Consider the following 53191-nt stretch of genomic DNA (forward strand, 5'->3'; position numbering starts at 1 on the left):
TTTCTAGTTTCATATCCATCTATCAAATTACGCCATATTTATTTGCAAATGAAAACATCAAATCTGGAAAAATTTCCAAAAATTACTGTTTATCAAAATCTAACCTGCTGGGTAGTTACGATTTGTTTTCTGAAAGTGATCAGCGTTTAATTGCATTTAATGCAGGTAAACAAGAAAGCCTATTTGGCAAGGTAAGGAACAATATAAAGTTAGCAGCACTCGAAGAGAAGAAATATGTTTTTTTGCTGTTTGTTTCACTTTATACCGTAATCTTTTTTGCATCAAATTTAGCGGGCTCAACAATTATTAGCTTAGGAAGTATTGGAGGTATTCCACTGGCAGCACCAGGTGCTATATTTGTTTATTCATTAACATTTTTATTTGATTCCATCCTAACTGAAGTGTATGGATTTTCGATTGTTAGACGCATTTATACAACGGTTGCATTAACTTCGCTAATAGCATTATTAATTCTTAGTGTCTTGGCGATGCTGCCTACGGTTAATGGGCATAATTACGTTCGGGAGTTGGTGTTTTCTGAGGCGGGAGTGATTAGAGTTTTTGCTTTTTCATTTATTAGCTTTGTAATCGCTGAGTTTGTTAACACCAATATTATTGCAAGATTAAAGTACTACTCCCGTGAAAAGCATGGACTGCAAGAAGGTAAAGAGCGAGGACGAATTATCATTAGATTTATTATTGCGACTGCTATTGGTACTTTCATAGATAGTGTTGTTTTTGCTTTTGGTGTTTTTCTATTTGTTGTGCCGCTAAAAGTGATTTTTATCATTATATTGACCCAATACGTTATTAAGCTTTCTTATGATGTGATTGTTTGTACTATCTCAAGTAAAATTGCTATGTATATTAAGCGGTTAGAGAAAACCGACATTGTCGAGTTGCCAAGCAATAAAATCACCAATATTGTTGGCTTTAAGATTGACTCAGATCGTTGTGTGAATGCGTTTAGTGATAAAGCTTGACCTCAACCAAAGCAGCAATAATTTCAGCATCTGCATATTCATCATCTAATGGTACCAGCATATCTTTTTTGTTGAAAATTCCTTGCTTTATTTTTAGATATAAACTGCCATCGATTTGATAAATGTTTTGAATCGTATAATTACCCTTGCTTTGAATAACACAAAGACTGGGAAAGGCGATCTCTTCTAGGTTTAAGTAATCAAAAATCAAGACATTACCAGTTTGATAGGGTGCGATATTCTGATCAAGTTCAATGGCAAAGGCTCTTGTTGATAGTTGATTATTGGCAATCTCAGTGACTTTGCTGTCATTGTCTTGATATTGATTCGTAATAAATTGTGTTAAATTTGCTTTGCTGATAACAGGGCATAGGCGACTTGATTTCTGTAGTGTGTTTGCGCTGTCGATCAGATTATGACGAACAAAGTCATCAATGCTGACTTCAAAGAAATCGGCAAGCATCTTAATGGTTTCAATGGATGGGTTTTTATTGGTTTGGCTAGTGATGTTATAAATTGTCGTTGCTGAACAGCCAACTCTTCTGGCGAGTTCACTCACTGACTTGATATCATGCTTGCGCATGAGACTAAAAATATTATGACTTAGTTGTTGTACTATGTTTGCCATGGTTTCTCGACTCCCAAATTTCGTTGTAAGTATAGCAATAATTGCGGCTATTTGTCAGTAGGATAAGCGTATATCTGGAAAAAAACTACTTGAATAAGTAAAAATAGCTAAAATTTACTTTACAATAAAATTTTTGAACGATAATATTGAGTCCAAGTTTGTAGCGGGGGCTATCGAAACTTTAGGTGAGGGGCAGGGAGCTTCTGGGGTAAAGTTCCTAGAAAAAGGCTTTAGCGTGGGGCTAAAGCCTTTTTCATTTGTGTTTTGTTTTAACATATTTGACTGATCAGAAAATTCAGCTAAGACTAAATATTCACCCATAAATGCTAACCGTACCCTGAGCGTAAGTCGAAGGGTACACTTGGGAGAATCACATTCTCATAGAGGCTTCGACTTACGCTCAGCCAACGCTTATACAATCAAAGTGGACAGGAATATGGTCATAGCCGAAAATTCGATAAAAAATTAAATGTCAATGCTAGTAAAGGATCATAAATATTGCTAGAATGCCGCTGTAATTAAGACGAGTCCAAATTTATCCAAACTTAATTACGAGGTCACTTATGTTACGTATCACTGAAGAAGCCATCACTTTTGATGATGTGCTGTTGTCTCCTGGTTATTCCAATGTATTGCCACATCAGGTCTCATTAGAAACGCATCTTACGCGTAAAATAAAACTAAAAATGCCATTAGTATCCGCTGCAATGGATACCGTAACCGAATCACGCTTAGCTATTGCTATGGCGCAAGAGGGTGGCGTGGGTATTATTCATAAGAATATGCCAATCAAAGCACAAGCCGCTGAAGTGCGCAAGGTTAAGAAGTTTGAAAATGGTATGGTGATTGATCCGATTACTGCTTCACCTGCAACAACGATACGTGAGTTGTTGGCAATTACTGAACAATATCATTTCTCAGGTGTGCCCGTTGTTGAGGGTAAGGCACTCGTTGGTTTAGTAACGTCACGTGATATTCGTTTTGCCAAAGATCTGACACAACCGATTTCAAGTATTATGACGCCAAAAGAGCGTTTGGTAACAGTTAAAGAAGGCGCGCAAGAAGATGAGATTCAACGCTTACTACATCAGCACCGTATTGAGAAAGTATTGGTTGTCAATGACAGCTATGAACTTGTTGGTTTAATTACAGTAAAAGACATTCAAAAATCGATTGATAAACCCAATGCCTGTAAAGATGAGTTAGGGCGCTTGGTAGTTGGTGCAGCTGTTGGTACAGCAGGAGATACTGAAGCGCGTGTCAAAGCATTGGTTGAAGCCGGTGTTGATGTGATTGTTGTCGATACCGCACACGGTCATTCACAAGGAGTACTTGATCGTGTGAAATGGGTGAAAACGCATTTCCCAAAAGTACAAATTATTGGTGGCAATATCGCCACAGCGGAAGCGGCAAAAGCTTTAGTTGAGGCGGGAGCTGATGGTGTCAAAGTGGGTATTGGTCCTGGATCAATTTGTACAACTCGAGTGGTTGCTGGTGTTGGTGTGCCGCAATTAACGGCGATTTCTAATGTGGTTGCTGTGATGGCACCACTGGGTGTGCCTGTGATTGCCGATGGTGGTATTCGCTACTCTGGTGATATTTGTAAAGCAATTGCCGCAGGTGCTTCAGTAGTTATGGTTGGTGGATTGTTTGCAGGAACCGAAGAGTCCCCTGGTGAGGTCGAATTATTCCAAGGGCGTTCATATAAATCCTATCGTGGTATGGGTTCATTGGGTGCTATGGCAAAAGGCTCATCAGATCGTTATTTCCAAGATAGTGTTGATGCCAAAAAGCTGGTACCTGAAGGCATTGAAGGTCGTGTTCCGTATAAGGGTACATTAGCTGCGGTAATTCATCAATTAATCGGTGGCTTGCGCGCTGGAATGGGGTATACCGGTTGTGCTACAATTCTTGAGATGAATACCAAGCCAACTTTTGTCAAAATCACAGGTGCGGGCTTTAACGAAAGCCATGTACATAATGTGATGATCACCAAAGAGCCACCAAACTATCAATTGAAATAACTAATAAAGGCAATTAGTTTACCCTTACTTTATGATGTAAACGTTGGCTGAGCGTTAGTCGAAGCCAATTATCATTTCTGTATTTCCTTTCGACTTTGCTTAGGGTGCGATCAGGCTAATTTTGTTATGTAACTACTTGGTTGATATCAAAAAAAAGAGTGAAAAATAACAAAAAAAGCAGATTTGGAATCTAAGCGATTGTATCAGCATTAAAATTGCTCTATTGTATGCGGGTATTTTATGTATCGTTAAATAATTTACCGCGATACAGTATTTATAAACCTTTTTAAAACTTAAAATAAAAGTGGAGTATTGGCTCATGAACGATAGATTGAAGATTAACGTTGGCTTGGCTGAGATGCTTAAAGGTGGCGTGATTATGGACGTTGTAACTGCAGAACAGGCAAAAATCGCTGAAGAGGCGGGTGCTGTTGCGGTGATGGCGCTTGAACGCGTTCCTGCTGATATTCGTAAAGACGGTGGCGTGGCACGCATGTCAGATCCAAAGTTAATCAAAGAGATTATGGCAGCCGTGAGTATTCCGGTCATGGCAAAAGTGCGTATTGGTCATTTTGTTGAAGCACAGATTTTAGAGTCGTTAGGCATTGACTTTATTGATGAAAGTGAAGTATTAACACCTGCAGATGATGAGAACCATATTGATAAGCATGCTTTTAAAGTGCCTTTTGTCTGTGGTTGCAGCAATTTAGGTGAGGCATTGCGTCGAATCGGTGAGGGTGCTGCTTTGATCCGTACTAAGGGTGAAGCAGGAACGGGTGATGTGATTCAGGCGGTAAAACAAATGCGTGCATTAAATCGTCAAATCAAAGAAGTGCAAATGGCAGACAGTGGTGAGCTAATGGCGATTGCTAAAAAACTAGCTGCACCTTATGAATTAGTAAGATATGTACATGAGCATGGCAAATTGCCTGTACCTAATTTCTCAGCCGGCGGTATTGCAACACCTGCTGATGCGGCGATGATGATGCAATTAGGTGCTGAAACTGTCTTTGTTGGTTCGGGTATTTTTAAATCGAATAATCCTAAAAAGCGTGCCGAAGCGATTGTAAGTGCTGTAACACATTTCAATGATCCAGATGTGATTGCTAAAGTCTCAGAAGATCTAGGTGCGCCAATGACTGGAATCAACTGTGATCACTTGTTGCCACACGAGATGTTTTCAGTTCGAGGCTAGTAATGAATATCGGGGTACTTGCCTTACAAGGTGCGTATGATGCGCACCAGAAAAAAATTGAATCATTAGGTATTAACTGCATTTTAGTTAAAACAGAAGCCGCTTTAGCTAAGGTTGATGCACTGATTTTGCCTGGTGGTGAAAGCACAACAATGACGTATTTGCTGCAGAAACATCAACTTTGGCAACCATTGATTAAGCGCATGCAAGAGATTCCAGTTTTGGCAACATGTGCTGGTGTGATTCTATTGCAAAAAATGGGTGTATTGGATATCGATGTCATCCGCAATGGTTATGGGCGACAATTAGAAAGTGGTATTTTTCCTCTACGTGTTAAATTTGACACAACAGAGGAAGAGGTCGAAGCCTTTTTTATTCGCGCACCGATTATTAATGCGATTAATGATAAAGAAATCGATGTCATGTCTTATCATTTAGATAAACCGGTTTTAATTAGAAAAAATAAAATACTCGCAGCAACTTTTCATCCTGAGTTATGTCAAAGCTCGCCAATTCATAAATATTTTGTCGATTTAATACGGCAATAGAAAGATTGGTTTTGCCAATCATTTGTTGATATAAGTGGCGATAGTTGTCTCTAGTGAAGGGAACGCTTAAATAACTCTCATTCTTCCTATGTCAGTATTAAGCCCAACATATTGCATTATTATTACGTATTTTTGTGCATTGACTATAAAGCAGGATTTTGCGATTATGCGCGCTTAATTTTTATGATTTTGATCACAATTTTTTGATGAATGTAATTATTAATGTGCTAAGAATGAGGTTTAGAGTGAGAAATTATTTATTTGGTTGGGTTTTATTGATTGTGGCGAGTGTTAGCTTTGCTGCAAATAATAATGAGAGCTCTGTAAAAGTAGCATCATCAGCAAATGCAGCTATTGGTCCTGAGTCAGCGCAGAAAGCAAATAGCTCAGATGATGAAGGACAGGGTTCCTCAGATAAATCAAGTAAGGATGAGAGCTTTTGGACATTCTTAAAAGGAACACAGCCGGATAATGCTGTTTACTTAGGGATGTTTACTTGGCATTTTAATCCTGAAAGTCGAGCGCATGATCGTTGGTCGAATAATTTGATTGGTGGAGTTTATAACAGTATTTTTGTTGGTACTTTGCTTAATTCATTCAGTGACCGAGCTTTTGTAGTTGGGGTGCAACGTAATCTCTATACCAAGCAGTTATCGCAAAATAACCAAATGAATGTAGGTTATCGTTTAGGGTTAATTTCAGGTTATGATCAAAGGATGTCAGATATTGCAAAGTATTTACCTGTGTTGCCGATACCTGAGCTTTATATTGATTATGCTTATAAAAATTTTGGTGCAGAATTATCTTATATTGGCGTGGTATTTACTGCGAAGTTTTTTATTCGTTTTTAAAGTTTTTAACTTACTGAGGCTTAAGCTGTAACAAGCTCAAATGAATGTCCTTTATGCGCATGGCGTGCACAAATAATAGCAAGTAATCCAATCACTAGTACAAATGTCGCAAAATGAATGCTCGTCATTGTAAATTGTGTCAATAAGAAAGTTGCAATAGCACCACCTAAGAAAGACATGAAGTTAAACAATGCCGCTGCTGATCCTGTGATGTGATGCGGTGCGCTTGAGATAGCTCCGGCACTTGCTGTTGGGCGAATCATGGCATAGCCTAGGGTTGTGATCCACATAGGCAATACTAAGGTGTAGATATTACTTGTGAAGATGACATTTAATAGGATGGTTAACGTCGCACCTGTCACCAAAAGTGTTGCACCAGTAAGTACCAGTTGGCTGATGCTAAAGCGTTTATTTAGTTTCGGTGCCAAAATAGACATAATCACAATTGCCAGTGAGTTAACAGCAAAAATGATCCCAAAGGCAAGTACTGAAAAGTGAAATACCCCGATAATCAGCATGCTACTTGCCGCAGCATATGAGAATAAAACACCATATGAGCAAGCGCTTGTTAAGATATAACCTTGAAAGCTTTTGATTTTAAGTAATGACAGATAATTATCATAAAGCTGTTTAGGTTTTGTCGCATGCATATTCTTTTGTTGGATACTTTCCTTAAATAGAAAACTAATAACCAATAGGTAAAATACGCCAAGTAACAGTAAAAACATAAAAGCACCATGCCAGCCAAAGAGCTCTTGCAATACGCTACCAAGAAGTGGAGCAATTGCCGGACAAATACCAATAATCGCCATAATCATTGCCATTGCCTTAACTAGATCTTCTTTTTTATAGACATCACGAGCAATAGCCATCGCTGCAACAATACTGCTGCATGTGCCTATCGCTTGAAAAAAGCGTCCAATAAGTAACATGTGAAAGTTTGTTGAAAAGACAATCATTAAGCTCGCTGAAGTATAAATAACAAGCCCAATGACTAATATGGGTTTTCTGCCATAGCGGTCAAGTAGTGGACCGTAAAAAAGTTGAGCAGCAGCAAGACCAATCATGAAAACGGTCATCACTAAGCCGATATGAGATGTATTAAACGTCTGTCCCATTTCAGGAAAGGACGCAATAAATATGTCATTTGCAAAAGGGGTGATAATGCAAACGCTGAGAACCAAAAACATCATCTTATTTTCCATTTTATCCTCATTAGGGTTTTTGTATAGGTATTAAATACCGGTTGACTATACTCTTGGTGTGCGTAAAATGCAATAAAAATTTTTGACTATGATTGAGTGTTTACTAAGAAATGGTGGTCATGGTCTGAGTAACCCCCTAAGGGTATGTTTGGAAATGTGAGAATGTTTGTGAGTGGTATAAAGGCTTCGATGTATGCTCAGATAATGTTTATATAATAAAAAGAACAGAGGAAAAATATGGCAAGAGAAAATAATTCCTGTTATGCAATTTTGAGTTTACTCAACAAAAAAGAGTTATCTGGCTATGGTGTCAAAGCACTTTTTGAAAAGATTGCCCATTTTTATTGGTCAGAAAGTAATGCGCAAATTTATCCGATGCTCAAGCAATTAGAAGATCAAGGGTTTGTAGAATCACGCTTAGATGAATCCAGTGGCAAACGTCAAAAGCGCATTTATGCAATTACAGAATCAGGTCGTGCGCACTTAATGCAATGGTTAATGCAGCCAATTAGTTATGGTGCTAAAGAACGTAATGAATTATTGTTAAAGCTAAGCAGTGGTTTTGCGATGGATAAAGTAGATGTTTTACAACATGTGAATAACTATATTACCCATTTGCAAATGCTACAGATTAAGCTTGCTGAAGTTGTTAGTCATATTAGTGTTGATCATAACGGTAGAGAGGATCAAGATTATCTGTTATTAGTATATCGCTATAATGAAAAGCGTTTAAAAGCCGAGCTTGAGTGGGCAAAAGAGACGGTTCAAGCGTTACAGGCGATGTAGATTACATAACGCATCATAGTAAGACACTAAAAATCATATCGTTTTAATCGTTTTTAAAGTGAAAACATGGTAGGCTTTTACTTTAGTTAAAAAAAGCCTTGATGACTTACATTCTATGATAGAGACAGACCGTATTATCTCGGGGAATAAGCAAAAAGAAGATCAGCAAATTGATCGTGCAATTCGCCCTAAAATGCTCAAAGATTATCATGGTCAGCCGGTGGTCAAAGAGCAGATGGAGATCTTTATTGAAGCAGCGAAAAAGCGCTCTGAAGCTTTAGATCATGTGCTTATTTTTGGTCCTCCTGGTTTGGGGAAGACGACACTTTCACATATTATTGCCAATGAAATGAATGTCTCATTGAAACAAACTTCAGGTCCTGTGTTAGAAAAAGCGGGTGATTTGGCAGCATTATTAACGAATCTTGAAGCCAATGATGTGTTATTTATTGATGAAATTCATCGTTTAAGTCCCGTGGTTGAAGAGGTTCTTTATCCGGCGATGGAGGATTACCAGCTAGATATTATGATTGGTGAAGGACCTGCGGCAAGATCAATTAAAATTGATTTACCCCCCTTTACTTTGGTGGGAGCAACGACAAGGGCAGGGCTGTTAACCTCCCCGTTACGTGATCGATTTGGTATTGTGCAGCGTTTAGAATTTTATTCAGTTAGTGATTTGGCAGATATTGTAATGCGCTCAGCTAAACTATTAAATGTGACAATTGAAGCATCAGGCGCCAAGGAAATTGCAAAACGCGCGCGCGGCACGCCTCGTATTGCTAATCGCCTATTAAGACGTGTGCGCGATTATGCTGATGTGAAAGCCAAAGGTGTTATTGATAACAAGGTTGCTGATAAAGCCTTGTCATTGATTAATGTTGATCCGGTTGGTTTTGATCATATGGATCAGCGCTATTTATTGGCGTTGATTGATAAATTCTCGGGTGGTCCTGTTGGCTTAGATACCATTGCCGCGTCGATTTCAGAGGAGCGTGGCACGATAGAGGATATGATTGAACCTTATTTGATACAACAGGGCTATATTATGCGCACAGCACGAGGGCGCGTGGCAACTCACCATGCTTATCGACATTTTGATGTAGTCATGCCCGAGAAATTAAATGATTTGCAGCAGTTATCACTAGATGATAATTATTAGTTATTTCAAGGTTAAATAAATAAAACCAAATTTTAAGAGGGGGAAGTTTTGGGTATTATTATTGGAATTATTTCAGGGATGTTGTGGGGCTTAAACGATGTATTGACTAACGTTTACTCCGAGCAGGCTTTGTTTAGCTCAGCAACCTTTGCAGTATTAGTATTTGCACTGATTTTATCCTTGATGCAGGATAGTTTTTCTTGTGCGGGGATTTATGGTTATCACGCGATGCGTGGTAGTTTTAAGACAAATATGATTAAAACTAGACATAAGAGCTTTTGGCCATTAATTATCGCTGCCATTTGCGCGGGACCTCTAGGAATGGTCGCAGGTATTATGGGTATTGCCTACGCGGGACCTGTTTACGCTGGTGTGGTCACCTCATGCTATCCGGTTATTGCGCTGTTATTAGCAATGACGTTGCTGCGTGAAAAACCAACAAAGATCAAGGTGGTTGGTATTATCTTATCAGTGATTGCGGTGATGTTTATTTCCATTGCAGGGGTGAGATCAGGTGCACCACATATTTTAATCGGCTTGATTTTTGCCAGTTGTGCAATGCTAGGTTGGGGTGCTGAATCCATTTTGTTCTCAATCGCGCAAAAGTCATCAACACAAGATGTCTCATGGCTTTTAGCAGTGCGTCAAAGTGCTTCAGCGCTAAGTTACTTATTGATTCTTGCGATATTGCTTATTGTGGATTATCAGCAAACGTGGGCAGTAGTGAGTCAGCTATTTTTACCGTTGTTAATTGTTGGTTGTGTGTTATCTGCATCAACTTCATATCTTGCCTACTATCATGCGATCAAACGCATAGGAGCGAGTCTTGGGACGACATTCAATGCCAGCTTTATCTTTTGGGCAGGCATTTTTAGCGTGTTATTTAATATCACGCATGTGCAGGAGTCGTTTATTTTGTGGAGTGTGGTGTTAATTATAGGGATTTACTTTGCCTCAAAAGGGAATAGGAAATATACTCAAGTTGCTTGTTAAGAAGTTGCTAAAAAGTGCTAATGTTCTACACTTGGTTTGTCTATATAAAAGGAGTTTAGCGTAAGAAATGTCAGCATTATTTAATTTACTCAAACGCAGCAAAGTGGTTGTCAGTATTGTTGTTTTACTAATTATTGCTTATGTTGGTTATTTTTGGGCAACACGTTCAACCTCAACAGATAACGCTTATGTTGTTGCGAATATTCAGTCAGTTGCAGCGGAAGTCTCAGGTAAAGTAGAAGAAGTTTATGTCAATAATAATCAAATGGTAACTAAGGGGACGTTATTATTTTCTTTAGATCCCAGGCCTTATGAGATGAAACTACAAGAGGCCAATTTGAACTTGCAGGCTTTACAAGTTGCTTATCTGGCAGCAAAGGAGTTATTAGCAAACTACGCACAAAAAGATTTGTTGCAACAAAACGCTAGTGAACTTCATTTGTTAAAAACAAAGGTTAACGCTGCAGAAATTAAAGTGCAGCAAGCACAATTAGCAGTTGATAATGCAAAATCTCAATTGGCAGCAACGAAAGTTAATGCCGTTGAAAATGGCATTGTTAGCAATTTATTTTTGGCTAAAGGGACTTTGGTGCAGGCCTATCAGAGCTTATTTTCATTTATTGACACCAATCAGTGGTGGGTGCAGGCTAATTTCAAAGAAACAGATTTAGCTGATGTTAAAAAAGGGGATAAGGCTACTATCCGTTTACGGATGTATATGGGCGATAAAGTCTATCAAGGAACAGTTGCTGATACAAATTGGGCAGTGGGCAGAAGAGCTGTCGACTCAGCTGATCTTTTGCAATCCGTGCCTCAAGAGAATCAATGGTTACTCTTGCCACAGCGTTTTCCGGTGATGATTAAAATAGATCATCCAGATCCAAAGTTTCCATTGCATGTCGGGGCAAGTGCGTATGTTACGATTGAACCGACAAAATAAAGGTAAATATCGCGATAGCTATACATTACCACAAGACCCTTATTTAGATATTGCTTATCATGTTATTGTTACCTTAGTGGCATTCTGCGTGTTGCTGATCTGTTATATGATTTTCCAATGGCCAGACTTTCTTATTTTCTTATTAATTTCGATATTACTAATTTTCATGAGTGCTTTTCCGCTTGGACAGTCGCGTTGGGGGCAAGTAAAAGCCTCGCTGTGGATTAGTCTTGGGCTTTGGCTTTGTTTCGCGGGTGTTTTTGCTTTTGTGGGATCAAAGGGTTGGACTATATTTTTGGTACTCGTATTTTCTTTGAGCTATTATTTGCTGACACTTAAAGATATGAATTTGCGCTTATATCTTGGACTGGGAGTACTTTTTTTACCGATTTTTATTCATTTGGTTGATGATCCTACAATGATAGCGCCAGCCAATAGTATTCAGATGTTTATTAATTATAGCGTGGCAATGGTAATTTGTACTTTGTTCTCTGTAGCCGTTGCAGTGATTCAACCACGACGTTATGAAGCAAAGGTGTTGATTGCAATGACTGAATATATCTATGCATTAAGACGCATGTTAAGTAGCACAGATGAAAAAGGCTATCGTGATAATTTATATTGTATGTATCGTCATTTATATTATTTGCGTCAACAAAAGAATAATCACCATAAGCACTTTACTACTGAATTTAATCAGATAATTGATGAATATGTGGATGTGGTTTATCAAATTGTGATGATTTACGTTTACATTATTAATAATCATGCAGTGAAATTACCATTTTATGAGGCATGTCTTAAAATTGATAGCTTATTGGGTCAAGATGATCTAGCAATCAAAGCGAAAGCGCTTGAAAATCGAGCGTCTCGTTTGCAGCTACTTGAGGAAAATGTGCAGTTAAAGAAAGCGATTGAGCGTGCAGATGCACGTTTGCAATTGTTAGATGCGCTTTATACAAAAGTCAAAGCGTTAAGGAAGAAATATGCTTAGTATCATGGATCGTCTAAGCATTTATCGTGCGGTGAGAATCAGTGTTATGCTTACTTTTGCTGTTGCTGCATGGCTTATTTTTGATATAGAGCGTGGCTATTGGATCGCAATGACTTTGATGATTATTTATATGCCTTTTGAACCGGGGCTTGTTAATAACCGTATCAAGATGCGCTTAATTGGTACGATTGTTGGGCTTTTATTTGGCTTTATTTTGGTTGAAATAATCATGGCACATGTCACTTGGATTGTCTTTTTGCCATTGCTGGTGCTTTTTGTGCTTTATTTCTCAATGATCAATTATACCTATTCGGCCATGTTTGTGACGATTGCGGTTATGCTGCTTTATTCCGTGATGTATACCAAAGGCATGTCGCCAGCAACCTTTATGTTAGCGCGATTAATGGACACCTTTGCCGCTTGTGCTATTTGTTTTGTTGCAGAAGTTTTCTTTAGACCAAGAAAGATGATTGCGCATGCTATTTTAAAGGACTTAGAAGATATCTTAGATGCTTATGCCAAACATTTTGCGTTGATGTATCAATCATTTTCTGAGCAACAGTTTAGGAATATATCCGTTGAATATGCGACAAACTTTAATAATAGTCTCCTTAGCTTAAAACAAGCAGCGGATCTTAACAAAACAAAGTTAAGACTGAAGCAACAACAGTTAATGGATGCTTGCCTTGAGCCTGTTTTTAAGATGCGTGTGCATTTAATCAGCTTGCATTATTTAGCGGAGTATAATGAAAGCGAAATGTACGCGTTTATCGCTCAAAATAAGATGGTTTTTAAGACGATCTGTGATGATTTGGATCAGTTGTTAGATTATGATGATGTGTCGCGCCAGTTTTCTTTAGAGCAAGCATGTGAGAATAAGCGTTTCACCACGGATGTTGAAAAGGAAATTATACAGAATCTGCGATCTTTTGATCATTTGGCATATCAAGCGCAAAGTGCATTAATTCAGTTTAAGCAAAGTAATGAATCAAAAAGAAGTTGAGTTTTAATATCCCTCTCACCCGTCCAGATTCATGCTGAACGACCTCTCGCGTAAGGGGGGAGGTGCTCGCTGATGGTAGTTTATTTATAGATGAATTAGTATTATTGCTTGCTGATTAGATAATCATTAATCTGGCATAAAATCGCAGTATCTTCTTTTTTTAGTTCATTACATGCTGCTTGTAATGGTTCGCTAGAGATGAATACCAAGCGTTGTTCAAGTACTTTGATTTGATCAAGTAAATCATCGCGCTTTTTTTGCAAATCTTGTAACAATGGATCATTTTTGGCAAGAAGTGCTACATGATCTGGTGAACTGTTTTGATGTTGCTTTTGCGTACTAAAGCTTACTTCCTGTTCTTGAAAGTGACGCTTTGGTTTATTGGGACGATGATTGTGCTGTGATGCATTGTTGTTTCGTCCATGAGCATTGTTGATATTAGAATGATTATTAGCGTTACTTGCGTTGTCTGATTGTTGTTTAGATGTTGTCTCAGCTGGTTTTTTGCGTTTCAATGAGAGGGTTTTTCTAAATGGTGTATCTGTCATGAATAGTGTTCTTTCGTTATTTTAGGGTTATTAATTACTATTTTGATGTTTTAACCAAGTTATTGAGCAAGTATTATGCTTGCTTTTAAATTAGGCTGTCCTTATAATACACAGTTGATTGACAAGATCAATAAAAACAGTGCTCAAAACATGATTTGGTGGGGAGTTCCTGTTTAATAAACAAGTAATAAAAATATAAAAAAATCAAGATAAAGAGGAAAATATTATGCCTGCAACTATGCACTATGGCGATGCGCATAAACAAGATGCTCATCAGCAAGATTTACCATTGCGTGATCATATCAAAGAAGTGATTGCAACATACTATAAAAATATGGTTTCACAAGGTACTAAGCCGCAAAACGTTTATGAGTTGGTGATGGCTGAAGTTGAGTTGCCTTTGATTGAAGCAACGATGGAGTATACTGGTGGTAATCAAAGCCGTGCTGCAAAAATTCTAGGTATTAATCGTGGTACTTTCCGTAAGAAGTTAGCACATTACGGTATGTTGTAATTTCAATAATCCTAATATCTAAAGGCTGCCACGTGCAGCCTTTGTTTTTTCAGATAATGTAATCTTTTAATTCATCAAAATGTTCAATCACTGCAAGAGCATTTAAACTGTGTAAATCCACCCCATTGGCATAGCCGTGACTTATAAGAATATAGGGCATATTATAGGCTTTAGCACAATAAGCATCATTGGCAGAATCACCAATCATAAGGCTTGTTGTGATATCAGCGTTTAGCATTTTAGCAGCATATTCTAAGGGGGCGGGATTTGGTTTATAAAATGGCGTAGTATCACCGCCGACAACGCAATCAAAGTATTGATCTAAACCTAAATGCTCTAGTGTTTTAATGGCATGCGCTTCTTCCTTGTTTGTTACGACTGCCATTTTAATCTTAAGATTTCTAAAATAGGTTAAAGCGTCGATAACGCCAGGGTAGATGTGTGTATGTTGTCCCATCGCTTGTTCATAATGATCTAAGGTGAGTTTCAAGGCATCATTAGCATAAGCAGCAACTTTGTCAGCTGTCAAATCAAGTGATAACACTTTTTGGGTTGTTGTTGGAAAGCCTTTACCAATAATGCTTGCTGTTGTTTGGTCAGAAATGGGATCGAGTGCAAAATGCGCGCGCATTTTATTAAGCGCATAGGTGATGTCGCTGACACTATTAATGAGTGTGCCATCAAGATCAAAAAAAAGGGTGCTATAGTGGGTTTTATTCATGGTGATGCTTTTTAAGAAGGTTATTTATCGCGTGTTTGATTTGACCATCTTCTAGCGTTTTTGCCAAGTTTTTAAATGCAGTTTGTGCGCTATTAGGCATATGTGCTTCAGGTGAGCTTGCCTTTTGCTTTGGTTCAAATACAAGGACTAATTCTAAAGTGCTCAAGTCTTTAAAGTACTCACTGGTATTTAATAGTGCAATAAGATCTTTTTTAAGTTCACGAAATTTAGCGATCAATTCAGGGATTTCCGTTTTTAATACCAACTTTTTACCATTGTAAAAACACACTTTAGTATGGTTGAAATAGGGAATGTCAAAATAAAGCAACTTTTGTTCGGTTGTTTTAACCAATTCATGCTGTTGTTTAATGGTATGCAACAACGAGCCTTTTTTATTTTTTCTGCTGTTTAAAAGCTCAGTGACAGATGCACTATACTTACGGATCATTTTGACGCACTTGGCTTTTGTTATGGTATAAGTTGCAGTATAATCCAAAACCAGTTATGTGGAAAAGCCTTATCTAGGATATCAATGATTATTAAAAAATTATTTGGCAGTCGAAATGACCGCTTGATTAAAAAGATGCAAAAGACAGTTAATAAAATCAATGCCTTAGAGCCAGAAATTGAGAAACTATCTGAGGCTGAGCTTAAGGCTAAAACCCTTGAATTTAAAGAACGATTAGCCAAAGGTGATAGTCTTGAGCAATTACTGCCAGAAGCCTTTGCTGTTGTAAGAGAAGCGGCGAAACGCGTTAAAGGTATGCGTCATTACGATGTGCAGCTTATCGGTGGAATGGTGTTGCATTCAGGTAAAATTGCTGAGATGCGAACTGGTGAAGGTAAAACGTTGGTTGCAACCTTGCCTGTATATTTAAATGCATTAACTGGCAAAGGCGTGCATGTGATCACAGTCAATGATTACCTTGCTTCGCGCGATGCGGAATTAATGGGGCAAATTTATGGTTTCTTGGGACTTACGACGGGTGTGATTATTGCCAATTTATCACCTGATCAACGTCGTGCTGCCTATGCTTGCGATATTACCTATGGTACAAATAATGAATTTGGTTTTGATTATCTGCGCGATAATATGGCGTTTAGCAAAGAGGAACAGGTTCAGCGTAGTCGTAACTTCGTGGTAATCGATGAGGTTGATTCGATCTTAATCGATGAAGCGCGCACGCCATTGATTATTTCAGGTGCCTCAGAAGATAGCTCAGATATGTATTTATTGTTTAATCGATTGGTGCCAACCTTGGTTAAACAGGAAAATGAAGAAGCAACCGATGGTGATTACTATTTAGATGAAAAATCAAAACAGGCGTATTTGACCGATCAAGGTCACACTAAGATTGAAGTGGCTTTGATTAAAGAAAGCGTATTAAATGAGGGGGATAACCTCTACTCACCACAACATGTAACCAAAATGCATTATTTAAATGCTTGTTTGCGTGCCCATAGTTTGTATCAAAAAAACGTTGATTATATTATTCGCGACCAGGAAGTGATTATTATTGATGAAAACACGGGGCGTGCGATGGAAGGTCGTCGTTGGTCAGATGGTTTGCATCAAGCGATTGAAGCCAAAGAAGGAGTTAAAATTCAAGGTGAAAACCAAACACTCGCATCAATTACGTTCCAGAATTTCTTCAAACTTTATAATAAGATGTCGGGAATGACGGGAACAGCAGATACGGAAGCTTTTGAATTTCATGAGATTTATGGTTTAGAAGTAGTGGTTATTCCAACAAATCGTCTGCCACAACGCCAAGATCATCATGATCGCATTTTTGGTGATCAAAAAGATAAGTTTATGGCGATTGTTGATGATATCAAAGAGCGTGTTGAAAAAGGGCAGCCGATACTTGTCGGTACGGCATCGATTGAAACCTCTGAAATCTTATCGACACTTTTGCGCAAGAAAAAGATCCAACATGACGTGCTAAATGCTAAACAGCATGCCAGAGAAGCAGCGATTATCGCACAAGCGGGTTACCCTGGAAATGTGACAATCGCAACCAACATGGCAGGTCGTGGTACGGATATTATCTTAGGTGGTAACTGGGAAGCGGAAATTGCTGAAATCGAGGAGCCAACTGAAGCACAAATTAATGAAATCAAAACTGCATGGAAAGCACGTAATAAAAAAGTTATTGAAGCTGGTGGTTTGTGTATTTTAGGCTCAGAGCGTCATGATTCACGCCGCGTTGATAATCAGTTACGTGGTCGTGCTGGACGCCAAGGGGATCCAGGTGAGAGTCGTTTCTATTTATCGATGGATGATAATCTATTGCGTATTTTCGCCTCTGAAAGCTTAGCTAATCGTATGAAAAAAGCGCTTTCTGGTGGTGAGTCTATCCAGTTTGGGATGATGACGCGTTTTATTGCTAAAGCGCAATCTAAAGTTGAGCAATATCATTTTGATATTCGTAAGAACTTATTGGAATATGATAATGTTGCTAATGAACAACGTTTGGTTATTTATAAGCAGCGCGAAGAGTTACTAGGCAAAGATGATGTTTCTGAAATTATTGCTAATATGCGCTATGACGTTGCTGAAAAACTATTCCATGATCATGTGCCAGCCGGTTCAATGGAAGAACAGTGGGATTTAGAAGGTTTGGAAAAAGCATTACTAGGTGACTTTTCTATTTCGCTAAGCTTACGTAAATTGGTTGCTGAAGATGATCATTTGCATGATGAAACATTAAAAGAGCTTGTAATTAAAGCCATTGTTGAGGAATATCAACAAAAGACAGAAAACCTTGAAGCGCAGTCTATTCGCCAATTTGAAAAAATCAGTCTAATGCAAGCCTTAGATACGCATTGGCGTGAGCACTTAAATGCGATGGATCATTTGCGTAATAGTATTAATCTAAGAGGTTATGCGCAAAAAGATCCTAAGAATGAATACAAAAAAGAGTCTTTTGAGCTTTTCTCCAGCATGCTTGATAACTTCAAATATGAAGTGATTTCTAATCTTGCTAAGATCAGAATCCAAGCGCCAGAAGAAGCGCAGCGTATGGAAGAAGAGTGGAAAAACTCAATTAAAAATATTGAAGCCCAGCATGAGGATGTTTTAGCGGGTAGCTCTTCATCGATAACTGATGAAGAGAATGCACAAAAAGCACATCAACCATTCGTGCGTGATGTGCCCAAAGTGAAACGTAATGATCCATGTCCTTGTGGCTCAGGTAAGAAATACAAACAATGTCATGGTGCATTAGATTGATCTTATTTTTCTTTATTTTTTGTTATATTCTGTTAAAAGCAACCTGCAATATGTTTGCTTTTTAATCCCTCTTATAATCAAAGCATTTTTTTCGCCGCAAAATGATATTTTTTGGCTGTGACGCTATTGTTATTAGATGCTAAATCAATTAATCTCTTGTTGGATATTAACCAACAGCTAATGAACAAAGTTTCAATATAGGGGGAAACGATTATGGCTGCAACAATGCATTATAAATTGAAACCGGATGAACAATCTGCTGAGACATTTCCACTACGTGAGGTTGTGCGTAAACGCGTACAGCATTACTATAAGATGGTCTCACAAGAAGGCTTAAATCCTGACGATGTATATGAATTAATTATGGAAGAAACAGAGTGTCCAATGATTGAAGCAACGATGGACTTCACAGGCGGCAACCAAAGCCGTTCTGCACGTATTCTTGGGCTTAACCGTGGCACTTTCCGTAAAAAGCTTGAGCAATACAATATGCTTGAAGCGGAAGATGAATCACCACTAAAATAATTCTTTTACTTACTCATTTACTTATTCATGATCAATAACACGCCCGTTGCTTGTATTTCTATAACTATGAGTATTGTTATTTAACTCTTCATTTGTATTTTGGCTTGCCTTGTTAAGCATATCCTTAATGCGTTTTTTAACAATTAAGCCATAAATAACAAAGCATACGCCTAAGAAAAGAAAAAGTGGCAATAGCAGTACTGCAACGGCAATTAAGAATATCAGCTGTAAAGGGTGTAATTTTTTCATAGTTTCAATAAGCTTTATTTTTTCAATAGATCAAACTATATGCAAAAAGAGTGGTGAATACTAGGTTTTACAGCGGAATAGTTATTGTTTGTAAACGATAATATCCCACACGCCGTGATCTAGGCGTTGACCGCGTGCTTCAAACTTGGTTAGTGGTCGATGCTCTGGGCGTGGTGCAAAACCATTGTGTGGATTATTAAGTTGACTATTCTCGGTAAATAATTCAAGCACTTCGTCAGCGTAATTCTGCCAGTCCGTGGCAAAATGAATAAAACCGGTAGGTTCAAGCTTTTGTAGAATGAGCTCAATGAACTCAGGGTTAACCAAACGGCGTTTGTGATGACGCTTTTTATGCCATGGATCAGGGAAAAATATTTGCACACCTTGTAATGTGTTATCTTTAATCATGTGTTTAAAGACTTCAACGGCATCATGTTGCATTACGCGTAGGTTGCCTAATGCGTTTTCATGGATATGATCTAAGATATTACCAATACCAGGTTCGTGAACTTCGATGCCTAGGAAGTTTGTTTGAGGCGCTTCTTTTGCCATGGTGACTAAGCTATTTCCCATCCCAAAACCAATTTCAACAACGAGTGGTTGAGACGTTTTGTAGTGTATATCAAAATTGGTTTTCTCAACTGTGTAAGGAATTTGATAGAGGTGGACGTAATTATCTAATGCACGTTGTTGACGCACGGTTGTTCTGCCGGCACGCTTAACAAAGCTTTTGATGGTGCGCATAGGAGGTGTGTTGTTATCACTCATTTTGTCTTGATAAAAATGGTCAGTCTAAAAAGTGCTATGGTAAAACGTCAATATGAAAAGTACAAGCCTAAAGTTTAGATCTTGTGTTGACTATAGTAATGGGGCAGGGTTAAATAGCACCTCTTTATGACAAAGACCAAGGAACTTGATCCGATGCGACAGGTATCTCAATCATCTCAAAGCATATCATATCGTTTTTTCTTACAAGCTTATTTGTTAATATTCTCAACAGAAGTGTTATTTGCGCTGATTAATCCTAGTTATGTGCAGTTATTTTTTGATGAAAAATCACCTTTTTGGTTAAGCATTGACTCACAACAGCAAGCAGGCATCTACTATGGTCTATTTTTACTAACTGGACAAATAGCAGGGATTATTGCCAATGTGTTGTGGGGTCTTGTCTCGGATTATATTGGTCGCAAAAAAGTTGCGGTGATATCGATGCTAGCAGTGACAGTTACTGGAATTGGCGCACTATTTTCAGCTTATTTACATATGGTTATCTTATTTATTATCGGCTATGTGCTTGGTCATCTTCTTTACGGTATGTTTCCAGTGGTGATTGCCAGTATTTCAAGTGCTGCACATAACGATAAACGTAAGCTATTGTGGGTGGGGCTACTACAATTTTTTACGGGACTTGCTTTTGTTATCGGTCCATTTGTCGGTAGTGTGATTATGGCACAAAGTAATAGTTTTATATCGCCGTATTATGTTATTACAGCGATCTCCATTATTTTGATCATTTTTATTTGGTGTTGTTATAAACCAGAGCGCTATTATCAGCAAGAAAAAGTACGGAAAAATATACCCCTTATGCAGACGCTATGGCGATTAGTAAAGCAGAAAAAAATAGCTATTTTGATCGTGCTTTTATTGTTAGATCAGTTAGCTTGGGGCATGTATTTTCAGTTTATTCAACCAATTGCTAAACTTAGGCTTGGCTTTAACGTTGCCCAAATTGGAATATTGGTTAGTTTTATTGGTTTGTCTTTGATGATATCCGCTTTGATTCTGTTACCGATTTTGCAGCGTTTTTTAAGTTATCAGACGTTATTTATTACTGCGATTTTAGCAATGCTAGTTGGTACTTTAGGGGCAATGTTATTAGCATTATATCCAACGGATCATCAGTTGCTGGTCTATGTTGTAAGTTTTTTTATGGCATTTGGCGATATGGTGGTTTTTTCATTATTAGTTGTTGGATTTAGCAATGCGGTTGAGATCCGCTATCAGGGGTTTATTTCAGGCTTTTTATACACGCTTGCCAAAGGCTTTGGCTGGGGTGTATCAGGTGTATTAGGCGGTGTCTTTATGACAATTAATACGGCTTGGTCGATGGGGTTTGCGAGTCTATGCCTGCTTGTGCTTTTGATTATTTTTATTAAAAACCATCAAGTTATTTATGATAATGATAATCACTAAAATGGGTGTTTAGACAAATAGCAGACTCTGTTTTGATCTTGTTGAAGGCTTGGGTAATAATTTTACAAAATCTCATATATTTTGCGTGACATCTTCGTTTAAAAGTTATAACTTAATTTCGTCGGTAGTGAACTTTATTCCTGGGGAGGAAATATGAAACAGGTTAAATTAATACCCTCATTATTATTGTCAGCGCTTTTTATTGCAGGCTGTGGTGGCAGTAACTCACAAACGTCAAATAAATCATCAGATCAGTTTGCACCCAAAGGTAAAGATACTTTAGTGCGTGCAAATGCAGCTGAACCTGATTCGCTAGATCCAGCGCATGCTCAAGATGTTTATTCATCCAATATCATGTACGATATTGGTGAAGGCTTGATGTCTGAGAATCAAAAAAATCAGCCTATTCCTGGTGTTGCTAAATCATATACAGTATCTAAGGATGGTTTGGTTTATACGTTTGATTTGCGGGATAATGCCAAATGGTCGAATGGCAAACCAGTGACGGCAGAAGACTTTGCTTATGCATTAAAGCGCGCGGTTAATCCACAAACTGCATCAGAGATGGCGTACAAGCTTGCACCAATTCAAAATGCCCAAGCAATCATGGATGGCAAAAAGCCAGTATCTAGCTTAGGCGTTAAAGTAATTAACGCGCATGAAATTGAAATAACACTTGATTATCCTGTCTATTATTTCCTAAGTATTATGGCAGATCCTGTGACTTACCCGGTTTATAAAGCGGGTATCGATCAATATGGTAAAGGATTTTTCCAAGCAGGTAAGCTTATAAGTAATGGTCCCTATGAGTTAAAAGAATGGGTGCCTAACGGTTATGTGCTTGTCACTAAAAACCCTTATTACTGGGATGCCGAGCACGTTAAAATTCAAAATGTGAAGTTTCTACCTATTGTTGATCGAAGTTCTGCATTAAATGCCTATGCATCAGGTCAGGTTGATTATGTGCAATATGTGCCAACGGTAAGTTTGGATGTGCTTAAAAAGCGCTATGGTACCGAGCTACAAAGTACACCGTGGCTTACGTTGGACTATTTAGATTTCAATATGACAAAGCCTCCTTTTAAGGATAATAAAGATTTACGCGAAGCTCTGTCTTTAGCCATTGATCGTGTGGCGTTAGCCAAAAATGTAGTAAATGATGGTAGCGTGCCAGCCTATAGTTTATTTCCGGCAGATATTGATGGCGGACGTTATAAAAATGTTACCTATGCATGGCATGATTGGTCACAAGAAAAGCGTATAGATCTGGCAAAAGAATTATACAAAAAGGCAGGGTATTCAGCAGATAACCCACTGGTTGTCTCATTAGACTATAATACCGACGGACGTCTAAAGAAATTAATGGAAGCGATTAGTCAAATGTGGGCGCAGAATCTAGGGGTTAAAGTTAATTTGGCAAATTCTGAATTCAAAGTATTTTTGAAGCTGCGTCAATCGCATAGCTATGAAGGTGTTGCCCGCGATGGTTGGGTAGCTGATTTTGATACCATAGATAATTTTGCCAATATGTGGATGTGCACCAATCCACAAAACAACGCCGGATATTGCAATGCTGAATATGACAAATTGATTACACAAGGACAAAAGCAATTAACAGCAGATGCCGCTATCCCGTATTACACAAAAGCATTAGATATTATGCAAAATGATTACCCAAGCACACCGCTTATTGTGCAGCCGGTGGTTCACCTTGTGAAACCTTATGTCGTAGGTTATGAGATTCAAAACAATCATTTAGATCATTTATATGACAAATGGTTGTCATTTAAATATCAGGCATAAACCTATATAAAGACTATGACGCTATTGTGTTAATTATTTAAAATACATACGATAGTCATCTAGGAAGTGCATGCTTGTTTATGAGCAAGATGTGTTAAAACAACAAGGGAGAGATAATGTTTGGTTATATTATTCGACGTTTAGGTGGTGCCATCCCCACGTTATTTGTAGTGGTGCTTATTAGTTTTTTGATGGTGCATATGACACCAGGTGACCCATTCGCAACAGAGCGTGCTTTGCCACCTGAAGTCTTAAAGCAATTGCATCACCAATATCATTTAGATTTGCCTTTGTGGAAGCAGTTTTTTTATTACATCAATGATTTGCTGCATGGTAATTTGGGTTACTCCTATAAATACCAAGGACAATCTATTAATCAGTTGGTTTTCCCTGATGGCGGGCAAGGTGGTTTCTGGGTGTCGGTGCAGTTGGGTATATTTAGTATTATTTTGGCAAGTATTTTTGGTATTATCTTTGGCATATTCTCGGCTTTAACACGTAATACAAAACTCGGCTTTGTTGATCATATTATCGGTGTGATCGCGATGCTGTTTATCTCAACACCAATTGTGGTAACAGCGCCCTTGGCGGTGCTTATTTTTGCGGTGATTTTAGGCTTATTCCCAGCAGGTGGCTGGGGGAGTTGGAATGACTTAGTTTTACCAGTCATTGTCTTGGCAATTCCTTATATTGCGATTATCACGCAAATCACAAGAAGTAGCTTGATTGAGATCTTAAGCTCGCCATTTATTCGTACGGCAAAAGCCAAAGGGCTTTCAATGCCGCGCATTGTGTGGAAGCATGCTTTAAAGCCATCATTAATGCCGGTAGTGTCATTCTTAGGTCCGGCAGTGGCTGGTATTTTAACAGGATCAGTAGTCGTTGAAACCGTATTCACCATTCCTGGTATTGGCGTGCAAGTAGTACAAGGGGCAACAAACCGTGATTACAATTTAGTCTTAGCATTAACGATTATCTATAGCTTATTAGTGATCTTATTTAACTTGGTCGTTGATATTGTTTATGCCTTTTTAGATCCAAAAATTCGTTATTAGAGAGAGCTGAAAGATGGCAAAGAGTTTTACGATTGAACAAAAGAAGAATAACGCAAATTTTCTAGAAGAAGTTGCAAACACCTCACATGAGCAAGCTTTTAAAGGGCGTAGTCTTTATTATGACGCTTGGATGCGTTTTAAGAAAAATAAAATTGCGATGATCAGTTTAGTGATATTGCTACTGATTGTCTTAGCAGTTGTGGTGTTACCATGGTTTTCACCATATACCTATGCGTATCAAAATCTACTCGAAGTCTATCAAGCACCTAGTGCAACTCACTGGTTTGGCACGGATAGCTTAGGGCGTGATGTCTTCACACGAGTGATGGTTGGTGGGCGCGTGACCCTTGAAATTGGCTTAGTCGCGACTCTGGTTAGTGTGATTATCGGTACATTAGTTGGTGCCACTGCTGGTTTTTTTGGTGGTAAAATCGATAATATCTTAATGCGTATTGTCGATGTGCTTTATGGCTTACCTTTTATGTTTTTTGCTATTTTATTGGTGACTTTATTTGGTAGAAATTTTGTATTGGTTTTTATTGCTATTGGTGCGGTCAGTTGGCTTGATATGGCACGTGTCGTGCGTGGGCAGACTTTAGGTTTAAAAAGCAAAGAGTTTATTGAAGCTGCTTATGTTTGTGGTGTCAGTGAAAGAGTGATTATCACGCGTCACATCGTTAGAAACCTTATTGGGATCATTGCTGTTTATATTACGCTAACGGTACCGGTTGTGATTATGACGGCAGCATTCTTGAGTTTCTTAGGTCTGGGTGTTCAACCACCAATGACTGATTGGGGTGGATTGATTAGTGATGGCGTACAAGTGATTGCCTTTAATTATTGGTGGGTATTGGTGATTCCGTCGATTTTCTTAACGGTCACCTTACTATGCTTTAATTTCGTCGGTAATGGTTTACGAGATGCGCTTGATCCGCGCGAGCACCGCTAGGAGGAAATATGTCACTATTAGAAGTAAAAGACTTAGAAGTAAAATTTAAAACCAATGATGGATTGGTTAGTGCAGTTAATAAGATTAACTTTAGTTTAGATCAAGGAGAAACCTTAGGAATTGTTGGCGAGTCAGGTTCAGGCAAAAGCCAAACCGTATTGGCATTAATGGGTTTATCGGCTTCCAATGCTGTGATCTCCGGCTCGGCTAAGTTTGATGGCAAAGAGTTGGTTGGTATGTCAACGGGTGCATTAAATAAAATTCGTGGCGATCAAATTTCAATGATTTTCCAAGATCCAATGACCTCACTGAATCCGTATATTACCGTTGAAAAGCAATTATCTGAGACATTGATGATTCATCGCAATTGCTCCAAATCTGAGGCAGCTAAAAAAGCCATAGAGATGCTTGATGCAGTACATATTCCAGATGCTAAGAATCGAGTAAAGCTCTATCCGCATGAGTTCTCAGGGGGGATGCGTCAACGGGTGATGATCGCAATGGCGCTGATGTGTCGCCCGAAACTCTTAATTGCTGATGAACCGACAACGGCATTAGATGTAACGGTGCAAGCGCAGATTCTAAAACTATTAAAAGAGTTGCAAAATGAATTTAACATGGCGACGATCCTAATTACGCATGATATTGGTGTTGTTGCCGGTGCTTGTGATCGTGTGATGGTGATGTATGGTGGATCCCCTGTGGAGTCGGCGAATATTGATGATTTGTTTAAGCATAATCATCATCCGTATACCAAGGGACTCATGGCTGCTACACCACGCGTTGATATCCCAAGTGCACGCTTGCAAGCAATTCCCGGAGAGCCGCCTGATTTATCCAATTTGCCACAGGGTTGCGCTTTTCAGCCACGTTGTGATTTTGCCTCGCAAAATTGTCTGACGCATAAGCCAAAGCTTGAGAATTATGTAAAAAATGCAAAAGATAATAACCATTTAGTCGCATGCTTTTATGCCAAACAACAAATGGAGGCAATGAATCATGCTTAATAATGAGACTGTTTTAAATATAGAAAACCTGAAAGTTCATTTTCCATTGAAAAAATCATGGCCTTGGCAAGAAACACGCTTTGTCAAAGCGGTAGATGGTGTGTCATTTGATGTCAAAAAGGGTGAAACCTTAGGTATCGTGGGTGAGTCAGGTTGTGGTAAATCAACATTGATTCGCGCGGTGGTTGGCTTGGTTAATGCAACTGATGGTAAGGTGGTATGGGCAGGCAAAGACCTAACAGCATTGAAACATAAAAAGTCATGGCAGCCGGTTAGAAAAGAGATTCAAATGATTTTCCAAGATCCATTTGCCTCCCTTAATCCACGTATTACTATTGGTAATATTATTGCCGAACCATTAAAAGTGCATGAGCCTAAGCTATCCAAAGAAGAGCGACGTACACGTGTTGAGCAAATGATGCGTATGGTGGGCTTATCGCCAAAACATATTAATCGTTATCCCCATCAATTCTCAGGGGGGCAGTGTCAGCGTGTGGGTATTGCACGTGCGCTGATTTTAAAGCCATCGATTTTGGTATGTGATGAGCCGGTTAGTGCGCTGGATGTATCGATTCAAGCGCAAGTAGTGAATTTATTAAAAGAGTTGCAACAAACATTAGGCTTGACGATTTTGTTTATTGCACACAATCTAAGTGTGGTTAAGCATATTTCAGATCGCATTATGGTGATGTATTTGGGTAACTTAATGGAAGTGGGTGAGTCAAAAGCATTATGTGATCATCCAACACATCCTTATACCAAAGCGTTATTATCAGCGGTGCCATTGCCAGATCCAGTACTTGAACGTGCTAAAAAAATTCAGATTTTGGAGGGAGATTTGCCCTCACCGATTAATCCACCATCGGGGTGCGTGTTTCGCACACGGTGCCCACTGGCGGATGAAGCGTGTGCCAAAGACAAACCGCAGTTATATGCGTTGTCAGATGAGCGCAAAGCAGCATGTATAAAATTGCAGGTTAAACATTAAACAATAAAACTTAAGAAGCTAAAACAAAATAAGGAGTGCAAGAAGCAATATGAAGGGATCAAAAAAGGTATTGGTATTAGGTTTAACATTGGCATTGGCTGCATTGTCAGGTTGTGGCGGCGGAAGTGGCAACACGCAAGCTGCAAACTCAGATAGTGCACCAAAAGGTAAAGACACCTTGATTGTTGGGGTGGGCACTGGGGTGCCAACCTTAGACCCACAACTTGTCAATGATACCACCTCTTCGCGTGTTGTGGATGATCTTTTTGAAGGATTAACCACAGAGGATCAGGCAAATAAAGCGATTCCAGGTGTTGCCAAATCATGGGATATATCTAAAGATGGTACCGTATATACTTTTCACTTGCGTGATAACGCTAAATGGTCAAATGGCAAACCAGTGACTGCTGAGGATTTTGTTTTCTCATTAAGACGCGCCGTAACACCTGAAACAGCCGCACCTAATAATACCATGCTTAATGTGATCAAAGGTGCGCAAGCGATTATGGATAATAAGGCAAAGGCGGATACTTTGGGCGTTAAAGCGTTAGATGATTCCACACTTCAAATTACCCTAGCGCACCCCTTAGCATACTTCCCCGCAATTTTAGCAAACTCAGTGGCTTATCCTGTCTATCCTCCACTAGTTAAAGAGGATCCAAAAGGTTGGGCACAGGCCGGTAAGATGATTAGCAATGGCGCTTATGAGCTTAAAGAATGGATTCCAAATGGTCATATTTTAGCACTCAAAAACCCGAACTATTGGGATGCATCCAATGTTAAAATCGATAAAGTGCGCTATTTACCAATAAATAGTCCAACGGATGAGCTTAATCGTTATAAAGCAGGGCAGATGGATATCACTTGGACATTGCCCGATGGTTTAAGTGCTGAGCAGTATCGCCAACAGTTTGGTTCACAATTTGTTGATGTGACACAGCTTGGTGGTTACTTCTATTGGTTTAATACCAATGCCGAAGGTGTTGATAAACTGGAAGTGCGTAAAGCACTAACGATGACAGTCAATCGCAAGGCAATTATTGATGCTATTTTAAAAATGGGGCAAACGCCTTTATACAGCATTGTGCCGCAAGGGATCCAAGGTGGTATTTACGATAATATTTATAAAGACGTTCCAAGCTATAGTTGGGTCAATAAACCAATGGCAGAACGTGCGCAAATCGCTAAAGGTCTATTGGAGAAAGCGGGTTATTCTGATATGCATCCACTTGATCTTGTCATTAGTTATAATACCTTGCCAACGCATCAGAAAATTGCCGAAGCGATTACGCAAATGTGGAAGCATGCGTTTGGTGGCATGATTAATGTTAAAGTTCAAAATGAAGAATGGAAGGTTTATCTGCAAACTTTGCAACAACAAAACTACCAAATTGGACGCTTTTCATGGATTGCTGATTTTAATGCGGCAAGTAATTTTGTGGATATGTTTTTATGCAATAGCCCGAATAATAATGCTGGGTTCTGTAATAAAGCGTTAGACAAAGAATATCAGCTGGGTATGTATGCACCAACACAAGCGCAATTTGACTCGCATATGGAAAAGGCGATTGAGCTTGCGATGGCGGGCTATTATTCTTTGCCAATATATAACTACACGTATTTTCGCTTAGTGAAGCCATATATTGGTGGTTATGATCCAGAAAATAACCATATGGATCATGTCTATTCAAAGTGGATGTATTTTAAGGAAGATAAGAAGAGTTAATAAAAACATCCGTAGGGGCGTATTGCATACGCCCCGAGTTATCTTATATTTTGGTTGTTCTATCAGTAATCACTGCTGTTGTCATCACGCCATTGACATTGGTGGCAGTACGCCCCATATCAATAATTGGATCAACGCCTTGCACAAGAGCGATGATATTAAATGGTAACCCAAGCGTTGCAAAGGTAACACCTGCTGCAATAAAGGCGGTTCCAGGGATGCCGGAGACACCTAATGAAGCAATCATATTAATTGCACCGACTAATAGGATGATTTGCCAAGTAATTGGCTCACCCATAATCGTTAAAGTCATGACCACAAGCATTGCCGGATAAATACCCGCACAAGCATTCATACCAATGGTCGCCCCTATACTTGGTGTGAAGTTTGAAACACTTTCAGAGAGTTTTAAGCGATTGCCTAAGGCATCCATGGTTACCGGTAATGTGCCAAAGCTTGAACGTGTGGTAAAAGCAACGAGTAATGCGCGCCAAACATTTTTGTAATAATGAATTGGATTAACACCACTCAAGGTAATCAATATAGTATGCATAATAATAACAATAAGCATAGCAATATACATCGCAGCAATAAAGTTGATCATCTGCATCAAGGTTGTTAATCCGTGATCAAGTGTCATTTGTGTCATCAATGCAAATACACCATAAGGTGTCAGGGCGATAATCATATTGGCAAGCTTTTTGGCAACAAAGAATGCTGAGTGAATAAAGCTAATAAAAGGGGCAGCGATTTCTTTTTCCTGTTGATGAAGCTTTAACGTAGCAAAGCCAATCAAAGCGGCAAAAATAACCACGGCAATGACATTATTATCTGCCATTGCGGTAACAGGATTACTTGGTAACATGCCGGTAATCGTATCCACAAGGTTATGCGATTCAGGGGTGTTTAAAACACCAGAGAATGACATGCCAAAGCCAATATGCATCCATGAGCCGACCAGTCCGCCAATAACTGCACTAATACCAGTAAGAAGAAGAATAATGACAACCGCCTTTGTCACCATTTTAATCAGATAAGATCCTTGATGATGGCGTAGGTTAACAATCGCATGGATAATGGCAGTTAACACCAGTGGGATTATTAACATCTTAAGCAAGCTAATATAGGTATCACTGACTAAATTTAAAAGGCTATGCAGGGTGTCATCACCACTACTTTGATTTAATAGCCGTAAAATAATACCAAAGACAACACCGATGACTAAAGAGGCGACGGCACGAATGTTGAAACTGATTTTATAAAATTGTGCCAGTGCCAATAGGATTAATATCAGCAAAAAAATAGTTGTGATCACGTAGGGGGCTCCGTATGGTTGTAAAATGATAAAGATAATCATTGGATAATAATAGGCGAGTTATTTGACGATAGCAAAACAAACAGTCGATATATTATTTATTAACAGTATAAGAAAAACTGATTAATGAGATGGGCTAGTTATATGTGCTATTGATCGCTTGTTTGGCTTGACGATAGCGCTTGATGTAACCAATTAACCGACCAATAAATAGACCACTGCATATTCCTGAGACACTGAGACTAATAAGACTAAAAGTAAATTGATCAGCAAGCGCGGGTTCCAATGCAAGCTTATAGTTTACGTCATATTTACTGATAAAGATGATGATCAATAATACGAAAGTGAACCAACCACCGTGAAAATGGATAGATTTGTTATTGACGATCACATCATATTTGCCGTTTAAAGCAATAATCAGTCCAACACCAATGCCAATTAGAATGGCAATAATCCAGATGATAATATTGGTTAATGTTAGCGGAAATACACTAATTAAGGTATCAAGTGACAATAAGGTAAAAATAATTGGGATAATGGATAGTTTCGTTAGTGATACCGTGCGTGGCTTAGTCGCTTTGATGCCAATCACAAGGCAGTAAATAAAAATCAGATAAACCCACCATGGGGTATAAATAAGCATATCCCAAAAACTGATTGTCGTTGTATTCATTGAGACTACTCCTTTAACTTATTTTGCTTAGTTGGGTAATCCGTTGGGTGCGGATAAAATTTCAAAAACTAAGGAGGTGTGGCGATCAGCAGAATAGTCAGCAAACCAATCATCATAAGGGTAAGCATAGCCGCGAAAAGCATTGGCATGAATATTGCTAACATAGCTAGAATTGGCGCCAGTTGTACATGTTGCCGGTGTGCCATAACTACCAACGCAACCATATTGATTAAAAATATCGGATGTTGAACCAAAGGCGACACTAGCAACAGATCGTGGACTATAGCAACCCGCAAAGCTTGATGATGATGTCGCAACAAAATTGGTACTGTTGAATTGTGATTGCTGGGCTTTCATGCCGCTATCAATGGTTTGGCATAATTGCTCAAGTGAAATATTTAATGGGTTCAAAGTAGATGCAGGGATTTTTTCATCAAAATAAGCTACCGCTTGGGTGGTATCACCTAGTGCAAAATCATAGGTGAAATAGGTTCCTGCTTGAGGATAGAAGTTATAGCGTGTGTTATAGCCATTGACCATTGAAACATCAATGTTTGCTTGATTATGAATATCAGTAATTGCTGGATAGGTTACCTCTAATAGTGTTGCATACTCACCATATGTTCCATCACTTACATTGCGTGTATTAATACTAGCAATTTGGAAATTATATGAGGAAATACCAGCGTCTGGTATTGAATAATTATAGTTTGATTGACCATTTACTGTGAATGAATTGTTTTGACCACCGCCGGTAACTTTTATGGTAACAGGTAATGTGAGATTATTCATAAAAACAATTTGTCGAGGGGGATACGAGGGAGGTGTTGGTGTTACTTGTGGGGTAATATTTGGTAGTGTCCCAGCTGCATAAGAAACATTAAGCTCATTACCGCTTAGTTGAGGTGTGCTAATCCCTGGACAGCTACCTGATATGCTATTATTTGTCGCCATTGTAAGCTCACAGCCTTGATAAGTTCCATTATCCTTAGGCGTAATAATTTGAAAGCTACCGTCGGTGTCAGTTTGCATTAAAAAAACAGGTTGTGCTAGGCTTTCAACATAAGCAATTAATTTCTGACCTTGATAAACATAGCTTGGAAATGCGGTACCTGAAGGGAAGTCTAAGCGCCAGTAATTGGTTGTTCCTGGTTGTGGGGGGTTAACTTGAATGTTATGTGCTGACACCTGAATGTTATTATTGGATTGATAACTTTGATTATTATAGGTAGCAGTTGCCGATAGTGAGGCTAATAAGTTGGTAGTTGTTGTATTACTGTCTTTTACCGTAAATATGCATTGATTAGCAGTGGTTTGTGTATTAACAATTTGCAGATAGGCGCTAGCATCTCCTGAAATATTCAATGTGCAGTTCGTGATTCCAGTACCCTGAGTGCTTCCAAGATTGGAAAATGTTGCGGTATAAGTGTAGCTTTGGTTGTAATATTGATTGGTCGTGCCAGCAAGTGAGAGTGCAGTGGTTGATGAACCATCTCCACCACACCCTAAAAGGGTCAATGAAAACACACTTACTGCTGATAGAAAGATTACTTGTTTGTTACGAATCATCAAAAACTCCTTGTGCAATGACTTTGTTGGTATAGGCAAGTATGATTCTAGCATCAATTTAAATATTTACGAGGTAAGATTAACAAGGTAGATCACACTGTTTAATGCTTGGTTTCAGCAACAGCTAAGTCCGGCACTGAAGCCAAGGCAAATTATCTTGCTCCACACCAACCCCTATTGATATATACTGAGTATTTACTATAATAACTGCAGATACGAAATAACGGCAGCGTTAAATGTTTGAATGGGATGAAAAGAAAAATAAGCAACTCAAACAAGAAAGACATATTTCATTTGAACAAATTGTTGTAGCAATTGAAAATGGTGATTTATTAGCGATTGATGATAATGTTAATCATCCTAAGCAAAGCATTCTGCGCGTACGTGTTGGTGACTATGTTTACTCTGTTGCCGCAGAACAGCGTAACAACAACCTAAGGTTGATTACCGCTTATGCAGACCGTAAGCAAACTAAACGATTTGGAGGCGATACAAATGCGTAATACATCCCAAAAAAACAACATAAAAGCACTTGATGCTATTGAAGAAACTATTATGCAGGCTGATAGGCATGGGGAATATAAGCCCATCGCAGAGGATGAGTTTAAAAAACGCAAAGCTCAGCTTGAGCAAATGGCTAAGGCGACCATGCAAAAAGTCAGAAAACCAATTTCTTTTAAGCCCGACCCAGCAACGCTTGCAGCCTTTAAAGAAAAAGCTGAGCATGAGGGCTTACCTTACCAGACATTACTTAACTTCTTAATGAAACAATATGTTGATGGGGACTTTAGGCTTGCCATTGTTCACAACCAAGGCACTTCTCATCGTTTGCAAAAGTAACTGATATATAGGTTTCTTTGGTTATTATTTTTATAAATGGTGTCCCGAGCAGGAATCGAACCTGCATCTAGCCCTTAGGAGGGGCTTATTCTATCCGTTGAACTATCAGGACAAAAAGATGAGGTGATGATGCCTGAAAAGGTGAGCATATTCAAGTGGAGTAGTTATATGGAAACATTTAAACATTAATTTTCTTGAGCTAAGCTTGTTTTGGTATTTGCAATTTGTAAAACTTTTCAGTATCCTCGCCCAGAGTTATGTAGAAAAATGTCAGAAATGCGAATGAATACGTTAAAAATACGACTTGTAGCATGGATGACTTTAATTTTTTGGAGGTATCTATGGGATCTGTAGGTTCGTGGGCGGTTGTGTTTGTGCCGTTAGTCGTGATTATTGGTTTGTCATTGGCAAATTACATTAAAAATAAACCTTAAACAATATAATTGAGTACTAAAAAGACACTAGAAGTAAGGGATATAAATACTTTTAGATCGTTTTAGTCAATATGCTGTGTAGATAGTTAAATAAAAGGGGTAGGGGATGACTGTTTTAGTTATTGTATTTGTGCTGTATATCGGCATTATTTTAGGGCTAGGTATTTGCTCATATTTTTACACAAAAAATCTACATGATTATATGCTCGGTGGGCGTTCATTAAGTGGGCCAATTGCCGCTCTAGGAGCTGGCGCTTCTGATATGAGCTCATGGTTGTTACTTGCGTTACCAGGCGCGGTAATGCTCAATGGTCTAAACCAGATCTGGTTGCCGCTTGGCTTATCATTAGGTGCTTACTTAAACTGGCAGTTTGTCGCTAAGCGCTTGCGTATATACACTGAGCTTGCCAATGACTCAATTACGATTCCATCGTATTTTGAAAATCGCTTTATGGAAAAAAGCGGTATGCTGCGCCTGCTCAGTGCGCTAGTGATTTTGATCTTTTTTACTTTCTACACGGCATCAGCATTTGTTGCCGGAGGCTTGTTATTTGGTTCAACCTTTAAAATTGATTACACTACGGGGTTATATATTACCGCGTTAATTATTTTGATTTATACCTGTGTCGGTGGCTTTTTAGCGATCTCATGGATTGATTTTTTCCAAGGGGCTTTGATGTTTATTGCTTTGATTATCGTGCCGGTTACCGTATGGGTGCATATTGGCAGTTTATCTGAGGCATTACAGACAGTGTCCAAACAATCACCGGTATATTTAAATGCTTTTAAAGGTACTAGTATTATTGGGGTATTATCACTCTTTGCTTGGGGCTTAGGTTATTTTGGTCAGCCGCATATTCTGGTGCGTTTTATGGCAACTAAGAGTGCCAAAACCATCCCGCAAGCGCAATTCATCTGTATGACGTGGATGTGCGTGGCACTTATTGGTGCGGTATTTACGGGACTTTTTGGTATTGCGTATTACGCACCACATACGCTTAAAAATCCTGAAACGGTTTTTATAGTGTTAGCAGAAACATTATTTAATCCATGGGTGGCTGGCGTGCTATTAGCAGCAGTTTTATCAGCAACGATGAGTACTGCTTCAGCGCAGCTTTTAGCATCCTCTAGTGCGGTGGTAGAAGACTTTTATCATAAGTTTATTCGTCCAAATGCTAAAGCCAGTGAAATGTTGATTATTAGTCGCATTATCGTCATTGTGATTGCTATTATTGCTGTGTTATTAGCACTTAATCCTAAAAGCTCAATTTTAAATCTTGTTGGTTATGCTTGGGCGGGGTTAGGTGCGTCATTTGGTCCAATTATTGTGTTATCACTTTTCTGGAAACGTATGAATTTAACCGGTGCTTTTTGTGGTATTGTTGTTGGCGCATTCACCGTGATTATCTGGCCTCATTTAAAGACACTAGGAGGTGTTTTTGAGTTATATGAATTGCTACCTGGTTTTATCTTTGCCTGTATTGCTATTTATCTAGGCAGTATCTTAAGCAAAGAACCAAGTGATGCAATTTATGCGAAGCATCAACAAATGCTTGATCATTTATAAGTACCTAAGCAATGGTTTATGGGGCATCATGGATATTCAGCTCAAGCCCGAGCATGGCGCCTCGCAGTCATTCTCGGACTTGATTCGAGAATCCAAAAAAATATCTAATAAACACCTCGCCCCTTGCGGGAGAGGTCGTTGAGCCTAAGCTCAACGGGTGAGGGGAAAATTAAACACCAATTTTATCATCAAAGGCGATAATATGATCGCGACCGGTGAAGTTAAAACCGTGCATAAGGGCGAGATCAATAATTTTGGGATAGGCTTTAATCATTTCCTGACGAGTGCTGCCTGCTGGCATTAAATACACTTTATGCTTTGGAATATTAAGTTTCTTAATCAAAGACTTTATTTCTGTTAGATTCTCATCACTACCATCACACACCGGCTTTAATTGATAGTCATGGTGATAATCAATCATCTGATGCATGGCAGTAAGATTTAAGCGATATTTATTGTGTTGATCAATAAGTTTTTGATCAACAACAGTGCCTTTAGGTGTGCTGATACCTAGCTTTGGAATGCTGTTAGTAAACTTAGGCGACAAGCTTAAAAGATCAATCGGATGATCGGTTTTTATAAAATGTGAACCTTCGGTTTCGAGTGTTACAAATAACTTATGCTCATGTGCTAAATGCATGATCTCATTAATCAGTGTCGGATGCATGGTTGGCGCACCTCCTGTGAGCATGATTTCTTTGACGTCAGGATATGCTTTGATCATGTCGATAATATCGTTAAAACAAAACTTACCTTTATCCGCGTGAATGCTTGAGTACCATGTATCGCACCAACCACCATTCTCACCAAAGTGGCAGCGATGCGTACAACCTGTCGTGCGAATAGCAAATGAGGGGTGTCCACGGCGTGATCCCTCACCTTGTAAGCAAGGGTAAAGCTCAATAATTGGCAGTATTTTATGGTAATCATTAATGCGCATAATCTATCTCAACGGCGCCAAGGTTTTTGTTATTTTCCATTACATCGACACGAAATAAGGTGACACGATTATCACTATGCTGTTGTACTAAAGGATTTAAGGTGTTTAATACAAACTCGGCAATACCCTCACAACTGAAGTACGGCAAGGTGCGTAATTGTAATAATCCTTGTTGCTCCAATGCTTTAAATGTCTCAAGCGCTGGATCTTTTTGTGACAGAACAACGGTGTGATCAAACATATAATGAAACCACTCTTTAGCGGTCATGCCATCAATGGTGTGATTTTTGTCTTTAAGCCAACCAAAATCCCAGACCCAGTTGTGCTGATCGAGTGATTTAGCAGCAAAATGTAAACGAAAAGAAATGGCATAACCATGCAAAAAGCGGCAGTGTGAGTGTTCAGCATTCCACTGGCGAAAGCAAGTGGAAAAGCCATCAAGATATTTTTCAACTCGATAAATCATTATGGTATGATACTTTGAATTTTTGAGCACTATACCATTTGCTGATGCCTTTATAAACTTTTGCGTTGAAATTAGGGAATGATTTGGAGAATAGAATGAGTAATGAAATAAAAAATAATACAAAAAGTATAAAAAGTACAAAGAATAAACATGCAGTATTGTCGCTTTCAGGTGGTATGGATTCATCTTCATTGATGTTGCGTTTACTGGCTGATGGCTATGAGGTGACAGCGATTTCATTTGACTATGGTCAAAAGCATAAAGTAGAGCTAGAGAAAGCGTTGAGTCTTACTGATTACTTAAAACAACAAGGCTTTAAGGTCAAGCATCATATCATCACTATTGATGGTTTATCGCAATTATTACATTCAGCATTGATCAGTGGTGGCGAGGATGTGCCAACAGGGCATTATCACGAGAGTAATATGCGTCTAACCGTTGTGCCAAATCGCAATAAAATATTTAGCTCAATCATTCAAGCCGCAGCATTGTCGATTGCCGAGGCGCAAAATACTGACGTTATTATTGCGATGGGTGTTCATGGTGGCGATCATGCAACCTATCCGGATTGCCGACAATTATTCCGTGATAAAGATTATGATGCCTTTATCGCAGGGAATTGGGATGCTGAAAAAGTCACATATTACTTGCCTTATATCAATAGCAGCAAGACTGATGTGTTACGTGATGGCATGCGCGCTTGTGAGTCACTCGGATTAAAATATGAGGAAGTGTATGAGATGACTTTTACCTCCTATATTCCGGTTGAGCATGACAATACGATTTACAGTGATTATCAATCGGCTTCATCGATTGGGCGCATTGAAGCATTTTTGAACCTAGGGCTTCAGGATCCTGCCGCTTATGCCGATGAGTTGGGGCCTGTGACTTGGCAAACTGTCAAAGCACATGCCCAAAAAACGCTTACTGAGTTTAAAAAGCAAGAAGTTTAAATAAGACAACCACCGCGCTTTAGTAATGATGTATACCGCTAGTACCTCTCTCCTTGCGGGAGAGGTCGTGCAGCGTAAGCTGCGCGGGTGAGGGGGAGTTAAGGGTGTATGCCTTTTGTGTTTTGCAATGGCTTAGACGATGCTTAGCCAACGATGAGGTGGCTTCGACTAACGCTCAGCCAACGGCGGATAGTGCAAGTGATGGATATGTTACTTGAATAAAATGTAAAAAAACAAAAAAACAAAAAACAAAAAGAGTATTGAATGACTGAATATACTTTGCATCTGCAAAAAATGAAAACTTCATTAGATCATGACAATAACGCCTGCTATCAGTTGCAGGATATCAATATGAATGACTTATTGGGTAAAGCAATTAAGCTTGAGTTTTTAAACGAGATAAATTGCGTTGCCTGTGGGCGATTAACCAAAAAAAGCTTTAGTCAGGGCTATTGTTTTCCTTGTGTGCGTAGTTTGCCTGAGTGCGATACGTGTATTATCAAGCCTGAATTATGTCATTTTCATGAGGGGACATGTCGAGATAGTAATTGGGGAGATGAGCACTGTATTAAGCCGCACTTTATATATCTGGCAAATACTGCCAAAGCAAAGGTTGGGATTACGCGCGAGAAAAACACGCCAGCACGTTGGATTGATCAAGGTGCGGTACAAGCTTTGCCGATTATTAAGGTGAGTGAGCGTTTGTTATCAGGATTGATTGAAACCAAGCTTGCGAAACACTTAGCGGATAAAACCAATTGGCAGGCAATGTTAAAGGGGCAGCCTGATGCGATTGATTTGTTATCAATAAAAAATGAAGTGCTCCTGAAAGAGCAGGATTTTATTGAATCACTTAAAACACAATATGGCACACAGTCAATTGAACTGATGAATAATGAAGTGATTGATATTCATTATCCTGTGCTTTCATATCCGCAAAAAGTTAGCTCTCATAATCTTGATAAAAATCCATTGGCTGAAGGCACACTATTGGGTATTAAGGGGCAATATATTATCTTAGATACAGGGGTGATGAATGTGCGTAAGTTTGCCGGATATAAATGCCAATTGGTGGTGTAATTAACAATAACCTAAATTCAAGGAGGAAAAATGAAAATTTTACTAGCAGGAGGATCAGGGTTTATTGGTCAAAACCTTGTTCATCATCTTAAAAAACGAGGCTATTGGGTGTCATTATTAAGTCGTCAAATGCAAACAATCGAGGGTTTTGATGAATGTATTACATGGCAGAACCTCACGACGATAAAAATTACACAATTTGACGTAGTGATTAATTTATGTGGATTTGGTATTGGGGAGCAGCGTTGGCGCAAATCAATAAAAGACAAAATAATAAACAGTCGGGTTGAACCAACTGAGCGCCTGATTAAACTCATCGCTGATCATGATGTGTGGTTGATTAATGCCAGTGCGATTGGCTTTTATCCCTTCTCTGTTAAAGAACAGGATGAAACACAGATTATCCAAAGAACGAAAGCAAATAGCGGCTTTTGTCAATATGTTGTGAATCAGTGGGAGGCGGTGGTCAATCGCGCGCGTTTACGCCGCAAAACCATTGTGCGCTTTGGTGTCGTGCTTGGTAAAGGTGGCATGCTTGACAAGCTTTTACCAACAGCCAAAAAGGGATTGGGTGCCATAATTGGCAATGGTCAGCAAATGATGTCATGGGTACATATTGATGACCTGTGTCGGGCAATGGTTTTTATCCTTGAGCAAAAGTGTATAAATACTAATATCAATATTACTTCGGGTAATGCCTGTAGCCAGAGAGCGTTTATTAAGGCGTTGGCAAAAACACTTAACAAACCGTGCTACTTAGTCTTACCGCAATGGTTGATAAGATTAATGTTTGGACAAATGGGTAAGGAACTGCTGCTTTCATCACATAATATCTCGGCGAAATACTTACAAGAAAAAGGGTTTATGTTTGAATATCCATATATTGAGATGGCGTTGATAGATTTGTTGGAATGACTTTTTAGTTTTTTATCGCAATATAAAGTAACTATTTAGTTAAATGTTGTAAAACAGTAAAGACAAAGCTTGAGTTTAATGCACAAACAGAGGCGATGATATGTGCAAATGTCCGTCCAAGATGTCCCTCTTGTCCTTCACCAATTTTAATCAGCATGGTTGTACCTTTAATAAGAGCAGCAATTCCAATAATCGCAAGGCAAACAAGCAGTACCTGCATCATCTGCTGAGATTGTTGCGATGAAAAGTGATTAATAAAATCACAGATATGGGCTTTAGCAGATGGTGTGTTATAGCTATCGATATTAAGGCATTGGGCGTATGTTTTTTCATAATTACCAACACCAAAAAAGGTGCCAGAAATCAACTTTACAAAACTAGGTAGCGCAATAAGACAAGTCCCGGAGACAAAGTAGAGCATTGTCGAAAGTGGTGAAAAGCGAAAATAGCCTTGTTGTGGATTAGATAAGTGTTTTAAACGCACGAATGCCATAATAAGCAGCACAATGCCAGACATCGCAGCAAAGGTATATAAAAAGCCAGATAATGGCGCAAGCTCTTTAAGTAAATGTGCTAATTCATCAAATCCTGTTGTTCCTGCGGGGGTGTCATTGAGCATGATTTTCGTCCATTATGCTTATAAATGAAGACATCATATAAGACTGAAAATCTCAAACCATACGTAATTTGCGTATTACAATTTTTGTGACAAATATATAGAGTAAATTGACACACCAACTAGCGTATACACAATTAATACCTTATAGTTAACAACCGATCTTAATCCCTTGTTATAGTTTGTTTTTAGGCAGGTTAATAAATTGATGAAAGCAGTAAAATTAAACCATTTTTTCACAAACACATTTGAGGCGCACATCAATGCAGCGATTGCAATTAGCGTTATTGCAATATTTGCAATACTTCAGGTGATCATTAAGCCGCATAATTTATATATTCTAAGCTCGATATTGAGTGTGATGCTCATTAATGTATACATGGTGAAGCTATTTGGAAGTCATATCCGCATTAAGCTCATTTATAGTGTTATCGTTGGTTTTTCTTTTGGTTTTTTCGGATTTTTAGCATCATTTTTATATTTCTATAATATTTATGCATATACCCTAGTATTAGTATTGTTGCTTATTATAGTTGCTTACTTTAAGGATGAACCGCCTCATGTTAGTGTTGGTATTTTGCTTTCTACCAATGTCTATATTATCTACGCCGGTTTAGCAGGTGATATAAAAGTTGCGGCAATAACAGGTGGAATGACCTTTGTCGCAGCGCTCATATTCACACTACTTTTGTGGATTCAAGTAACCATTTTCCCGCCATCGCGCTATCGAAAGATGCCCGAGCAAAAAGTTTTTTTAATGCCAAAGGTTATTTTTACACGTGGGCATTTACGTTATGCCATGCAGCTAGTTGTCAGTGTTGTTATTGCTAATAGTATTTCATATTACTATCATTTACCATTTGGTTATTGGTTGCCTATGACAGTATATTTAATGTATAAAAATAGTCACTTAATGACTATGCAAACTGTTAAACACCGATTTATGGGGACGATTTTTGGCTGTATCATCGCATTTTCAGCTATTCACTTCATTGACTCATTATGGCTATTAACAGTATTACTCTTGCTATGTTGCTATATATACGTCATCAGCCTTGGACAGCATTATGGAAGTTATACATTTTTCTTTACCTTTGCAGTTATTTTGGTTTTGGCTTTAGGCAATCATGCATGGCTAAACACCTCGGTATTGTCACGTTTAGGTCTGACTGTTTTGGGTTTGGTGATTGTGCTTGCCACTGTTGCTGTGAGTTATTTTTTAGACAAGCGTTATCCAGAGCATTAATATGAATAAATATAAATTATTGCAGCATCACATAAATCAAATTTTATTTAACAGAAATGAAAATAAGCTTGTTAATCATGTTGATGCGATATTAAAGATAGATAAAAAATATTGTTATCAAGCCCTTAATGACAATATTCTGCTTAAATATATTGAAAATCACTCAAAAGATAAAGCCAAAAAAACAATCATTATTGCTGCATTGTTATCTTGCTTGCTTCAATGGTATCGAGGGACACAAAAAGAGATAGTTCAATTACTCTCAAGTAAACAGAATACTCAACTGCCTTATGGTTTTTTACCTGCCAACTGTTGGGATGCTGTTTATCTAGCAATATTTTATTTGGAGCTAAAGCTTAAGAAATACTCATTTGCAAGTATTATATATAACCAAAGACTTGTAGAGCTTATGGATATATCCAAGCTTGAGGCAAATTCACCGATGTATTTTTTATCATCTAGTTTCTCCTCTGAATATAGTGAGGTATATGATGAATCAAAGATTGATCATTATAGTGTTGGCAGCATAATTATTTTGAACAAAAGAGGAGATTTTTGCCATGTTGGTTTCTATCTTGGTTCTGGTATGATCTTTCATCATTGGTTAGATAATGGCTTTAAGATTGACTCAATTAAGCACTTGCTGTGGCATAACGCCTTAGATCAAGACGTTCGGATTTTAAGCTTGGATAATATGGAATTGATGTTAATGCATAAGTGCTTAAAAGATTTCTTAAAGGAAGGTATTGGTGAGGGAAAGGTTCAAAAGCCTAGGCTAACCATGATGCAGCAAAAAAGTTGTATAAGTAACTTATCAAAAGTAAGCAGTTTGGAAAAATAGTGTAATATTTACTGCCACGTATTGGCTATGACCATATTCCTGCCCACTTTGATTGTGTAAGCGGTGGCTGAGCGTAAGTCGAAGCCTTTGTGAAGTATGATTTTCCCAAGTTACCCACTTCGACTGATGCTCAGTGCATCGCTTCGACTTACGCTCAGGGTACGGTGAGCACTTGTGGGTGAGCATTTAGTCTTAGCCTACGTATTCTACGTATTCAGATTTTTTGGCAATCACATATGCTGATGCTATGAAAGTAGCTTTTATCATTATAAAAATAAAAGCAAATTATTAATGGATACGGAGAATATTATGAGTAGATCTAGATTTTATAAATGGATTAATGCGGCATTGATCACAGGCTTTGTTGCAGCTTTAGTGGTTATTAGCCTGCATGGTGCTAAAAATGCAGGAAAGATGCAAATACTCAATGCTCAGCAACATATTACAACTGTTTCTTAGTGTTTGCTGTGGAGTAAATGAGTTATGAATCAGAGTAATAAAAATTATCATAATGCAATCAATAAGCCTCATCAGTTATTTAAAGATAATGATCAGCGTCAATATAAATACTGGCTTGATTTTAAGTATTTGCAAAAAGGACCTGATGCAGAGAGTAATCTGACTCACTTTATGAGTAATGGGTTTGATAGATAGGGTTTGTTATAAACAAAAATGACGAATCAGTAAAACGAAATCATCATAAGTGGTGAGTTTTGAATCTCTTAGTGAGGGGTATGATGCTAGAAGATATTTGTAATAAGAATGGTCAAGTTGTTATTGGTGCAAACTCAATTTTTTTAGACTCGTTGATGTCTTTATCTCAAGAGTTAGGTTTTAACTTAAAGGTGCTTCCAGTCACTATTGAGAACCAAACATGGTGGTTGCGGGATGTATTATTACCTATTAAAAATAAGATTTACACACAAAATATAAATGGGGACTATAAGCAACAAAGAGATGAAATATTGAGTTATATTACACACAGTGAAAGAGGTTATTATAAATATTCAAATCGACAATTACACACAGCACAAACCAAAACAACAGACTTTGAAACTGTGGGTGAAGCAAAAGTTTCAAAATTAGATCGCGTTGTTCTCGAAGGGGGAAATGTTTTTTCAGCAGTTAACAAAGAGGGTAAAAATTTTATCATAATTGGTGAAAATGCGGTTCTTGATACTTGTGCATATTTATTAAAGTCAAACCCAGATTTATCTGAAATCAACCTCCCTAAATCAAACTTTTATATAAATAATAAGTTTGATGAAAAATTCATCAAACTTAGAGCATATGCCAAGGAACTAATTGCAAACTCTCTTGGTATAAACAAAGAAGATATAATTATTTTGCCCCAATGGACTTATCATTTGGATCTTCAAATGTCTTATTTAGGAAAATCGCAATTTATTATAAATACGTTTGAAGTTCCATCAGATATTGACTATGAAGACGGTCTTCAAGATTACTTTGGTTATGATCCAGGTCTCCGTGCTCCAAAAGACGTTGGACTTGCTGAAAAAATAAAAGATACCTTTGATAAGCTGAATGAGCAATACGGTAAATCCATTATTGAAGTTATACAAAATAAATTAATCAAAAGAGGGTTTGAAGTATCATTGGTTCTTGGTAGCACATTTTATAATAATCGCAAACAAGACAGCTCACTCAACCAAGTTGACTCACCATATTGTAGAGATTCTCGTGATTTAGGAGCAACAGCATTACTTATGAATGGTATCACTGTGTTTTCTCCTATTTTAAATAAAAGAGTTTTCATCACAGCCAATGCCGTTACACAAGAAAGTGGTGTGTATGAAACATTTAAAAAGCAACTTGAAAAATTAGACGTAGAGTTAAGGTTAGTTGATATTAATAAGGATCATGGATTGAAAATTACTATTAATTCGGATAAGAGCAAAACCTTAGATTTTGTTAGGAGTTATGAAGGGTCCGTACGTTGCCAAACTGTGATCCTAAACTCCGGGACTTCATGTCACTCTGAACCTCCATTATTAATTCATAATAAGATGCTAGCCCCCAACTCTGGACCCTGTCAGGATGTCAAGGTCGGTTATTTATAGGACATCGTAAAAACAAATTATTAATAGATATGCAGAATATTATGAGTCAATGATCTGGATTTTATAAATGAAGTTCTACAGAAAGAATATGTGGGTTGACCGTGGGTTAACTATATAACAATTTAGAAGTAATCAATATAAAAGAGGAAAGCAGTATGGAATCACAATCGAAATCAAAAAACATGACCAGCATGGCTGGAAAAGAAAATATATTAATACCAAAAATTACCCACAAGGAGTTAGGGGAAGGTGGCGAGATATATCGAGATATTACAGTGATAAATGGATATCCTTTTTATTGCTCTAGTGGTCAAAGCTCATATATGGCAAATACTTGGTTTCCATTTTGTGGAATTAATCCAGATGGTACTTTTATCAAACCTTGTGGACTGTATACTCAAGGGTTATCGCAGATGATAAAGTTTCTAGGAGCTGAATTTATTGGTGGCAAGAAATATATGAATAATATCAAAGATACCAAACTTCCACGATTTGGCAATATAGAAACAGCTTATATCTCTTATGCATTGGGTGGTGGTTTTTGGAGTGATAGTGAATCTTTTAGTGCAGATCTATGTAAAAAATTCACTGAATATTTTAAAGACAAGTTTCCTTTTTTAATAGATACCCAAATATCTGTCAGCCCCTTTAGTCAATTTACAACGGAAGATTCTAAAAAAGTAAACGATTGGCTTAAAGAGCAAGGCGCTAATTTGAACGGACAATTTACAATATTCGATCCAGCATTTGCTAAATTAGATAATTTGAATAAAGAGCTAGGAAAACCAGCGGCTTATATTAAAACAGTTAGCGAAGGTAATACTCTAGTTAATAAAAAGTCATTAAGTGAGCTGCAAGTTATGTTTGGCAAAGATGCTTTAGTTAATACTGGAGCAGGTATAACCCATGGGCGCGGTGATAATGAAGTACATATTCCCGTATTAAACATCGTGACAAACAATACAGAAAATAACACTAAAGATGAATTGAAGGATAAGCCAAAAGTCAGTCTAGTAACTATGTTTCGTGGTAATAAACCTGATGATGGAAATTCAACACCTAGCAATCAGTTTTAGCGAGTTGATGTATCTACTCAATTTGGAAGATTATCACTGTGTCTTGAAAAAATTGTCTATGGCAATAAGAATTGACCGTTCACGGTCATGCGAATACACAACTAGCTAAAAAGGGACTGCTATGCCAGTATTTTTAAATATCTCAGGTTATAAAAAAAAGCAAGATGATAGTATTATTTATGAGGACGAATGTATTGAATGTAAAAGCTATGATTATTTTTATGCTAAATTAGTATCTTTTTTGAAAGAAGAGGCTCTATATCGTGGAGAAATCAAAGAATTTGAAGTAAAAAATATAAATACTGAAGGAAGCGAAACCATCACTTTCAGAGACATGAAAGATCACTTAAATATAATTAGAGCACATCCAGATAAATATGAGATTTTTCCTATAATTGATGGTCAAGGATTAAGTGCTGATGAATTATTTTACAGCCTTAGGCACGGTGGAACTAAAGCAAAACCAAATCGGAAAAGTCTTGAAACAGCTAATGGTAAGGGGACATATGTTGCTGGTGAATTAGAAGATCATCTAGTTACAAAAGTAAGTAGTGTATTTACAACAGTATTAACAACTCAAGGATTGACTGAAAGTTTAATTAAGCAGATTAATAAATATTTACAGTTAGATAATGCTATCAATAGGGAAGATCCATTAAATCCTGGAATCTATAGAGTCAGTAAAAAAAACTATGGTATTAAAGCAGCTAATATTGGCGCAGCCATGTCAACGTTTATTGTAAGGTATCGTGATATTATGGGCGCTATTAAACCGATTAATTTAAAATCAGAAGATGCAGGTGAGCAGTTAAAACAAATAGTTTCATTAGCTGCAAAAATGCATACTGATTTAGTTAAAATACATCCTTTTGATAATTGTAATGGTAAGGTTGCTAGAGTTTTGGTTAATTTATTACTAGATAATGCAGAGCTTGGTTTTGCGCCAATTAATCATTGGTCAAATGCTTATAAATACGCAGCAAATGAAGCTGCTAAGGAAGGGAGTTATGGATTGCTTGAGCGATGTATCTTGGAAGCAATTGTATATGATGGTCAATATGCACATGATTATGTTACAGAAATGCAAAAAAGTGCTGAAGTTGATAATGAAGGAGAGCTTAAGATTAGTTCTGATAGCTATCACTTTTTACCAGTACATCACAAAAGAAATGCTGTTATATTGGGAGAGATAGCATTACCTTCAAATAGTGGGACGGTTACATTTAAAGGGCATAAAAGAAGTAATGAGATACTATCTGAACCAGAGTTTAAATCTGATATTGATATTATTTTTTTGAAGGGTCATAAACGTACAAAGGCTATGATAGAGCCTGATGTTAACGTTTTGCAGTGGTAAAGACAAATAGTAAGGTTTCACATTATCTTGATGAGGTTAAGCATCTGATAACGATAGAGTAAAAACGTAATAATCAAAACGGCTAGGAGAAAAAAGCAATATGGAGTCCATGACAAGTAACGAAATAAGATACAAGATTAGTATTAACAATGGGAGATACATTGAAAATGTAGTTCAGATTAATGATGTTGAAGAGTTACTAAAGTTTTCGACTAACATGTTCAAGCCACGTAGTAGATATTTATTTGAAATTAATGATTATGATAATTTATGCGAAATATATAGAAATCAATTAACGAAAATGAAACCTCAAAATCCCGAATTAAGTCATTATATTAAGAATAATGAATATATAGTCCGTTACTTTAAAAGATTCCAAGATCAGATTAATGAAAATTATTGTGTTTTTCAATTTTTAGGTTCATTTGCGGCTAGTTTAAAAAATGTATATATTAACGATGCCGAAGGTCAGAGACTAGCATTAGCTAGAGATACTTCTCATAAAATAATAAATGATAAGATTATTAAGATTGAATTAAATAATAATGCGAATTTCACTTTACAGCAACAGCAACAGCAACAGCAACAGCAACAGCAACAGCAACAGCAACAGCAACAGCAACAGCAACAGCAACAGCAACAGCAACAGCAGCTGTTGTATGCTAAATTTAAGAATGATGAAGATGGCGCTGTATATGCATATAATTATCCGTTTGGTAATACCAAGGCAAAATCAATAAGTAAACGGCTTTATAATGCGCTCAATAAAATAACAGATACAAATAAGATTATGTCATTTTTAATGGGGTTAGATGCTAATAAACTACCTCAAAATATTGCAATCAAAAGAACTACTGATGGTTTTGGTGATCAGAATCTGGTTTTAGATATCTCTAATACAGGAGATAACAATATAAAAAATAACATTGTGTTGGAGCGTAAGCATTATCAAAACCAAATGTTTTCTCAAGCTTCCTATAATTATGTTGAGGAAAATGCTGCTGGAACAAAGTTATTAAAAAAGTTTATTGATTTGGCGATTTATGGTGAAGAAACATCCCCTTATTTAAAAACTTATCAAATGGATTTAGTAGATGACATAAGTGGAAAAAATATAGAGACAGATTTAGAAAAAAAATATCTCACTAAATTACCACTTGATTGGTATCATGAGTTTGGTGAGTTATACAAAAATGGTGAAATAAATGATGAGATGCTCGACCATTTGAAATTATTTACGCGTGGTACTAACAAATCAATATACTATCCTAGGCAAATTTTATCTGTTTACCGTCAATACAAATCAAATATAGCCAGTGAACAAGAGATTGATGCATTAATAGAAAGCAAACCAATCTTGTCATTTAACTATCAATCAGCTCAAGAAAATGTTATCGATAGTAGTGTTATAAAATCTGATATAGACGGCGAGATATCTGAGAGGCTAAGTGGCTTACCACAATTAACAAAGTTAATATTAACTGCGCTTGACAAAGTTGATCAGTCTAATAAGAAGTTAATAAATAAGTTATTAAAAAGTGTCGAGTCACAGACAAATGCAATGGCAATTTATGCTAGGATGCAGCAAGTAGATGATAAGCTTGCAAAGAATAAAGTAGATAAAAATAACCTTAGTGTCATTATAGTAAAACAACTGAGTACCGCTGGCGTTAGCTTTAAGCAGCTAGTAGATGAATTGCATAGTGCTATAAACCAAGAATTATCCTTAAAACAGCCAAACTTAGATGCAGAGAATCCTTTAATTAAGCTTGTCCAAAAATACAACGATAACTTATTAGATGCTTTTCTCGTTAAATTAAAAATTAGTGATTTAATGAGATATGCGATTACAAGTCAAGCAGAACTAAAATTATTTGACGATGACTTCATAGTTGATTTAGCACGAAAAGACACTGATCAAATTGTGAGTGAATTTAAGCGAATTAAGCTCAATGCTGTTGATCAAATACTTGATGTGTTTAACATTGATGAAATTACTTTTAAAGGAAGAAGGGAAGATGCTAGTGAAGTAATCAAGGAGCGGATTATAAAGAAATTGAATTTTAAATTCGCTAATATTTTTATTGAAGAAATCGCACAGGGAATTGTAAATCACATAGTCAATAAAGAAGAAGTTATTACAACAAAGGATATACGTGGCGCTTGTATAATGCTTTGCGAGCAAGCCCATAAAGCTGTATTACTGGAAATAATGGGTATTACAGAAATACCTAAGCCAAACTCTGATCAATATAACGAGGGTGATTATAATGATCTACTGTTATTACTGGCAGCTGCTAACTTAAAAAATCCGTCTATTAATCATTTAAAATCACAGCTAGGCGAAATTAAAAACATTGAAATGTTACTTAGCTTGTCTAAAGAAAACAAGCAACTTGTACTTGACTCACTTGAATCTGTCTTGGCGTATTGGCAAGATCATACGTTTTTAAGTGACATAAAAAGTGAAACAATTAAAGCTGCAACATTAGATATCATTGTTAAGTTAAGAAGAAATGGCGTCGAACAGCAAATAGTTAATAAAGCAAAAGAGAAACTTACAGATCCACGGCTAGTAGTTAAATTACGTCAATATAAACTAGAAAGTTTAAAAACAGATCAATCGAAGCTCTTACTTAGTTGCTGCCAAGAATTAGAGTTTCCTCAGGCAGTAAAGGAAATAACAGTTGAAGAAAAAACAGCAGAGTTACAGAAAACTCTAGATATTTTAAATACTGTTGATCATAAACTCTTAACAAAAGACGGCGTTAGATTTATAGAAGTGCTTGTAAGCAACAGCAATAAGGCTATTAACACTAATCAGGATATTGCAGTTAATGAATATAAAGATATATATGGAAGCTTGATAAACAAGACAAACTTAGCAGAGCTTGCTAGACAGTGCCAAAAATATAATGTATCGGCTATAAGACTTCAAGATATTATAAATCGCCCAGGAAATGACTTGCAACACAAATTAGATTTAGCCTTTGATATTGACCATTCTGGCAAGCTAAAACAGGATGAGATTAAAGGTATTGACACTGTTGCAGCAGGTTTTTCTAATGTCTCAGAAAAGATAGATAATATTGTAGATCTTGGTCAAAAGCTTAGATTATTAAAAAATGAAAAGGAACTTATGAGTTCCATTCTTAATGAGGTTAAGACATATACTAATCATTTTAAGCTTGATCCAACAGCAAGGTTGCAAAAACTGCTTCATGATGATCACATACCAGATGTTTGGCGATTGTCTATCTTAAATGTATTGGTATATAGAGATAAATCTGCAGATAAAGCACAAAATCGGGGACATTTTCTGCGGGACACACAGCTAATGGTCTTGGTGTATGATTTGATTTTGAATGAAAAACCAAGTGAGGTAATTCAAAACAGCGTTAAAACAGGTCAAGGTAAATCGCTTATTAGTGCGGTAATGGCAGCTTTTCTAGCCTCAAAGAACAAAAAGATTGCTGTTGATATTATTCAGACAACAGAGTCGCTTGCAAGAGCGCATTATGATGAATTTAAGCATTTTTATGAAAGTGCGGGTGTTAATTTTAATCTTGTTACGAAAGAAGCAAATGATAAAAATATGAGCAACGAGAAAGTTACCGGTATAAACTTTGGTACAGCGCTTAATGTGATTACGGCAGATGCCAAACTAAAGGTTAATCAAAAACCGATTGATACAACGGTTATCGTTGATGAATATGATATTTTTATTAATGACAGCTCGTACTATTTGGGGACAAGTGACAAGCCTTTGGATTATGAAGATCATTATTTGCAAATGATCAATGTTTTGATAGATTTTGTTGATAGACAAGAGGTTAAAGAGAATATTTTATCTATTGATACAAGAAAATTACTCAATGAAGTTCAATCAAGTTCTGCAGAAAAAGCTGTTACAGATAGTTTGAGCACACTATTAAATAATAATGATTTGACACGATTTCGTGAGTTGTGTCGTGCAATTATACAAACAAAGTCATTAATACCTAGCCATGATAATCGTAATATTTATGTTGTTGATACACAAAATGTCGAGAAACTTAATGGTAAGGCATATGCTCAATTGATTCCAATGAAGAATAATATGCCTCAGGTAGGGATGAGCTTTACTAAAGAGATTGATTTGATTTTAAGACTTCGTATTAATAAAGAGCTATTGAATAAAAATGGCGAAAACTCGCTACAAGTACGAATGATTCGTCCTAATGATCCTGAGACTATTAATACTTTTGCATCATATGCACAAGGCAAGGTAGTTTATGGGCTAACAGGATCACCAATTGTTGATAACAATAAGGGGAAGCATATTGAATTTCCAGAGTTTGAACCATCAAAGCGCGAGTCCGAGGTTTATATAACTGGTTATCATAAGGGAAACATAAATAAACAGAGAGATGAAGCAAATGAAATCATTCTTAAGCAAATAGTTACTTTAACAAAAGATAAGAACTTAATCATTCATGTACGTAATGCAGATGAAGGAGAACTGTTAAATAAGTTGCTAAAAGAGAAGGGTCTAAATACAAAGTATGAAGTTAAAGAATTTCATGGCAGTACAGCGGGTACTGAACATGAACGTCATGCAGAAAATCAAGATGCAATTGATTTTGTTAAAGAGGCTAATCCCAATAAAAAATTTATTTTAATTACTTCAGTACTCAATCGAGGTTCGGATTTTGCTGCAGGCAAGGTCAATGAGCTAAAGACTTACTTCAATCCAAATAAGGAGGATATGGAAGGCGCTGTTGAAAGATATATCCAAGAAATTGGTCGTGTTGCAAGATCTGGGTCGGAGGGGAAAACACATACTGTGATTGGTTTTGATGAGATTATGCCATTACTATATCAGGAGATTCTCCCTGGCGTAGTGATTAATCTCCCCTATTTAGAGAAACTGGCAGAAAAGCATAATTATGAATTGCTAGTAAATACGCTACAATTGGTGACAAAGTATAGCGATGAAACAAGACAGTATAATAGAAAACTGCATGCACAGAAATCGTTGCTATTATCCCATATTAATAAACATATTGATGATCAAAACATTGAGACAGAGATAAGAGCGACACTAATAGATACTATTCAGCAGGAGTTGGAAAAGTTAACATTAGATAATCTCATAAGTGTTATTGAACAGATTAATAAAGTGTTAAAAGACTGCAAGGTTAAGCAATTAACAATAAATGCGAACAGTGTTGAAAATAATGTTGCACAGAATAAAAATAAAGAAAAACAGGTCAATGACACTTTTATTAAAATAAAGAATGACTTAATAAATAAACTTTCATTAGATCATCACAAACGTCAAAGTCTCATAGCATCAAATAATTTGCAAGACCTCATTAAGGCTACCACAGGAAATACAAAGATATCTGGCTTCGCACCTAAGACATTAAAAAATCTTAAGGATATATTAGCGAAGCAAGATTACAAAAAGTATATAACGCTAAAAGGAATCCCTAAAGAATTTGAGTGTGTGCATTTATTAGAATATGCTGATCAAGGTGAAGTTACGAGATTATATAATAGTAAAATGTTATCTTTAATGGATCTAATGGGCATTAGTGATTCGACATATAAAAAATATCAGTCATACTTAGAAAAAAAATATTATAGCAAGACTAATGTAAATCAAGTTGAGCGTTTTTCAGAGATGCAAGCTACAAAAAATATTAGCAAGCTAACGCCTCCATTGATTAAAGCATTACAGGCAAGCGATAAAAATGATTACAATAAAGTTTTAATGCTGTTAAAAAATCTCGATAGTTATGAAGTGATTCTTTATGAATTATGTTCTGAGTATAAAGATAGTCTTCTTATAAATAAGCTAAATCCATTAAAGGATTCCAACAAACAAGTTAATGATCTTGCAGTTCATCGTGCACTTATGCCGCTTTATGCTTTTTTGTCGGATCACAAGATAGGTCTTGAAAAATTTATTGCAGATTTGAAAGATACTGTTATTCCGCAAGAACAAACTAATGACAAGAACTTAAGTATTAATGCAGCAAACTTTAGGCAAAAATCTGTGAGTTCAGAAGAAAATTTAGTACTAAAGTCTTTTTCTGAAAACTTTAATTTACCTTCCCCTCAGTCAAAAATAATTATGAATAACAATAAAGAAGAGTTTATGGAATATTCATCTAGTTATCTTGAGAGTTCCAATGACACTATTAGGTGACAATTAGCTTTACCGGTCACGACAACTAGAATTGCCGGTTAAATCATGTAGGCTATTCCTTAATCAATAAAGCTGCAGATAGTTAAGATTAAGGTATGGCAAGAAAACGAGTCACAACAGAACAGGTAAAGCTATACATGAAACTCAGACAAGAAGATAAACTCACCCAGATTGGCTGCGCTGCTAAATCAGGCTTTAGTG

At 37.4% G+C, this 53191-nt stretch carries 48 protein-coding genes and 1 tRNA gene; 35 read left to right on the forward strand and 14 right to left on the reverse strand.

Annotation, left to right across the window (positions count from 1 at the left end):
• Positions 1 to 983 (forward strand): VUT family protein (locus F3D68_RS08140; protein WP_151193949.1); only part of this gene is annotated, 983 nt, incomplete at its 5' end.
• Here F3D68_RS08140 and F3D68_RS08145 read toward each other — a convergent pair.
• Entirely contained in the window at positions 967 to 1611 is a 645-nt protein-coding gene (locus tag F3D68_RS08145) for a helix-turn-helix domain-containing protein (RefSeq protein WP_151193950.1), read from the reverse strand. The two genes, F3D68_RS08140 and F3D68_RS08145, sit on opposite strands and share 17 nt — an antisense overlap.
• Positions 1612 to 2174: 563 nt before the next feature.
• On the opposite strand from F3D68_RS08145, the gene guaB reads away from it, so the two are divergent.
• From guaB to F3D68_RS08165, 4 genes are all read left to right on the forward strand, one after another.
• Positions 2175 to 3635, forward strand: a complete 1461-nt coding sequence (guaB, locus tag F3D68_RS08150; RefSeq protein WP_151193951.1) for an IMP dehydrogenase — start codon at positions 2175 to 2177, stop codon at positions 3633 to 3635.
• Between the two features lie 319 nt (positions 3636 to 3954).
• Positions 3955 to 4830 carry a pyridoxal 5'-phosphate synthase lyase subunit PdxS gene (gene pdxS / locus F3D68_RS08155; RefSeq protein ID WP_151193952.1) on the forward strand — a complete coding sequence of 292 codons (876 nt, stop codon included), beginning with the start codon at positions 3955 to 3957 and terminating at the stop codon, positions 4828 to 4830.
• Positions 4831 to 4832: 2 nt separating this feature from the next.
• Entirely contained in the window at positions 4833 to 5378 is a 546-nt protein-coding gene (gene pdxT, locus F3D68_RS08160) for a pyridoxal 5'-phosphate synthase glutaminase subunit PdxT (RefSeq protein WP_151193953.1), read from the forward strand.
• Positions 5379 to 5623: 245 nt separating this feature from the next.
• Positions 5624 to 6229, forward strand: a complete 606-nt coding sequence (locus tag F3D68_RS08165; protein WP_151193954.1) for a hypothetical protein — start codon at positions 5624 to 5626, stop codon at positions 6227 to 6229.
• A 20-nt stretch (positions 6230 to 6249) separates the two neighbouring features.
• On the opposite strand, the gene F3D68_RS08170 is transcribed toward F3D68_RS08165, so the two are convergent.
• Positions 6250 to 7434 carry a multidrug effflux MFS transporter gene (locus F3D68_RS08170; RefSeq protein WP_151193955.1) on the reverse strand — a complete coding sequence of 395 codons (1185 nt, stop codon included), beginning with the start codon at positions 7432 to 7434 and terminating at the stop codon, positions 6250 to 6252.
• Positions 7435 to 7671: 237 nt separating this feature from the next.
• On the opposite strand from F3D68_RS08170, the gene F3D68_RS08175 reads away from it, so the two are divergent.
• The 6 genes from F3D68_RS08175 to F3D68_RS08200 all read left to right on the forward strand — a co-directional run bounded on the left by F3D68_RS08175 (position 7672) and on the right by F3D68_RS08200 (position 13312).
• Positions 7672 to 8220, forward strand: coding sequence for a PadR family transcriptional regulator (locus tag F3D68_RS08175; protein WP_151193956.1), 549 nt, complete (start codon positions 7672 to 7674; stop codon positions 8218 to 8220).
• A gap of 115 nt (positions 8221 to 8335) precedes the next feature.
• Complete coding sequence (gene ruvB, locus F3D68_RS08180) at positions 8336 to 9382, forward strand: Holliday junction branch migration DNA helicase RuvB (RefSeq protein WP_151193957.1); 1047 nt, start codon at positions 8336 to 8338, stop codon at positions 9380 to 9382.
• Between the two features lie 48 nt (positions 9383 to 9430).
• Entirely contained in the window at positions 9431 to 10375 is a 945-nt protein-coding gene (locus F3D68_RS08185; protein WP_151193958.1) for a DMT family transporter, read from the forward strand.
• A gap of 67 nt (positions 10376 to 10442) precedes the next feature.
• The gene (locus F3D68_RS08190; protein WP_151193959.1) at positions 10443 to 11315 is read left to right on the forward strand and encodes an HlyD family secretion protein; all 873 of its coding nucleotides are present in this window, start codon (positions 10443 to 10445) and stop codon (positions 11313 to 11315) included.
• Positions 11272 to 12309 (forward strand): hypothetical protein, encoded by a 1038-nt coding sequence (locus F3D68_RS08195; protein ID WP_151193960.1) that lies wholly within the window; start codon positions 11272 to 11274, stop codon positions 12307 to 12309. Before F3D68_RS08190 ends, F3D68_RS08195 begins: the two co-directional genes overlap by 44 nt.
• Entirely contained in the window at positions 12302 to 13312 is a 1011-nt protein-coding gene (locus F3D68_RS08200; RefSeq protein WP_151193961.1) for an FUSC family protein, read from the forward strand. Before F3D68_RS08195 ends, F3D68_RS08200 begins: the two co-directional genes overlap by 8 nt.
• Positions 13313 to 13413: 101 nt before the next feature.
• Here the strand turns inward: F3D68_RS08200 and F3D68_RS08205 are convergent, their stop codons facing one another.
• Positions 13414 to 13860, reverse strand: a complete 447-nt coding sequence (locus tag F3D68_RS08205; RefSeq protein ID WP_151193962.1) for a hypothetical protein — start codon at positions 13858 to 13860, stop codon at positions 13414 to 13416.
• Between the two features lie 226 nt (positions 13861 to 14086).
• Between F3D68_RS08205 and F3D68_RS08210 the strand changes: the two genes are divergently transcribed.
• Complete coding sequence (locus F3D68_RS08210; protein ID WP_117003692.1) at positions 14087 to 14374, forward strand: helix-turn-helix domain-containing protein; 288 nt, start codon at positions 14087 to 14089, stop codon at positions 14372 to 14374.
• Positions 14375 to 14423: 49 nt separating this feature from the next.
• On the opposite strand, the gene F3D68_RS08215 is transcribed toward F3D68_RS08210, so the two are convergent.
• Positions 14424 to 15095 (reverse strand): HAD-IA family hydrolase, encoded by a 672-nt coding sequence (locus F3D68_RS08215; RefSeq protein ID WP_151193963.1) that lies wholly within the window; start codon positions 15093 to 15095, stop codon positions 14424 to 14426.
• Positions 15088 to 15543 (reverse strand): hypothetical protein, encoded by a 456-nt coding sequence (locus tag F3D68_RS08220; RefSeq protein WP_151193964.1) that lies wholly within the window; start codon positions 15541 to 15543, stop codon positions 15088 to 15090. The genes F3D68_RS08215 and F3D68_RS08220 overlap by 8 nt, the downstream gene beginning before the upstream one ends.
• Positions 15544 to 15627: 84 nt before the next feature.
• Between F3D68_RS08220 and secA the strand changes: the two genes are divergently transcribed.
• Together secA and F3D68_RS08230 are read left to right on the forward strand one after the other, a co-directional pair.
• The gene (gene secA / locus F3D68_RS08225) at positions 15628 to 18330 is read left to right on the forward strand and encodes a preprotein translocase subunit SecA (protein ID WP_411955094.1); all 2703 of its coding nucleotides are present in this window, start codon (positions 15628 to 15630) and stop codon (positions 18328 to 18330) included.
• A 213-nt stretch (positions 18331 to 18543) separates the two neighbouring features.
• Entirely contained in the window at positions 18544 to 18855 is a 312-nt protein-coding gene (locus F3D68_RS08230; protein ID WP_117003696.1) for a helix-turn-helix domain-containing protein, read from the forward strand.
• A 21-nt stretch (positions 18856 to 18876) separates the two neighbouring features.
• On the opposite strand, the gene F3D68_RS08235 is transcribed toward F3D68_RS08230, so the two are convergent.
• Positions 18877 to 19104: a hypothetical protein gene (locus F3D68_RS08235; protein ID WP_151193966.1), complete on the reverse strand. Its 228-nt coding sequence runs from the start codon at positions 19102 to 19104 to the stop codon at positions 18877 to 18879.
• 81 nt (positions 19105 to 19185) lie between these two features.
• On the reverse strand, positions 19186 to 19872 hold the full coding sequence (gene trmB / locus F3D68_RS08240; protein ID WP_151193967.1) for a tRNA (guanosine(46)-N7)-methyltransferase TrmB: 687 nt from the start codon (positions 19870 to 19872) through the stop codon (positions 19186 to 19188).
• A 126-nt stretch (positions 19873 to 19998) separates the two neighbouring features.
• On the opposite strand from trmB, the gene F3D68_RS08245 reads away from it, so the two are divergent.
• From F3D68_RS08245 to F3D68_RS08275, 7 genes are all read left to right on the forward strand, one after another.
• A complete protein-coding gene (locus F3D68_RS08245; protein WP_151193968.1) occupies positions 19999 to 21297 on the forward strand; it encodes an MFS transporter in 1299 nt (432 codons plus the stop codon).
• A 153-nt stretch (positions 21298 to 21450) separates the two neighbouring features.
• Entirely contained in the window at positions 21451 to 23100 is a 1650-nt protein-coding gene (locus tag F3D68_RS08250; RefSeq protein ID WP_151193969.1) for an ABC transporter substrate-binding protein, read from the forward strand.
• A gap of 116 nt (positions 23101 to 23216) precedes the next feature.
• Positions 23217 to 24155, forward strand: coding sequence for an ABC transporter permease (locus F3D68_RS08255; RefSeq protein ID WP_151193970.1), 939 nt, complete (start codon positions 23217 to 23219; stop codon positions 24153 to 24155).
• A gap of 13 nt (positions 24156 to 24168) precedes the next feature.
• Positions 24169 to 25104 carry an ABC transporter permease gene (locus F3D68_RS08260; RefSeq protein WP_151193971.1) on the forward strand — a complete coding sequence of 312 codons (936 nt, stop codon included), beginning with the start codon at positions 24169 to 24171 and terminating at the stop codon, positions 25102 to 25104.
• An 8-nt stretch (positions 25105 to 25112) separates the two neighbouring features.
• The gene (locus F3D68_RS08265; RefSeq protein ID WP_151193972.1) at positions 25113 to 26111 is read left to right on the forward strand and encodes an ABC transporter ATP-binding protein; all 999 of its coding nucleotides are present in this window, start codon (positions 25113 to 25115) and stop codon (positions 26109 to 26111) included.
• On the forward strand, positions 26104 to 27099 hold the full coding sequence (gene oppF, locus F3D68_RS08270) for a murein tripeptide/oligopeptide ABC transporter ATP binding protein OppF (RefSeq protein WP_151193973.1): 996 nt from the start codon (positions 26104 to 26106) through the stop codon (positions 27097 to 27099). The genes F3D68_RS08265 and oppF overlap by 8 nt, the downstream gene beginning before the upstream one ends.
• Positions 27100 to 27148: 49 nt before the next feature.
• Positions 27149 to 28825 carry an ABC transporter substrate-binding protein gene (locus tag F3D68_RS08275; protein WP_151193974.1) on the forward strand — a complete coding sequence of 559 codons (1677 nt, stop codon included), beginning with the start codon at positions 27149 to 27151 and terminating at the stop codon, positions 28823 to 28825.
• Between the two features lie 43 nt (positions 28826 to 28868).
• On the opposite strand, the gene F3D68_RS08280 is transcribed toward F3D68_RS08275, so the two are convergent.
• The 3 genes from F3D68_RS08280 to F3D68_RS08290 all read right to left on the reverse strand — a co-directional run bounded on the left by F3D68_RS08280 (position 28869) and on the right by F3D68_RS08290 (position 32382).
• Positions 28869 to 30140, reverse strand: coding sequence for a cation:dicarboxylate symporter family transporter (locus F3D68_RS08280; RefSeq protein ID WP_151193975.1), 1272 nt, complete (start codon positions 30138 to 30140; stop codon positions 28869 to 28871).
• 136 nt (positions 30141 to 30276) lie between these two features.
• Entirely contained in the window at positions 30277 to 30813 is a 537-nt protein-coding gene (locus F3D68_RS08285; RefSeq protein ID WP_151193976.1) for a DUF6622 family protein, read from the reverse strand.
• Between the two features lie 27 nt (positions 30814 to 30840).
• Positions 30841 to 32382, reverse strand: a complete 1542-nt coding sequence (locus tag F3D68_RS08290) for a thaumatin family protein (RefSeq protein ID WP_191092762.1) — start codon at positions 32380 to 32382, stop codon at positions 30841 to 30843.
• A gap of 236 nt (positions 32383 to 32618) precedes the next feature.
• On the opposite strand from F3D68_RS08290, the gene F3D68_RS08295 reads away from it, so the two are divergent.
• A complete protein-coding gene (locus tag F3D68_RS08295; RefSeq protein WP_151193978.1) occupies positions 32619 to 32885 on the forward strand; it encodes a BrnT family toxin in 267 nt (88 codons plus the stop codon).
• On the forward strand, positions 32878 to 33222 hold the full coding sequence (locus F3D68_RS08300; protein WP_151193979.1) for a hypothetical protein: 345 nt from the start codon (positions 32878 to 32880) through the stop codon (positions 33220 to 33222). Before F3D68_RS08295 ends, F3D68_RS08300 begins: the two co-directional genes overlap by 8 nt.
• Positions 33223 to 33259: 37 nt before the next feature.
• Here F3D68_RS08300 and F3D68_RS08305 read toward each other — a convergent pair.
• Positions 33260 to 33334: transfer RNA gene (locus F3D68_RS08305), tRNA-Arg, on the reverse strand.
• A gap of 428 nt (positions 33335 to 33762) precedes the next feature.
• Here F3D68_RS08305 and putP point away from each other — a divergent pair.
• Positions 33763 to 35223, forward strand: a complete 1461-nt coding sequence (putP, locus tag F3D68_RS08310; RefSeq protein ID WP_151193980.1) for a sodium/proline symporter PutP — start codon at positions 33763 to 33765, stop codon at positions 35221 to 35223.
• A gap of 169 nt (positions 35224 to 35392) precedes the next feature.
• Here the strand turns inward: putP and F3D68_RS08315 are convergent, their stop codons facing one another.
• A complete protein-coding gene (locus F3D68_RS08315) occupies positions 35393 to 36163 on the reverse strand; it encodes a 7-carboxy-7-deazaguanine synthase QueE (RefSeq protein WP_151193981.1) in 771 nt (256 codons plus the stop codon).
• A complete protein-coding gene (locus F3D68_RS08320; protein ID WP_151193982.1) occupies positions 36153 to 36629 on the reverse strand; it encodes a 6-pyruvoyl trahydropterin synthase family protein in 477 nt (158 codons plus the stop codon). Before F3D68_RS08320 ends, F3D68_RS08315 begins: the two co-directional genes overlap by 11 nt.
• 95 nt (positions 36630 to 36724) lie before the next feature.
• Here F3D68_RS08320 and F3D68_RS08325 point away from each other — a divergent pair, with 95 nt between their 5' ends.
• The 3 genes from F3D68_RS08325 to F3D68_RS08335 all read left to right on the forward strand — a co-directional run bounded on the left by F3D68_RS08325 (position 36725) and on the right by F3D68_RS08335 (position 39577).
• Positions 36725 to 37582, forward strand: coding sequence for a 7-cyano-7-deazaguanine synthase (locus F3D68_RS08325; RefSeq protein WP_151193983.1), 858 nt, complete (start codon positions 36725 to 36727; stop codon positions 37580 to 37582).
• Positions 37583 to 37846: 264 nt separating this feature from the next.
• Entirely contained in the window at positions 37847 to 38662 is an 816-nt protein-coding gene (locus tag F3D68_RS08330) for a DUF2797 domain-containing protein (protein ID WP_224728272.1), read from the forward strand.
• Between the two features lie 30 nt (positions 38663 to 38692).
• Positions 38693 to 39577 (forward strand): TIGR01777 family oxidoreductase, encoded by an 885-nt coding sequence (locus F3D68_RS08335; RefSeq protein WP_151193984.1) that lies wholly within the window; start codon positions 38693 to 38695, stop codon positions 39575 to 39577.
• Positions 39578 to 39608: 31 nt separating this feature from the next.
• Here the strand turns inward: F3D68_RS08335 and F3D68_RS08340 are convergent, their stop codons facing one another.
• Entirely contained in the window at positions 39609 to 40196 is a 588-nt protein-coding gene (locus F3D68_RS08340) for a hypothetical protein (protein WP_151193985.1), read from the reverse strand.
• A gap of 205 nt (positions 40197 to 40401) precedes the next feature.
• Here F3D68_RS08340 and F3D68_RS08345 point away from each other — a divergent pair, with 205 nt between their 5' ends.
• From F3D68_RS08345 to F3D68_RS08370, 8 genes are all read left to right on the forward strand, one after another.
• Positions 40402 to 41439: an FUSC family protein gene (locus F3D68_RS08345; RefSeq protein WP_151193986.1), complete on the forward strand. Its 1038-nt coding sequence runs from the start codon at positions 40402 to 40404 to the stop codon at positions 41437 to 41439.
• A gap of 1 nt (position 41440) precedes the next feature.
• Positions 41441 to 42280, forward strand: coding sequence for an NlpC/P60 family protein (locus F3D68_RS08350; protein WP_151193987.1), 840 nt, complete (start codon positions 41441 to 41443; stop codon positions 42278 to 42280).
• Positions 42281 to 42589: 309 nt separating this feature from the next.
• Positions 42590 to 42739 carry a hypothetical protein gene (locus F3D68_RS11275; protein WP_191092763.1) on the forward strand — a complete coding sequence of 50 codons (150 nt, stop codon included), beginning with the start codon at positions 42590 to 42592 and terminating at the stop codon, positions 42737 to 42739.
• 24 nt (positions 42740 to 42763) lie between these two features.
• A complete protein-coding gene (locus F3D68_RS11280) occupies positions 42764 to 42934 on the forward strand; it encodes a hypothetical protein (protein WP_191092764.1) in 171 nt (56 codons plus the stop codon).
• Positions 42935 to 43014: 80 nt separating this feature from the next.
• Positions 43015 to 44361 (forward strand): hypothetical protein, encoded by a 1347-nt coding sequence (locus F3D68_RS08355; RefSeq protein WP_151193988.1) that lies wholly within the window; start codon positions 43015 to 43017, stop codon positions 44359 to 44361.
• Positions 44362 to 44516: 155 nt separating this feature from the next.
• A complete protein-coding gene (locus F3D68_RS08360; protein ID WP_151193989.1) occupies positions 44517 to 45437 on the forward strand; it encodes a hypothetical protein in 921 nt (306 codons plus the stop codon).
• A 121-nt stretch (positions 45438 to 45558) separates the two neighbouring features.
• On the forward strand, positions 45559 to 46794 hold the full coding sequence (locus tag F3D68_RS08365; protein ID WP_151193990.1) for a Fic family protein: 1236 nt from the start codon (positions 45559 to 45561) through the stop codon (positions 46792 to 46794).
• A gap of 100 nt (positions 46795 to 46894) precedes the next feature.
• Positions 46895 to 52990 carry a DEAD/DEAH box helicase gene (locus tag F3D68_RS08370; protein WP_151193991.1) on the forward strand — a complete coding sequence of 2032 codons (6096 nt, stop codon included), beginning with the start codon at positions 46895 to 46897 and terminating at the stop codon, positions 52988 to 52990.
• Positions 52991 to 53191 lie beyond the last annotated feature (201 nt).

This window comes from Cysteiniphilum sp. JM-1, assembly GCF_008711525.1.
Lineage (GTDB): Bacteria > Pseudomonadota > Gammaproteobacteria > Francisellales > Francisellaceae > Caedibacter.

Bases quoted from the DNA above. Each gene is read 5' to 3' on its own strand.
- F3D68_RS08260 (WP_151193971.1), top strand. From the start codon at position 24,169: ATGGCAAAGAGTTTTACGATTGAACAAAAGAAGAATAACGCAAATTTT.
- F3D68_RS08360 (WP_151193989.1), top strand. From the start codon at position 44,517: ATGGAATCACAATCGAAATCAAAAAACATGACCAGCATGGCTGGAAAA.
- F3D68_RS08190 (WP_151193959.1), top strand. From the start codon at position 10,443: ATGTCAGCATTATTTAATTTACTCAAACGCAGCAAAGTGGTTGTCAGT.
- F3D68_RS08370 (WP_151193991.1), top strand. From the start codon at position 46,895: ATGGAGTCCATGACAAGTAACGAAATAAGATACAAGATTAGTATTAAC.
- F3D68_RS08200 (WP_151193961.1), top strand. From the start codon at position 12,302: ATGCTTAGTATCATGGATCGTCTAAGCATTTATCGTGCGGTGAGAATC.
- F3D68_RS08340 (WP_151193985.1), bottom strand. From the start codon at position 40,196: ATGCTCAATGACACCCCCGCAGGAACAACAGGATTTGATGAATTAGCA.
- F3D68_RS08195 (WP_151193960.1), top strand. From the start codon at position 11,272: ATGTCGGGGCAAGTGCGTATGTTACGATTGAACCGACAAAATAAAGGT.
- F3D68_RS08145 (WP_151193950.1), bottom strand. From the start codon at position 1,611: ATGGCAAACATAGTACAACAACTAAGTCATAATATTTTTAGTCTCATG.
- F3D68_RS11275 (WP_191092763.1), top strand. From the start codon at position 42,590: ATGAGTAGATCTAGATTTTATAAATGGATTAATGCGGCATTGATCACA.
- F3D68_RS08230 (WP_117003696.1), top strand. From the start codon at position 18,544: ATGGCTGCAACAATGCATTATAAATTGAAACCGGATGAACAATCTGCT.
- F3D68_RS08210 (WP_117003692.1), top strand. From the start codon at position 14,087: ATGCCTGCAACTATGCACTATGGCGATGCGCATAAACAAGATGCTCAT.
- F3D68_RS08235 (WP_151193966.1), bottom strand. From the start codon at position 19,104: ATGAAAAAATTACACCCTTTACAGCTGATATTCTTAATTGCCGTTGCA.
- F3D68_RS08325 (WP_151193983.1), top strand. From the start codon at position 36,725: ATGAGTAATGAAATAAAAAATAATACAAAAAGTATAAAAAGTACAAAG.
- F3D68_RS08330 (WP_224728272.1), top strand. From the start codon at position 37,847: ATGACTGAATATACTTTGCATCTGCAAAAAATGAAAACTTCATTAGAT.
- F3D68_RS08355 (WP_151193988.1), top strand. From the start codon at position 43,015: ATGATGCTAGAAGATATTTGTAATAAGAATGGTCAAGTTGTTATTGGT.
- F3D68_RS08365 (WP_151193990.1), top strand. From the start codon at position 45,559: ATGCCAGTATTTTTAAATATCTCAGGTTATAAAAAAAAGCAAGATGAT.
- F3D68_RS08295 (WP_151193978.1), top strand. From the start codon at position 32,619: ATGTTTGAATGGGATGAAAAGAAAAATAAGCAACTCAAACAAGAAAGA.
- F3D68_RS08250 (WP_151193969.1), top strand. From the start codon at position 21,451: ATGAAACAGGTTAAATTAATACCCTCATTATTATTGTCAGCGCTTTTT.
- F3D68_RS08320 (WP_151193982.1), bottom strand. From the start codon at position 36,629: ATGATTTATCGAGTTGAAAAATATCTTGATGGCTTTTCCACTTGCTTT.
- F3D68_RS08345 (WP_151193986.1), top strand. From the start codon at position 40,402: ATGAAAGCAGTAAAATTAAACCATTTTTTCACAAACACATTTGAGGCG.
- pdxT (WP_151193953.1), top strand. From the start codon at position 4,833: ATGAATATCGGGGTACTTGCCTTACAAGGTGCGTATGATGCGCACCAG.
- pdxS (WP_151193952.1), top strand. From the start codon at position 3,955: ATGAACGATAGATTGAAGATTAACGTTGGCTTGGCTGAGATGCTTAAA.
- F3D68_RS08220 (WP_151193964.1), bottom strand. From the start codon at position 15,543: ATGATCCGTAAGTATAGTGCATCTGTCACTGAGCTTTTAAACAGCAGA.
- oppF (WP_151193973.1), top strand. From the start codon at position 26,104: ATGCTTAATAATGAGACTGTTTTAAATATAGAAAACCTGAAAGTTCAT.
- F3D68_RS08290 (WP_191092762.1), bottom strand. From the start codon at position 32,382: ATGATTCGTAACAAACAAGTAATCTTTCTATCAGCAGTAAGTGTGTTT.
- putP (WP_151193980.1), top strand. From the start codon at position 33,763: ATGACTGTTTTAGTTATTGTATTTGTGCTGTATATCGGCATTATTTTA.
- F3D68_RS08175 (WP_151193956.1), top strand. From the start codon at position 7,672: ATGGCAAGAGAAAATAATTCCTGTTATGCAATTTTGAGTTTACTCAAC.
- F3D68_RS11280 (WP_191092764.1), top strand. From the start codon at position 42,764: ATGAATCAGAGTAATAAAAATTATCATAATGCAATCAATAAGCCTCAT.
- F3D68_RS08215 (WP_151193963.1), bottom strand. From the start codon at position 15,095: ATGAATAAAACCCACTATAGCACCCTTTTTTTTGATCTTGATGGCACA.
- F3D68_RS08285 (WP_151193976.1), bottom strand. From the start codon at position 30,813: ATGAATACAACGACAATCAGTTTTTGGGATATGCTTATTTATACCCCA.
- F3D68_RS08300 (WP_151193979.1), top strand. From the start codon at position 32,878: ATGCGTAATACATCCCAAAAAAACAACATAAAAGCACTTGATGCTATT.
- secA (WP_411955094.1), top strand. From the start codon at position 15,628: ATGATTATTAAAAAATTATTTGGCAGTCGAAATGACCGCTTGATTAAA.
- guaB (WP_151193951.1), top strand. From the start codon at position 2,175: ATGTTACGTATCACTGAAGAAGCCATCACTTTTGATGATGTGCTGTTG.
- F3D68_RS08170 (WP_151193955.1), bottom strand. From the start codon at position 7,434: ATGGAAAATAAGATGATGTTTTTGGTTCTCAGCGTTTGCATTATCACC.
- F3D68_RS08255 (WP_151193970.1), top strand. From the start codon at position 23,217: ATGTTTGGTTATATTATTCGACGTTTAGGTGGTGCCATCCCCACGTTA.
- F3D68_RS08205 (WP_151193962.1), bottom strand. From the start codon at position 13,860: ATGACAGATACACCATTTAGAAAAACCCTCTCATTGAAACGCAAAAAA.
- F3D68_RS08315 (WP_151193981.1), bottom strand. From the start codon at position 36,163: ATGCGCATTAATGATTACCATAAAATACTGCCAATTATTGAGCTTTAC.
- trmB (WP_151193967.1), bottom strand. From the start codon at position 19,872: ATGAGTGATAACAACACACCTCCTATGCGCACCATCAAAAGCTTTGTT.
- F3D68_RS08335 (WP_151193984.1), top strand. From the start codon at position 38,693: ATGAAAATTTTACTAGCAGGAGGATCAGGGTTTATTGGTCAAAACCTT.
- F3D68_RS08265 (WP_151193972.1), top strand. From the start codon at position 25,113: ATGTCACTATTAGAAGTAAAAGACTTAGAAGTAAAATTTAAAACCAAT.
- F3D68_RS08245 (WP_151193968.1), top strand. From the start codon at position 19,999: ATGACAAAGACCAAGGAACTTGATCCGATGCGACAGGTATCTCAATCA.
- F3D68_RS08275 (WP_151193974.1), top strand. From the start codon at position 27,149: ATGAAGGGATCAAAAAAGGTATTGGTATTAGGTTTAACATTGGCATTG.
- ruvB (WP_151193957.1), top strand. From the start codon at position 8,336: ATGATAGAGACAGACCGTATTATCTCGGGGAATAAGCAAAAAGAAGAT.
- F3D68_RS08350 (WP_151193987.1), top strand. From the start codon at position 41,441: ATGAATAAATATAAATTATTGCAGCATCACATAAATCAAATTTTATTT.